Raw genomic sequence first — 56,559 nt, forward strand, 5'->3', positions numbered from 1 at the left:
CGTTCCTGAATGACTGGCTGCGGCATTACGAAGGCCAATGCGTCGGCAAACAGGGCCTCGACATGCTGACGAAGGGACTTCAAGGCGTGATCCTGAGCCACGGCTACATCACGACGCGCGTGCTGCTGCCGACGCAGGACCTGTCGAACGGGTCGATGACGTTCGCCCTCGTGCCGGGCGTGATCCGGCATCTGACGTTCGCCGACGAGGCCACGCGCGGGACCTGGAAAACCGCGTTTCCTGCGCGCGATGGCGACCTGCTCCAGTTGCGCGACCTCGAGCAGGGGCTGGAGCAGATGAAGCGCGTGCCGAACCAGGATGCGGCCATGCAGATTGTGCCCGGCACCACGCCGGGCGAAAGCGATGTGGTCATCACCACAACGCGCACGAAGCCGTGGTCGCTCGTGGTCTCGGCGGATAACTCCGGTACGCGCGAGACCGGCGGCTATCTCGGCAATGTGTCGCTGGCGCTCTACAACCTGCTCGGCCTGAACGACGTGCTCTCGGGGGGCTACAACCAGGATCTCCAGTTCGGCAACCACTCCCTCGGCACGCACGGCTGGAACGCCTCGTATTCGGTTCCCTGGGGCTACTGGACGGGTACGCTCTACGGCTACACGAACACGTACTACCAGCAGATCGCTGGCGTGAACCAGACCTTCGTGGCGAGCGGCAACGCGCAGACGGCGGGCCTGAAAATTGAACGGGTTCTCCACCGCAGCCAGAGCGATGTATCGGGCGTCGAGTTCCAGCTCATCAGGCGCTTCGGCGCGAGCTTCATCGAGGACACCGAAATACCGCAGCAGTACCGCAACAACACGTTCATCGAGGCGGGGCTGACTAACCGGCATTACTTCGGTGCGGCGCAGTTCGACGGCATGCTCGCCTACCGGCAGGGGATCGGCTGGCTGGGGGCCATGCCGGATCCGGCAAGCGGCCCCACGTACTATTTCCACATGGTGACGCTCGATGCCAACCTCTCGGTGCCGTTTGCGGTGGCCGGTCAGGCATTTCGCTATGTCGGCACCGTGCACGGGCAGTTTACGAATGACGAATTGAACTACATCGACGACCTGAGCATCGGCAGCCGCTACACGGTGCGCGGCTTCAGCGGTCAGACGATGCTCGCGGCGGAAAAGGGCTTCTACTGGCGTAACGAACTCCAGTACGCGCTTGGACAGACAGGACAGGCGCTCTATGCGGGGCTCGACTACGGGCGCCTGTGGGGGCCGTCGACCGCGTACCTTGCTGGCACGCAACTCGCTGGCGCGGTCATCGGCCTGAAGGGGGCCGTCGCGTCGCGCTTCGGCGCGTACAGCTACGACGTGTTCGCCGGGACGCCCGTCTATGCGCCGTCGGGTTTTCCTGCGCCCAGCGTGACGCTCGGCTTTCAGGTAACGGCACAGTTCTGAGGATTTTCCTGATGGTCAATCACGCTTGCGGTGGTCGCGCCCGATCGGGCACCACCGTTCATTCCTTCTGAGGAGCGAAACCTTGAAGCAATCAAAGACGTCCACCCTCGTGGCACTCACTTCCATTGCGCTGGCGCTGGGCGGGTGCGCCACCGAAGCCTCGCGTACGCTGCCGGTTCCCCCGGTCAGTAGCGCCCAGACACCCTACGCCGGCAAGCGTGTCGAGATTGCTGTGGGCAAGTTCGACAATCGCTCGAGCTACATGCGGGGCATCTTCACGGATGGCATTGACCGGCTGGGAGGACAGGCAAAAACCATCCTGGTCACCTCGCTGCAGGAAAGCGGGCGCTTCAATGTGCTCGAGCGGGACAACCTGGATGAAATCCGCCAGGAGGCCGCGCTGATGAAGAAGGCACAGGTGCTCAAGGGCGCGAACTATGTCGTGACGGGGGACGTGACCGAATTCGGTCGCAAGGAGGTGGGCGACCGGCAGCTGTTCGGCATCCTCGGGCGTGGGAAAGACCAGGTGGCCTATGCGAAGGTCAGCCTGAACGTGATCAATACCTCGACATCCGAGGTGCTGCTGTCGAGCCAGGGCGCCGCTGAATACAGCCTGTCGAACCGGGAGGTCATCGGATTCGGCGGGACGGCGGGCTACGACTCGACGCTGAACGGCAAGGTGCTGACGCTGGCCATCCAGGAGGCGGTCAATCACCTCGCGGCCCAGGTCGATACGGGTGCCCTGGCACCGGCGAAATAGGATGGGGCAGACCATGAAGCGAACCACCATCCTTGGCACCCGCACCCTGTTGCCGGTCATCGTCGCCGGCCTGCTGCTGGCCGGGTGCGCCGCACAGCGCAGTCCTTCCCTCTATCAATGGGATGCCTACCAGCCCCAGGTGTACGAATACTTCAAGGGCGAGACGGGACCCGAGGCGCAGATCGATGCCCTGGAAAAGGCCCTGCAGCAGATCCGGGCGAAGGGCAACATGCCGCCGCCCGGCTTTCATGCGCAGCTCGGCATGCTCTACGCGGGTGTCGGCAGGAGCGGGCAGGCCATGCAGGCATTCGAAGCCGAAAAGGAACTGTTTCCGGAGTCATCGGCGTATATGGATTTCCTGATGAAGAAAAAGACCAACGCACTGTGAGGACCCGGTCATGTTCAAACGCGCTTTCCTGAAACCTGCAATCGCCCTGTCCCTGGTTGCGCTGCTGGCAGCGTGCGCGGGCACGCCACAGCATGTCGACTACACGGCGTTCAAGAACAGCCGGCCACGTTCGGTTCTCGTGCTGCCGCCCGTGAACGAGACGACGGACGTGCAGGCGACCTACGGTGTGCTTTCGCAACTCACGATGCCGCTGGCCGAAGCCGGTTACTACGTCGTGCCTGTTGCGGTGATGGACGAGACGTTCCGGCAGAACGGGCTGACGACGCCGGCAGACATCCAGTCGGTGTCGCCGTCGAAGCTGCGCGCGATCTTTGGCGCCGACGCAGCGCTGTATCCGAAGGTCACGCAGTATGGCTCGGTGTATCAGGTGATCGACAGCACGACGATTGTTGCGGCGTCGGCCACGCTTGTCGACCTGAAGACGGGTGACGTGCTCTGGGCGGGTACGGGACGCGCCACGGGCAAGGAGCTCGGCATGAACGTCAATGTCGGCGGGGTGATCGGCGCGCTGGTGCAGGCCGCCGTCAAGCAGGTCGCGCATGAGCTGACCGATGAAGCCCACGATGTGGCGGGGCTCGCCGGTGACCGGCTGCTTCGCGCCGGCCCTCCGGCAGGTTTGCTGTACGGTCCGCGTTCGCCCAGGTACGGGACTGATTGAGCCAGGTGCGACGGTCTGGTGCCAGGCTCGGATGGGCACGTCCAGCACGTGCAACCCTCGCTGGATAACGGCAGCAACTGGAGCGGGGCCGCGCTGTTGCTCGTCCGCTGGCAAGCTGCGCGCGGGTCGCCAGGGGCGGCGTGACCGTGAAGATTGCACGGGCCATCGCTCTCCGCGCCAACGATGCCGCCGTGCAATTCGACCATGTTCTTCACGAGTGCGAGACCAATGCCGAGACCGCCTTTAGATCGGTCGATTGTCGTTAGGCCTTGCTCAAAGAGCCAAAACAATTTCGGCATCAGTTCCGCGCCTGCCCAGCCGCCGTCTCCTGTGCAGGTTGCGCCACGATACACGACATCTGCTCCGGGTTTCCCCGAAAATATCTGATGAATGAATCGATCGTTATGCTCTGATATGACGCTAATCCGCTGCGTCAGCGCTTTCCTGCACTGACGGGATAGGCTGCGCACCGTAGGGAGGTGGTCAGCCAATTTGAATCGCTATTCTCAGCCACGAACTTGATTCCGTTAGCTCATTTCTGAGCAACTACGTTGGTAGTGGCGTCGAAAATCGTAGCGTTACCTCACTCCCTAGTAGCGCTCGGTACAGACGGTTGGAAGGGCTTTAGCGGAGTGTTCCCCCTGAGCGATTACGTGGTGGACATGCTCCGTATTCGATACGTCCAGCGGAAGTCACGTGAGTGGGTGTTCGGGTTCAAGGTCGCAAAGGTCAACGTGCCGTATCGCTTCCGGTCGAAAGCTGAGGAAAAGGACGATCCGGGCGGCATGCATCCGGTCCTTTCGTGGCTGTACTCGGAAGGGAAGGCGAGCATGATCGAACTACAGGAGGTATACACGGTGGAAGATGCTTTCCGCATGCACCGTGAACTTCTTAAGTCGAAAGTGAAGGCCGCGATTGAAGCGGAAGCCGCGCAACTGGAGGCCAAGGCGAAAGCGAAGGGTGGCGCGTAGGGTGTCTGCGCACGACTTCTAACGGGCCGCGCTGGACTCTCGGAGGCGAGTAGGCGCGGCCTTCAGTGTAGTTGCGGCAGGAGTCTACTGGCTTCGCTTGTAAGTTCCCACCACGGCTGGCCTCCTTTCGGCGTGAGTGTAATTACGCCTATGTCCACTAGCCTTATTTTCATCGAGTGAAAATCTGCCATAACGACATGGACTACGCTTAGTCGCCCTGCGGACCCGTCTTTAATTGCTTGGTCAAGATAGTCCTTCACAGTTGACTCTGCTGCTCCCGCCATCAGTACTGGGCCAAGTAGGCGATACGCCTCCAGGTACTTTTCCTGCCACACAGCTTGTCCTGTCCTTGGCACTTCTCCGATTCGCGCCACAAAGTCGTAGCGAAGCTTGAAGTGCTCGCTCAAGCGCTCGATCACAATTTTCTTTTCGACCTTAGAGGCCAGTTCAAAAAAAACCTTGATGGTCTGTTAACTTTCGCGGCGCGATGTTAACCTCAGTCGTCCAGAGAACGGAGACCGAGGGGATGCAAGCGCCGATCATTGACGACGAATTGTGGGCACTGATCGAACCGCTACTGCCGAAACCCAGACGCCGAAACAACGAGCGCCGCGGACGACCCCGTGTGTCAGAGCGGGCGGCGCTCAATGGCGTCCTGTTTGTGTTACGCACCGGGATACGGTGGAACCACTTGCCGTCCGAACTGGGGTTTGGGTCCGGGGCGACCTGCTGGCGTCGTCTCGACGCATGGCAGAAGGCAGGCGTCTGGAACAGGCTGCATGCATTGCTGCTCGACAGGTTGCGCGAATCCGGACAACTGGACCTCTCATATGCTGCCGTCGATTCATCGTCGGTACGAGCCGTTGGGGCGGGCGAAAAACTGGGCCGAACCCCACGGATCGCGCGCGCCCTGGTTCGAAGCACCACGTCCTTGTAGATGCCAACGGGGTACCGGTCAGCGTGATTCTGACCGGCGCAAACCGTAACGACGTCACCCAGTTGCTGCCGTTGGTCGATGCCATCCCGCCGATCCGCGGCACGCGTGGCCGACCACTGCGGAAGCCAAAAGTCATCTACGGCGATCGCGGCTACGACTCCGACGCACATCGCCAGCGCTTGCGAGATCGTGGCATCAGGCCAGTAATCGCGCGGCGTCGAACTGAACATGGCAGTGGTCTGGGGAAATTCCGCTGGGTGGTAGAACGAACTCACTCGTGGCTCCACAATTTCCGTCGGCTTCGCATTCGCTTCGATCGCCGTAGCGACATTCACGAAGCATTCCTCAAATTCGCTTGCTCGCTCGTGTGCTGGAATATATTCAAACGAGCGCAGTCGGCTTTTTGAACTGGCCTCTTAGGCTCGACTCGGCTGACCGGCGCTAATGGTGCGGCGCTAGTCGGGCGGCTACTCGGAGTACTACTTGGTCGTTTGGTTGTCGCGGATCGAACGATGAACAGCGCGGCGACAGCCGACAGAACGCCCCAGACAACGACCAGCCAAAGCGGAATGCTGACGGGGTGACTCCAACTCAGCCCGGACAGTGCCGCCCAAATAGCGCTAATTGCGAGAAGGATCAGGCCGCCAATCACGCTGCCGATTGCGTTCGACAAGACCGAATCTTTCCAAATCCGTTGAATGACGTCCATATGCCGCCTGACCTTAGTTGTCTGATGCCGCAGATTGTAAAGGCGAACGGACCGCGCAAACGCTCGTGCCGAATACGCGAGTGATAGTGGAAGGTCGGCTTGAAGTGTCGGACAGGCTGCTGCGCACTGGATCGAGCGTGCCGCGCTGGACTCTCGGAGGAGAGTAGGCGCGGCGTTACTGCACGCGCGGACGGATTTTTCCGGTAGGATCGGGCCTTCCGCAGAAAGCGCGGAAAAATCGCGGAAAAGTTGGGAGTCTGCGGAAAATTCGGCTGAGGCTTAGAGCGCGTTAGCTCAGGTTTTAGCCTTTAGAATCAACCGTTTAGCATTCTGGTGCCTCGGGCCGGAATCGAACCGGCACTCCTTTCGGAACCGGATTTTGAGTCCGGCGCGTCTACCAATTTCACCACCGAGGCGTGTGTTTGGGTGCTGCTTTGGGTGCTGCTTTGGGTGCGCTAGTGTGCTTTTGCCCATTTTTCGCACCCGAGCGCAAACTTGCAGGCGCTCGAAGTAGCCGGTGATTATGACGCAAATCGCCCGCCCAGGCAACTGCGCGGCGCCGGCAAGCCGTCAAATCGTCCGCGAGAACCGTTCGGGCTGCTGCGCGCCAAGGTAGCGGTCGAACACCATCGCGATATTGCGCACCAGCATGCGGCCGGCGGGCAGCACCTCGAGGCGGTCGGCGCTGCGCGCAACGAGCCCGTCGCGTTCGAACTCGCGCAGGCGTTCGAGTTCGGCCGCAAAGGTTGCGGGAAAACGAATGCCGTAGGCGGCCTCGAACTCGTCGTAGCGCAGTTCGAGATTGCACATGAGTTCCGTGATGATGTCGCGGCGCAGACGGTCATCGGCGGTGAGGCGCACGCCCTTTGCGGTCGCAAGCTTGCCCGCGCCGATGGCTGCGCCGTAGCCGATCAGGTCCTTCGCGTTCTGCGCGTAGACGTCGCCGACCTTGCCGATCGCCGAGGCGCCGAAGCCGATCAGGTCGCAGTCGGCGCGCGTGCTGTAACCCTGGAAATTGCGGTGCAGCGTGCGCTGGGCCTGGGCGCGCGCGAGTTCGTCGGTGGGCAGTGCGAAATGATCCATGCCGATGTAGACGTAACCCGCCTCGGTGAGCTGCTCGATCACGAGCCTCAGCAGCGCCATGCGCTCCGCGGGCGTGGGCAAGGTCGCTGCGTCGATCTGACGCTGCATCTTGAACAGATGCGGCATGTGCGCGTAGCCGAACACCGAAATGCGGTCGGGTGCGAGCAGCAACATCGTCTCGAGCGTGCGGCCGAAGGTTTTGACGTTCTGGTACGGCAAGCCGTAGATCAGATCGACACTGATCGACTCGAAGCCGTTCGCGCGCGCGGCGTTCATGACGTCGACGGTCAGTTCGAGCGGCTGGATGCGGTTGACCGCCTTCTGCACGACCGGATCGAAGTCCTGAACGCCGAGGCTCAGCCGGTTGAAGCCGAGCGAACGCAGATGCGCAATGGTCTGCGCCGTGGCTTCGCGCGGGTCGATCTCGATCGAGTATTCGCCGGCGTCGTCGGGCTGCAGCGCGAAGCGTTCGCGCGTGGCGGCCATGAGCGTGCTCATCTCGTCCAGCGAGAGAAACGTGGGCGTGCCGCCGCCCCAATGCAGCTGCGAAACGGGGCGCTTCGTGTCGAACAGCGCGGCCTGCAGTTCCACTTCGCGGATCATCTGCGCGAGATACGGCTTCGCGCGGCCGCGGTTCTTCGTGATGACCTTGTTGCAGCCGCAATAGAAACAGACGGTGTCGCAGAACGGAATGTGGAAGTACAGCGAGAGGCCGGTTTCGCTCGCGCCCGGATCGGCCGCGGCGCACCGGTAGTCGGCGGGATCGAAGTCGTCGCGGAACCGCAGGGCGGTGGGGTAGGACGTGTAGCGCGGGCCATTGGCGCCGTATTTGGCAAGCAGGTCGGGGCGAAAGAGCAGGTCGGCGTCGCTCATGCAAAGCTCACTGGGAAGGGCGGCGCACGGGTGGGCAGCGTCCGGCGCCGCGGAACGCCGCGCACAGGTGGCCTGTCCCTTGTCCTACAGCGCCAGATGGACAAAGTGTACGAGCGCGTAGGAAGAAGCGATTGTGTAAAAAGGTCGCACGCGAGCGATGGCACAATGCCGTCTGGTCCGCCGCCGCGCGGACACGATTTGTCAGCGTTCCAGGAAGCCGAAGTGAGTACCGTTTTTCCCGCCGATGCCTCAGGGCACGCCTGCCGTCCCGGTTGCGGCGCGTGCTGCATCGCGCCGTCCATTACGAGCCCGATTCCGGGCATGCCGCAGGGCAAGCCGGCCGACGTGCGTTGTGTTCAACTCGGCGAGGACCTGCGCTGCATGATCTTCGGCTCGCCGCTGCGGCCGGCGTGCTGCTCGGGGCTGCAGCCGCAGCTCGAGATGTGCGGCGAGTCGCGCGAGGAGGCCATCGTCTGGCTCACGCGTCTCGAGGCGCAAACCCAGCCACAAACCCGGCCGCAAAACCAGCTATGAGCGCCAGCCGCGCGCTGAACCCGGCGCAAACTGCGTCGGCCAGCCGCCATGCGCGAGAATGACGGCGCGCCAGTCCCGGCCCAACAAGGAGATTTCGCATGGCCCACACCGCAACGCGCGTTTCCCGGCGCGCCTTCCTGTTCACAGCCTGCGCTGCGGCGGGTACGGCGATGTCGCTCGGCGCGTGTGCGACGGGGATCTTCCCGTTCATTCCCGATCACTACACGTTTTCGCAGCAGCAGGTGCAGGACGCGGTGCAGCGCAAGTTTCCCTATCACCGCTCGATGCAGCAGATCTTCGACGTCTCGCTCACGAACCCGGTCGTCACGCTGCAGCCCGATCGCAACCGCGTGGCCGTGCGGCTCGACGCGCACCTCGAAAGCCCGTTGATGCAGCAGCCCGTGAGCGGCGCGTTCACGGTGTCGAGCGAACTCGCCTACGACAGCGCGAACCGCGCCGTGGTGCTGCGCTCGCCGTCGGTCGATGGCGTCGACATGGCGGGCAACGCCGCCGCCTACGCGCCGCAGGTGAGCGCGGTCGCCGCGCTCGTCGCCACCCAGCTGCTCAACAATTACCCCGTCTATACGTTCAAGCCCGAGCAGCTCCAATTCGCCGGCGTCAACTACGAACCCGGTACAATCACCATCCTTACAAACGGCATACGCGTGCAGATCGTCGAGAAGTAAGCCGACGAAACGCCGGCGCACGCGGCCGTCGTCGGTCGTGCGGCGCGGCGTGCGCCGTGCCGACGCTCAAAGAAGAGGGATAAAAGGGATGGACTGGATTGTGACCTGCAAGGCCTTGATTCTCGGCATCGTCGAAGGGCTGACGGAGTTTCTGCCGGTGTCGAGTACGGGGCATCTGATCGTCGCCGGCAGCCTGCTCAATTTCGATGGCGAGTATGTCAAGACCTTCTACGTGGTGATCCAGTTTGGCGCGATTCTCGCCGTGTGCTGGGAGTTCCGGCGCAAGATCGGCGAGGTGGTCGTAGGGTTGCCCTCGCGGCCCGATGCGCGGCGCTTCACGCTCAACGTGATCGTCGCCACCATTCCGGCAGTCGTGCTCGGTCTGATGTTCGAGAAGACGATCAAGTCGGTGCTCTTCGCGCCGGTGCCGGTGGCGTTCGCGCTCGTCGGCGGCGGCCTCGTCATCCTGTGGGTCGAAAACCGCCTGCGCGGCCCGAAGGGGCTGGCGGTCGCCCAGCAGCGCGGCGCGCGCGTGAACTCGATCGACGAGATCACGCCGCTCGACGCCTTCAAGGTGGGCTGCGCGCAGTGCTTCGCGCTGATTCCGGGCATGTCGCGTTCGGGCTCGACCATCATCGGCGCGATGCTGTTCGGCCTCGAGCGGCGCGTCGCGACCGAATTCTCGTTCTTCCTTGCGATTCCCGTGATCTTCGGCGCGACCGCTTATGAGCTGTACAAGAGCTGGCACGAGCTTTCCGTGGACTGGCTCGGGCTCTTCGGCATCGGCTTCGTCGCCGCATTTGTCAGCGCGTTCGCGTGTGTGCGCTGGCTGCTGCGCTTCGTGGCTTCGCACGATTTCACCGCCTTCGCCTGGTACCGGATCGCTTTCGGTCTCGTGGTCCTGCTGTTCGGCTATGGCGGCGGGCTAGGCTGGGACGACTAACTACGCAACGGGCGCCGCGTGACATCACGGCGCCCGTTTTTCCATGCGCTTGCCGGTTTCAGTCCGCGCGGCGGCGGAACACGAGATCCCACACGCCGTGACCGAGCCGCAGGCCGCGTCGCTCGAACTTCGTCACCGGGCGGTAGTCGGGGCGCGGCGCGTAGTCGGCAGCGGTATTCTCGAGCGCGGGCTCCGCGCTGAGCACTTCGAGCATCTGCTCGGCGTAGTTCTGCCAGTCGGTCGCGCAGTGCAGGTACGCGCCCGGCTTCATGCGCGAGACGAGATGCCCGACGAACTTCGGCTGAATCAGGCGGCGCTTGTGATGGCGGGCCTTGTGCCACGGATCGGGGAAGAAGATGTGCACGCCGTCGAGGCTCGCCGGCGCGATCATGTGCTCGAGCACTTCCACGGCGTCGTGCTGGATGATGCGGATGTTCTCCAGATTCTGCTCGCCGATCAGCTTGAGCAGCGCGCCAACGCCAGGCTCGTGGACCTCGACGCCGAGGAAGTCGTCCTCGCGGCGCAAGGCGGCGATCTCCGCCGTGCTCGCGCCCATCCCGAAACCGATCTCCAGGATGCGCGGTGCGTGCCGTTCGAACACGGCGTCCCAGTCGGCGGCTTCGGGTGCGTAGGGCACGACGAAGCGCGGACCCAGATCGTCGAGCGCGCGGCGCTGGCCGGTCGAGACGCGGCCGGCACGGGTCACGAAGCTGCGGATGCGGCGGTGGTGCAGCGCGTCGCCGGCGGGTGCCGTGGATTGCGCGTTCGTGTCGGAGGCGGCGTCTTGTGCGTCGGACTGCGTGGCGTCGGGACGGGCGGCGTCGTTGGGATCGTGATTCATCTTCGCGGGTGGGTGTGAGAGCGGCGGATGTCGCGGCTGTCGATAATGGGGCGGGCTGCGCCTTCGCCTCGGTGCGAGGCAGGCCGGGCTATTCGCGGCGACGCGGTGCCGGGAGCGATGCGGGCCTGAGTGGCCGGACGCCTCGTGGGCCGCTTTCGCGTTTGCCGTCGTCGGCGACGGCCTTCGGCCCGGCAGGCGGGCACGGCGCGCTCGAAGCCCAGCGGCTCCGAAGCCGTCGCGCATTATATCAGCGCGCTCGCACGGCTCTGGCGGCTGAGGCGGCGAGGCGTGCCCGTAGCGCCTCGCTGCGCGCCGGTCCACGCATCCATCGACATCTCAATCGGCTGAAACGACGACCCGCATGCGCGTGGGTTCGTTCAATTCGAACGCGCTCACACGGCCGGCACGTACGTCGAACAGCAGGCGCGTGAGGTCGTCGGCCGCGGCGCGCAGGCGCTCGGCTGCGGCGGCTGGGCGTTCGTCGGGGTCGTCGAGAAGGGCTTTGCGCGAGCGCACGATCAGGGCGATCGCGCTCGGCCGGGACATGAAAAATTGATCCATCGGGGACTGGTGCGCCAGAGGGCGCGCAGCGAGTCGTTATGCGGCAGTCGTGCGAAATACGTGTCGGCGGACCTGCTCGCGGCGCGTGCGGGAGGACCCGAGGAGCGCCAGAGTGCATGTGCAACGGAGGAATTCAGGTCGTGCCCGGCGTGTGCCGGTCGGGCGGGCTTGGCGCTCCAGGGGTGTCCTGGAAGGGGCGCCGTCTGAAAGCCCAGGCCTCGAAGAGAGGTCGGCAAGCCGACGTGGAGCGGGCGATGGGAATCGAACCCACGTCATCAGCTTGGGAAGCTGAGGTAATGGCCATTATACGACGCCCGCAGAGCGCGCTATTTTACGCGTTTTTGGCCTTGTTGCGCAATGACGCGCTCAAGCGACGCGGCGCGCCAGGCGCGCCGCCAGATGCATCAGACCGTATGCCGATGCGTCCTCAAATCCCGAACAGCGTGAGGGAAACCGCCGCGCGCGTGACCACCATCAGCAGCACCTGCACGATCACGAACAGCAGAATCGGCGAGAGGTCGAGGCCGCCCAGGTTCGGCAGGATGCGGCGCAGCGGGTTGAGGAACGGCGCCGTCAGCTGGAACAGCACGGGCATCGCCGCCGAGCGCGGGTTGAGCCACGAGAGCAGCGCCATCAGGATCGTCAGCCAGATCAGCAGGTTGAGCGCCCATTTCACGAGCGTGAGCAACGCGACGATCAGCAGTGTCGGCAAAAGACCCAATGGGTCCACGCCCGCGATCCATACCATCAGCAGGACGTAAGCAATGGCCGCGATCAGCGCGCCGACCACGCTCGCCCAGTCGATGCCGCGCACGCCGGGAATCACGTGCCGCAGCGGCAGCACCAGCCAGTTGGTGACCTGCTGGATCGCGTGGGTCACGGGGTTGTACGGTGGCACACGCACGTACTGGAGCCAGGCACGCAGCAGCAGGGCGGCGCCGAACAGCGTGAAGACCGTATTGAGCAGAAAGCGGGCGATATCGCCGAACATCGGTGTTGTTTCCTTCTTGTGTGGGTGGCGGCGCGCTTGGCGTGTGGCGGCCGATAAAAGGTCATGCCGGGGTTCCGCTCGCCCCGTTCAACCACGCGGAGCACATCAGACGGACACCTTGACCTCGCTGATCAGAATGGTGCCATTTCCGCCGTCGGTGTAGTTGGGAATGTCGTCGAGGAGTGTGTCGGCATGCGGCTGAAACACCGCGTAGAACGCATCGAACGTCTCGAACAGGAAGTGCCCGGCCGCGACGTACGGCGGCGGCGTGCCCGGCGGCCCGGCATTGATGCCGATGTCGACCGACCAGCCCTTGAGTGCGTCGCCAAAGAGCTTCGCTGCGAGCGGCATGTGGTGCGTGCAGTAGTACCCGGTGTCGAAACGCCCGTTCTCGCGATAGGGATAGAGGATGCTGACCTTGATCATTGTGCGTGCTCGTCGGTGAGTCCCATGGGCGCGCGTTGCCTGCCGTTGCGATGCGCGCGCCGTCGCCACATTAACACGGCTTACGCCTAGTCAGTATCCGCGATCGATTCCGCCTCGGGGCATGGCGCGCGGCCGCGGCGGGGGCTTGCGGCGTGCGCGCCGCGCAAAATGGCTGCACTCACGGCAGCCTTTTCCGCGAACGGCTACAGTGTTTCCGACAGACCGCGCTCGTCAGGCGCCTCGCAGCGCGAGTGTTGCCCCGCAGCCGCGCGGGCGCCCGAAATGTTCGCTTTCGTACCGATCACGCGCCGCCGGTGCGTCTACAAATGACAGTGATGGGCGCGACGTCGCGCGAGTAGCCTGACGCGGCACGATTTCTGCTGGTGGCTCGCGGCGCACTTATGCGCAGTAACTCAAACCCAGCACGCGGAAGCCGCAACGAACAGTGCGCTATGCATATACGCCGCTCGTGAGGCTATCGCGCAACACAGCCATTTTTGTCTCGGAATCTGAGCACAATACTTTTCATCGTTTCGGTTTCGTTGTTGCAGCCGTGCAATTGGGTTTGTTCCTGTCGGTAGTCCGATTCGGGGAGTTCACCATGAGCATCTTCGCTTACCGAAAGCATCTGCGGTTTCTCACGCCCTTTCAGCGTCGCCGCTGGTGGGATCAGAAGAAGCGCCTGACGCCACGTGTGCGCATCAGCGGCGCCTACGTGCCACCGAACGTCACGCGCGAGTTCACTTACGTGAAGGTCGGATAGCGGAGAGTTTGCCTCGCGTGGCCGGCGGTTTGTGCGCCGCCGGCTGGTCGGATGAGATGCCCGGTCCCAGGACCGGGCATCGTCGTTTAGAGCCTCGTCGGCCGCAGTCCGAACGTAGTCCCGGTCAACCAATTTGTAATCAAACATTACCGGGAGACTTCCCGCGCGATGCCCTCGAGCAGGTAACAATGACAGCGCCCTGGTTTTTGTAACGAATGGCGGCGTGATCGGGCGCGGGCGCGGCGATTTTTCGCGGCAGCCGCGCCCACCGGGCTTGACGCGCTATTAAGCGCCCCAAAACAGGATTGCAATTCGAAACAAATGGCTACCAATGACGGTCGCCGTTTTCGATACATTGAATCCGTGGGCAGTGCCCGTTATTGCGCGTCGCCGCTGGCGGCCGCCAGGAGAAGAGAAGTGAAAAAGACCGTATCGTTCATCGTTGCCGCCGCGCTGGGTGTGGGCTTCGTCAGCGCGGCCCAGGCGCACGTCTCGGTGGGTATCGGCATTGGCATTCCGGTGGCCCCCGCTTATCCCGTCTATGCTGCGCCGGTCTACGCACCGCCGCCCCCGCCCGTGGTCTATGCGCCGCCGCCGGTGGTGTACGCGCCGCCGCCTGCCGTCGTCGTAGGCGGCTACGGTGGTTACGGCTACTACGGCCGTCCGTACTGGCATCACGGCTACTACGGCCACGGTTACTACGGCCGCGGCTACTACCGTCATTGAGCATGACGGGCGGCGCACGCCGCCTGGCTGCAGGTTTCACGAACGGCGCAACGCCGGCTCACGCCGTGTTGCGCCGTTTGTTTTTGGCGTTCGTGTGCGCCGCGTGCACGGCGCGCGGGATCGATGCGCGCCGATCGGGACTTAAGCGCACGGCGAGGCGCACCCTGCGCCCGACACGGATTACGACGCGCCCGCGCCCTGCAGGATCATTTCGCGATAGCCGTGCACGATCACGCTGTACGAGAAATACGCGAACAGCAGCGCCGAAAGCACATGGCAGGCGCGCAGCAGGCCGGTGCCGGCGCGTTTGCGGCCATGACTGGCCAGTCCGCAAATAAACAGGGTCCAGGCTAGCCCGCCCGCGAAAAAGCCCAGCAGGAAGAGCGAAGCCGCGCCAGCGCTCGTCGCGCCCGACTTGGCGATCAGCGCGCCGCCGACCGCCGCAAACCAGAGAATCGCACTCGGCGACGAGAGCGCGAGCAGCACGCCGCGCCCGAAGCTGCGCCACGGGTTGGGCAACGGCGCCGCGCTATCGGCTTCGCCCTCCACGGGCGGCGCCGATGCCGGATTGAGCGCTTCGCGCGCCATCTTCCACGTGAGCATGAGCAGCAGGGCGGAGCCGCCGATCCACACGATCCAGCGCACGGCCGAGAACTGCAGCAGCGCGGCCATGCCCGCAAGCGCGAGTGCGGCGTAGATGAGGTCGCCGAAACACGAGCCGAGCCCTAGCCAGAAGCCCGGTCGGAAGCCGTGCGTGAGCGTGAGCGAGATGATGGCGACGTTGACGAGACCGATGTCGAGGCAAAGCGAAAGCGACAGAAAAAAGCCGTCGGAAAGCAGAGAAACGTGAGACATGAAAACGATTTCTTGTTGGTATGGACCGCATGCCGCTCACGCCCGCCTTTGAGGAAGCGGGCGCAAGCGGTTCAAGCGTGCTTCAAACGCCGATGCACAGATACTTCAGTTCGACATATTCGTCGATGCCGTACTTCGAGCCTTCGCGCCCGAGGCCCGACTGCTTCACGCCGCCGAACGGCGCGACCTCGTTCGAGATGAGTCCGGTGTTGATCCCGACCATGCCGTACTCGAGCGCTTCCGCCACGCGCCAGACGCGGCCGATGTCGCGGCTGTAGAAGTACGAGGCGAGGCCGAATTCGGTGTCGTTGGCGAGGCCGACGACTTCGGCTTCGTCGCTGAAGCGGAACACCGCCGCGACCGGCCCGAAGGTTTCCTCGCGCGCGATCAGCATGTCGCGCGTGACGTCGGCGAGCACGGTGGGCTCGACGTAGCGCCCCGAACTGACCTTGCCGCCCGCCACGACCTTCGCGCCCTGGGCGGTCGCGTCGCTGATGTGCTGCTCGACCTTGGCGACGGCCGCGTCGTCGATCAACGGCCCCTGGTTCACGCCATCTTCGAAGCCGTTGCCCACCTTGATCTTGCGTGAGGCGGCGGCGAGCTTCCCGACGAAAGCGTCGTACACCTTGTCGTGCACATAGAAGCGGTTCGTGCAGACGCAGGTCTGGCCCGCGTTGCGATACTTCGAGATCATCGCGCCTTCCACGGCGGCGTCGAGGTCGGCGTCGTCGAACACGATGAAGGGAGCGTGGCCGCCGAGTTCGAGGGCGAGTTTCTTGACCGTCGGTGCGCACTGCTGCATGAGGATGCGCCCCACCGGCGTCGATCCCGTGAACGAGAGATGGCGCACGATGTCGCTCTCGCACAGCGCCTTGCCGATGGCGATGGAGTTAGCGGAGTCGGCGGTGAGTACGTTGAACACGCCCTTGGGCACGCCCGCGCGCTGCGCCAGTTCGGCGAGCGCGAGCGCGCAAAGCGGCGTCTGCTCGGCGGGCTTCACGACGATCGTGCAGCCCGCGGCGATGGCCGGCGCGACCTTGCGCGTGATCATCGCGATCGGGAAGTTCCAGGGGGTGATCGAGGCGCACACGCCGATCGGCTGCTTGAGCACGACGAGCTTGCGGTCGCTGGCGGGGCTCGCGAGCACGTCGCCGTTCACCCGCTTGGCTTCTTCGGCAAACCATTCCAGGAAAGACGCGCCATAGATCACTTCGCCGCGCGCCTCGGCGAGCGGCTTGCCTTGCTCGGCGGTCATGATTGCGGCGAGGTCGTCGGCGTGTTCGATCACGAGGTCGAACCAGCGCCGCAGGATGGCGGCGCGCTCCTTGCCCGTCTTCGCACGCCACGCGGGCAGGGCGGCGTTCGCGGCGGCGATTGCGCGATGCGCCTCGTCGGCGCCGAAGTCGGGCACGCTCGCGATCTCTGCGTTGTCGGCGGGGTCGAGCACGGCGAACGTGGCCGCACCGCCGCTCCATTCGCCGTCGATGTACGCGCGGGTCTTGAAGAGGGCGGGGTCGTTCAGTTGCGTCAGGCGCTCCGATGCGGGCATCATCCTCGAATCTCCTCAGGTTCACTGGCGCCGCGGCCCATGCCATGCACGAGGCGTGACGCGGTAAGCGCGGCGTCGCGAACAGGCGTCGCGTATGAATCGGCCGGCGTGGCGCCCGAGGGCACTGCGTCGGATCGCGTTAGCTGCGGCTGAAGCCGAGCTCGTCGTAGAGACGGTCGACGCGCGTCTTCACGTCGGCGTCCATCTCGATTGCGCGGCCCCATTCGCGGTCCGTCTCGCCGGGCCACTTGTTGGTGGCGTCGAGCCCCATTTTCGAGCCAAGGCCGGCCACCGGCGAAGCGAAGTCGAGATAGTCGATCGGCGTGTTCTCGACTAGCACGGTGTCGCGCGCCGGATCGATACGTGTGGTGATCGCCCAGATCACCTCCTTCCAGTCGCGGATGTCCACGTCATCGTCGACCACGACAATGAACTTTGTATACATGAACTGGCGCAGGAAGCTCCATACCCCGAACATCACGCGTTTTGCGTGCCCGGGATAGCTCTTCTTCATCTGCACGATCGCCATGCGATAGCTGCACCCTTCGGGCGGCAGATAGAAGTCGGTGATCTCGGCAAACTGCTTCTGCAGGAGCGGCACGAACACTTCGTTGAGCGCCACGCCGAGCACCGCGGGCTCGTCCGGCGGCTTGCCCGTGTATGTCGAATGGTAGATCGCATCGCGGCGCATGGTGATGCGCTCGACCGTGAAGACGGGGAACCACTCCTGTTCGTTGTAGTAGCCCGTGTGGTCGCCGTAGGGGCCTTCGAGCGCGTGTTCGTACGCGGCGCTCGCGCCTTTGGCGGGGCGGGGCGGCGCGCCCGCGGGCGCCGGGCCGGGCTCGCCCGCCTGCGGGTAGATGAAGCCCTCGAGCACGATCTCGGCGCGCGCGGGCACCTGCAGCGTGTCGACGCCGGGCGTCACGCACTTCGCGAGCTCGGTGCGGGCGCCGCGCAACAGGCCCGCGAACTGGTATTCGGAGAGCGTGTCGGGCACCGGCGTGACGGCGCCGAGGATCGTCGCCGGGTCGGCGCCGAGCACGACCGCCACCGGGTACGGCTTGCCGGGGTTCTTCAGCGCGAACTCGCGGAAGTCGAGCGCGCCGCCGCGATGCGCGAGCCAGCGCATGATGAGCTTGTTGCGGCCGATTAGCTGCTGGCGGTAGATGCCGAGATTCTGGCGCGTCTTGTTGGGACCGCGCGTGACGGTGAGGCCCCAGGTGACGAGCGGGCCGGCGTCGCCGGGCCAGCAGGTCTGGATCGGCAGCTTCGCGAGATCGACGTCGTTGCCTTCCCAGACGATCTCCTGGCAGGGCGGCGCGCTCACGGTCTTCGGCGCCATGTCCCAGACGGCCTTGGCGAGCGTGAGGAGCTTGCCCGCGTCTTTCAGGCCGCGCGGCGGCTCGGGCTCCTTGAGCGCCGAGAGCAGACGCCCCACGTCGCGCAGCGACTCGAGCGCCGCGCCGTCACCGCCGCTTTCCGGCGCGTCGATGCCCATGCCGAGCGCGACGCGCCGGGGCGTGCCGAACAGATTGCCGAGCACCGGGAACGCGTGCGTCGAACGGTTCTCAAAGAGCAGGGCCGGGCCGCCGGCGCGCAGGACGCGGTCGCACAGTTCGGTCATTTCCAGCACCGGAGAGACAGCTTGCGGGACGCGGCGCAATTCGCCGAGCGTCTCCAGGCGACCAACGAAGTCGCGCAGGTCTTTGTATTTCATTGGGGGCCAGTCTTGGGCAACTCGGTGGGCAACCCGCAGGCCGGCTCGCGGGGCCCGTTCGGGGCCGGATTGGGCGGCTGTGCAATGGTTGCAGGGCGGCTGCAGTCCGCGGCCGGGCTTGAAGGCGGACGAAACGCGGCGTAACGATTGTCGATTTTACCTGTGTTGGCTGGCACACGCTGGTAACCAATCCGCATAACAAGCCGCAGAGGCACTTGGCGCGCGGTTTCCGGCCGATTGAACGGTGTTCATCATTACAATTAGTTATAGATTTGACATTCTATAGTATTGACGATCTATAACAGGCTGCTAGAATCCGTCCACACTGGTTGCAGGGTTTGAAATTTTTAACCACCTTCCCGGCCCTTCAGACGCAACGCGTCGCCGTTTTGCCGAACCCCTGCACGGCTTGCATACGGTCTAGATTGGTTGTCCTCGTCAGCGCCCCTTCGCGCTGGCTTTTCGCGTGAGAACTCCCGGCGCGCGCACATTGCGTGCCTGGTTGCCCAAAAGGAGTTCCACCCACGGCGAACTTGCCGTTTTCCCGACATCGCTGCCGCACCAGCCAGGGCGCGCGATGTCTTGATCCTGCGATTGGCTGTCTGCCTCGTGCCGACCCCTGAGCCGGATCATGCAACATGGGGAGATCTGTAGATGAATACCTGGTTATCGTGGTGGCGCGCCGACGAGCGTGGAGCTCCCGGCTTGCGCGCGTTGCTGCGTCTTGGCACGCGCCTGAGCCACCACCTGTTCAGCATTGTTGGCGGCTGTGCCGTTCTGCTCGCGGTTGCCGTCTGGCTGCTGCCCACGTGGCGCATCACGCTCGCTGCACGCGTGATGCCGTTCGTCTCGGCGGCGGTGCAGGCCGGGCCTGCACGTCTGCTGCAGGGCAACCCGCTGCCCTCGTTCGCGCCCCCCGGCGTGACGACGAACAACGACGACAACGCCGACGGCGCGATGCTGCCCACGGCGCTCGCGCCCGATGCCGGTGCTGCCGGTGTGACTGCCGCCGCCGTCGCCACGGGCATCTCGCCCGCGGGCTCCAACGGCACGGTCGCGAAGGTCGCGACCTCGGTGTCGAACGGCGGCATCGCCACGCTCGACGCCGTCACACTCAACGGCCTCGATCCGCGCGCGCTGCCGACCAGCGTCGGCTCGCTCGCGCGCATGATTCCGCCCCAGCGCATCACGCCCGACGCACGCGACGACCGCGCGCTCGTTTCGGCGCGCGAGCAGGCGCTCGTCGCTACCTATCTGGCGCGCCGCTACCGGGTGGCGCAGGAGCCGGTCGGCGAACTCGTGAAAGCGGCGTTCGACACCGGCCGCGAAGTGGGGCTCGATCCGCTGCTGCTGCTCGCCGTGATGGCGATCGAATCGGGCTTCAACCCGTACGCCGAAAGTGGCGTGGGCGCGCAGGGCCTCATGCAGGTCATGTCGAAGGTGCACTCGGACAAGTTCCAGTATTTCGGCGGCCAGCGCGCGGCGCTCGATCCGCTCGCCAACATCAAGGTCGGCGCGCTGGTGCTCAAGGATTGCATCGCGCGCGGCGGTTCGCTGCCGGGCGGCCTGCGTCTCTACGTCGGTTCGACCTCGCCCGACGACGGCGGCTACGGCGCCAAGGTAATGGCCGAACGCGGGCGTCTGCGCGACGTCGCACGCGGCCGCAACGTGCCGATCAACGCGCCGCAAGCGCCCGTCACCACCACGGCCAGCACGTCCGCGTCGCAGAAGGTGGCGAGCATCAACGGCGAGAAGCGCGTGCACGTGACGCTCGACAACGCCCACGCGATCGTCGAGAAATCGTCGTCCGCGAACAGCGGCTCCGCTCAGGACGATGCCAGCACCAGCTCGACGGCCCAGAAGCACGCTTCGTCCGAACTGGGTGCCTGAGTCTCTGGCTGAACGACTGGAGCAAACAAAAAAGGCACCCGCGGGTGCCTTTTTCCATTTCTCGACCACCAGTGGATCACCGTCCGAAGAACGTATGCAGCCGCTCGACCGCTTCCTCGAGGCGCTCGTACGCCGTGGCATATGAGAGCCGCACGTACCGGTGCGGCGCGGCGACGCCGAAGTCCATGCCTGGTACCATCACCGTGCCCGCGTCGTGCAGCATCGCGCGGGTGAGCGCGTCGCTGTCGCCGGCGGCGGGATGCGCGACGTTCGAGCAGTCGGCGTAGACGTAGAACGCGCCGTCGGGCATCACGGGCACCGTGAAGCCGAGCGACTCGAGCGCCGGCGCGATGAAGTCGCGACGGCGCTTGAATTCGAGCCGGCGGCCTTCGTAGAGCTTCAGCGTGTCCGGCTCGAAGCAGGCGAGCGCGGCATGCTGCGCGAGCGCCGAGGCGCAGATGAACAGGTTCTGCGCGAGCTTTTCGAATGCGCCGACCAGCGAGGGCGGCACCACGAGCCAGCCCAGACGCCAGCCGGTCATGTTGAAGTACTTCGAGAAACTGTTGACGGTCACCACGTCGTCGCCGAACGACAGCGCGGAGACGGGCGGCGTGTCGTACGACAGGCCTTGATAGATTTCGTCGACGATCGTGAAGCCGCCGCGCGCACGCACGCTTTGCACGATGCGCTTGAGTTCGTCGGGCTCGATCGAGGTGCCGGTGGGGTTCGACGGCGAGGCGAGCAGCACGCCGCGCGTGCGCGGCGACCACAGGCGCTCGACATCGGCGGCGGTCAGCTGGAAGCGTGCTTCCGGGCCGCTCGGCACGAGCACCGGCTTGCCTTCCGCGGCGGCCACGAAGTGGCGGTTGCACGGATAGCAGGGGTCGGGCATCAGCACTTCGTCGTCGCGGTCGACGAGCGCGGTGCAGGCGAGCAGGAGCGCCGCCGAGGCACCGGCCGTCACGACGATGCGCGCGGGGTCGACCGTGAGGCCGTACGCGTGCTGGTAGTGCGCGGCGATCGCCTCGCGCAGCGCGTGGATGCCGAGCGCGCTCGTGTATTGCGTGACGCCGCGGCGCAGCGCGGCGGCGGCCGCCTCGACTACGGGCTCGGGCGCCGTGAAATCCGGCTCGCCGATACCCATGTGGATGATGTCGCGCCCAGCGCGTTCGAGCTTCGCGGCTTCCTTCGCCAGTTCCATGACGTAGAAAGGCTGGATCTCGTCGACGCGCGCGGCTAGCCGCAGCAGCGGTTCGGCAACGGTGTTCATGCGGGTCTTTCCAGTACTGACAGATCACGCGGCGCGCGGGGCCGGGCGCTCAGGCGCACCCGCTTGCCCCGGCGGATCGCGTTCTTACGACTTGCGGGCGTTTTGCGCTTCGGTGGCGCGCAGTTGCGCCGCGAGCTTGTCGAGCACGCCGTTCACGTACTTGTAGCCGTCCGAGCCGCCGAAGGTCTTGGTGAGCTCGACCGCCTCGTTGATCACGACGCGGTACGGAATGTCGACGTGATGCTTGAACTCGTAGGTCGCGACGAGCAGCACCGCGCGTTCGACGGGCGAAAGCTGCTCGATCGGACGGTCGAGACACGGCGTGATGGCGGCGGACAGTTCGTCCGACTCGCGGATGACGCCGTGCAGGATCGCGTCCAGATGCTCGTGATCGGCCTTGTCGTAGCCCTGCGAACCGCGCAGCTGCGCGTCGATCTCGCCGGCGGGCACACCCGACAGCAGCCACTGATACAACCCCTGCGTGGCCAGTTCGCGGGAGCGGCGGCGCGCGCTCTTCATTGCTGTTCCTCTTCGTCTTCCTCGTCTTCTTCGTCGTCGTCGCCGCCGTCGAGCTGCTCCAACGCCACCGTCAGGTTCGCCATTTCCACGGCGACACGCGCGGCGTCACGACCCTTCTCGGTCATGCGGGCCACGGCCTGCTCGTCGTTCTCGGTGGTGAGCACGGCGTTCGCGATCGGCACGTTGAAGTCGAGCGAGACGCGCGAGATGCCCGCGCCGCTCTCGTTCGAGACGAGCTCGAAGTGGTACGTCTCGCCGCGCACGACCGCGCCGAGCGCGATCAGGGCGTCGAACTGGCCGCTTTCGGCGAGCTTTTGCAGCGCCAGCGGGATTTCGAGTGCGCCCGGCACGGTGACGAGCAGCACGTCTTCGCCCGTCACGCCGAGGCGTTCGAGTTCTTCGATGCAGGCGTCGGCGAGGCCGTTGCAGACGGGTTCGTTAAAGCGCGACTGGACGATGCCGATGCGCAGTCCGTCGCCGTCGAGGTTCGGTTGGTATTGTCCGATTTCCATGTGGTGTCCGTAAGTTCGGTTGAGCGTAGTACGCGTGAAAAGAGCGCGATGCGACTTCAGGCGCGCGACGAGGCAGGGTCAGCGGCATCCGGCGGGCAGGGCGCTTGCGCGTTGCCGCCGGGCATCGGCACGAAGCCGGTGACCTCGAGACCGTAGCCCGACATGCTGCCGAGGCGGCGCGGCTTCGAGAGCACCTGCATGCGGCCCACGCCGAGTTCGCGCAGGATCTGCGCGCCGATGCCGTAGGTCTTGAAGTCCACGGGCCGGCGTGCGAGCGCCTCCGCGCGCTCTTTCTGGTCGAACGCCTTGAAGACGTCGATCAGGTGTTCCTTGGGTTCGCCGCAGTTGAGCATGACGATCACGCCCACGTCGCGCGAGGCGATCTCGCGCATGGCGGCGTCGAGCGTCCACGAGTGCGTGGACGAGCCCGTTTCGAGCAGATCGAGCACCGAGAGCGGCTCGTGCACGCGCACGGGCGTATCGACGCCGGGCTGCGGCGTGCCGCGCACGAGGGCGATGTGCGGCGTGCGCGTGGGCTGGTCGACGTACATGACCGCGCGGAACGGGCCGTGCGCGGTTTGCATGATGCGCTCGGCCACGCGCTCGACGATCGATTCGGTGCGGCTGCGATAGTGGATCAGGTCCGCGATGGTGCCGACCTTCAGGCCGTGCTCCTGCGCGAACTCCATGAGGTCGGGCAGGCGCGCCATCGTGCCGTCGTCCTTGATGACCTCGCAGATCACCGAGGCCGGCGTGAGGCCGGCAAGCGCCGTGAAGTCGCAGCCCGCTTCGGTGTGGCCCGCACGCACGAGCACGCCGCCTGGCTGCGCCATGATCGGGAACACGTGGCCGGGCTGCACGATGTGCTCGGCGCGCGCGTCGTGCGCGACGGCCGCCTGGATCGTGCGGGCGCGGTCGGCCGCGGAAATGCCGGTCGTGACGCCTTCGGCGGCCTCGATGCTGACCGTGAACGCCGTGCCGTACTGCGTGCCGTTGCGGTAGGTCATGAGCGGCAGGTTGAGCAGCTTGCAGCGCTCCTGGGTGAGCGTGAGGCAGATCAGCCCGCGGCCGTACTTCGCCATGAAGTTGATGGCTTCAGGCGTGACGAACTCCGCAGCGATGACGAGGTCGCCCTCGTTTTCCCGGTCTTCTTCGTCGACGAGGATGACCATCTTGCCGGCTTTGAGCTCGGCGATGATCTCAGGGGTGGAGGCGAGCGTCATGTTGGGATTCTGGCTGGAAAGGCCACATTTTACGCCACGCGGGCGGGCGCGTCGCCCAGAACGCGGGAAGGCGCGAATCGCACCTGTTTCACGCTAGTAACGCCATACGTCATTCACGTGAAACGTTACTATTCGTGCTTCATTTTCCGTGCTCGCGCGCATCACGCCGCACGCGCGCGCGGCTCCCGCCTGAGCCGGCTTGCGGCGGGAGGGCGCGAACGGGCGAGGCGTCAGCGCAGGATCACGTCGTCGGCGAGTCCCTTCGTCAGTTCCAGCGCCTGGCGCTCGAACAGGCGCCGATACAGGCCGTTTTCGCGGCGCACGAGTGCGTCGTGCGTGCCTTCCTCCGCCACGCGTCCGCGTTCGAGCACCAGCAGCCGGTCGAGCGCGCGCACGGTCGAGAGCCGGTGCGCGACGACCACGGTCGTGCGGCCTTCCATGAGCCGCTCCATGGCCTGCTGGATCAGCACCTCGCTTTCGCTGTCGAGGCTCGAGGTCGCTTCGTCGAAGATCAGGATCGGCGCATTCGCGAGGAACGCGCGCGCGATTGCCACGCGCTGGCGCTCGCCGCCCGAGAGCTTCACGCCGCGCTCGCCCACCAGCGTGTCGTAGCCGTGCGGCAGCGCCGTGATGAAGTCGTGGGCGCTCGCAAGCTTCGCCGCGCGCTCGATTTCGGCGTGCGTGGCGCCGGGCCGGGCATAAGCGATGTTCTCGGCAAGCGAGCGGTGGAACAGCACCGGCTCCTGCTGCACGATGGCGATCTGCGAGCGCAGCGACGCCTGCTGCACGCGCGCGATGTCCTGGCCGTCGATCGTGATGCGTCCGCCGGACACGTCGTAAAGGCGCTGGATCAGCTTGATCAGCGTGGTCTTGCCGGAGCCCGAATGGCCGACGAGGCCCACGCGCTCGCCCGGCGCGATACGCAGCGTGAGGTTCTCGTAGAGCGCCCGGCCTTGCGCGTGGTCGCCATAGCGGAACGTCATGTTCTCGAAGCGGATATCGCCCTGATCGATCACGATGGGCGGCGCATCACGCTGGTCCTCGATGCCGAGCGGCGCCGCGTCGAGCGCGACGAGCTCTTCCATGTCGTTGACCGAGCGCTGCAGGTTGCGCACGTGCATGCCGACATCGCGCAGGTAGCCCTTGAGCAGGAAGAACAGCGTGAGCGCGAACGTGATGTCGCCGACGCTTGCGAGACCGCGCGCCCAGAGCAGCAGCGCCGCGCCGAGGATGGCCGCCTGCATGCCCACGAGCAGCGCGCCCTGCACGCCGCCGTTGAGCGTGCCGCGCTGCCACGTGCGCCGCGTGCGGCTGCTCCACTTCGTGACGACGCGCGCGAGCCGCGCTTCTTCGCGCGTTTCCGCGCCGAACGCCTTGACGACGGCATTGCACGAAATGGCGTCGGCGAGCGCACCGCCCATCTTCGTATCCCACTGGTTCGCGAGTCGGGCCGAGGGCGCGACGTAAAAGAGCGAAAGCGAGATCGTGATCGCCAGATACACGGCCGAGCCGAGGCCGACCACGAGGCCCATCACATGCCACTGCACCGCGAGCAGGATGGTCGAGCCGACCAGCATGACGAGCGACGGGAACAGGGCGACGAGCAGCGTGTCGTTGAGCAGGTCGAGCGCCCACATGCCGCGCGTGACCTTGCGCACCGTTGAGCCGGCAAAGCTGTTCGCGTGCCAGTCTGTCGAGAAGCGCTGCACGCGATGGAAGGCCTGCGTGGCGATCTCGCTCATCATGCGCAGCGTCAGCGTGATGATGTTGCGGTACGCGGCCTGGCGCATGATCGTGCCGCCGAGCCCGAGCGCCGTGAGCGCCCAGAACGCGACGACCGCCGCATGCCAGGCGGCGGCGCTGCTGGCTGCGCCGCCATGCGTGAGGGCGTCGACGAGCTGTCCCGCGTAGTGCGGCGTGAGCACGTCGGCGAGCGCGCCGAGCAGCGAGGCGAGCGCGACGGCCGTGACGCGCACCGGTTGGCGCGCCCAGTGCCGGAAGGTGAAGCCGAGGACCTTGCGGAAGGTTTGTCCGCCCGATTCGGGTTTGTTGTTTAGCTCTGTCATGGACAGCATGCTTCGGACGTGACGCCCGAAGACTCTCCTGAAGGAAGCGTGAAGCGTTAAGACGGAAAACGGGCTTCGCACGCCCGGGCATCGTTTGCCGGACGGCCTGACCTCGAATTCGCAGAATACGGCGCGGCGTCTGAAAACATGCCGCGCGGGACGCGCTATGGCTGCGCTGGAAGCGGGACGGTTGCGTGACGCGACGCAACGTGCAGCATCACCCGGACCATCGGCATGGCGGCGCTCGTGTCAATCGTTGCCAACTGGGCCTCCTGGTTCGATTCGGGTGATGGGAACGCGGCACGCCGTGCGGCGAGCGCGTAGGGAAGGCTAGATTGTATCAGCGCCCCGGCGCGCGTGCTTGCGCGCGTCCGGGGCGTCATGGCGCCGGCCCGGCGGCTTTTAGTCCTGCGCGGCCGAATTGGCGGCCTTCTCGGCCGAGAGCATCCGCTCGACATAGCGCGCAATCAGATCGATCTCGAGATTCACCTTCGTGCCGGCCTGAAGATGCTTGAGCGTGGTGACTTCCACGGTGTGGGGGATCAGGTTGATCGAGAATTCGCAGCCGTCGGCGCGGTCGTCGACCGAGTTGACCGTGAGGCTCACGCCGTTCACGGTGATCGAGCCCTTGTAGGCGAGATAGCGGCCGATATCCGCCGGCGCGAGAATGCGCAGCTCGTGCGACTCGCCCACGGGCGCGAAGCGCGTGACGGTGCCGAGGCCGTCCACGTGACCCGAGACGATGTGGCCGCCCAGGCGGTCGTTCGCGCGCAGCGCCTTTTCGAGGTTCACTTCGCCGGTCGCTGCGAGGCCCACGGTGCGGTTCAGGCTTTCGCGCGAAACGTCGACGTCGAAGCCCGTTGCCGACTTTTCGATGACGGTCATGCACGCGCCCTGGATCGCGATGCTGTCGCCGAGCTGCACGTCGTCGAGGCCCAGGCCGCCGGCGTTGACGGCGAGGCGCACGCCTGCGTCGGCGCCCGTGCCGAGCGGCTTGATCGATTCGATGCGGCCCACTGCCGCGACGATTCCGGTAAACATCGTGCTGTTCCTTGTGTTCAGTGCATCAGTGAGGGTCAGGCGTCTTGCGTCGTGACGACGCGCGCAAGAATGCGCAGATCGTTGCCGAGACGATCGACGGAATGAAAGGCGAGGCGCGTGCGCTCGTCGAGCGTCGCGGGCGCGGCGATGTCGATCATGCCGAGCGAGTTGGTGCCGAGCAGCGACGGCGCCACGTACACGAGCAGTTCGTCGACGCAGCCTTCGCGCAGGAGCGAGCCGTTGAGCTTGTAGCCCGCTTCCACGTGCAGTTCGTTCACGCCGCGCGCCGCGAGCTCCGTGAGCATGGCCGGCAGATCGACCTTGCCCTGCTCGTTGCCGAGCGCGACGATTTCGGCGCCGCGCACGCGCAGCGCTTCGGCGCGTTCTTCGTTGCTCGCGTCGAGCGCCGCGCAGAACACGAGCGTGGGCGCGCCCACGAAAATCTGTGCGAGCGGCGAGGCGTCGAGGCGGCTGTCGATCAGCACGCGTTTGGGCTGGCGCGGAGTGTCGACGGCGCGCACGGTCATGCGCGGGTCGTCTTCCTTTACCGTGCCGATACCCGTGAGGATGGCCGAGGCGCGCGCGCGCCAGGCGTGCCCGTCGGCACGCGCGGCTTCGCCCGTGATCCACTGGCTCTCGCCCGAGGGCAGGCCGGTGCGGCCGTCGAGCGACGCGGCCACCTTCATGCGCACCCACGGACGCTTGCGCGTCATGCGCGAAACGAAGCCGATGTTCAGCTCGCGCGCCTCGTTGGCCAGCAGCCCGCAACGCACGTCGATACCGGCGTCGCGCAAGATCGAAAGCCCGCGCCCCGACACCAGCGGGTTCGGGTCTTCCATCGCCGCAATCACGCGCGCGACCTTCGCTTCGATCAGCGCGTTCGCGCAGGGCGGCGTGCGGCCGAAGTGGCTGCACGGCTCGAGCGTCACATACGCGGTCGCGCCGCGCAGGTCGTGCCCGCGCGCGCGGGCGTCCTTCATCGCCTGGATTTCGGCGTGATCCTGGCCGGTCGGCTGCGTGAAGCCCTCGCCGATCACCACGCCGTCCTTCACCAGCACGCAGCCGACGCGCGGGTTCGGGTCGGTCGTGTACAGGCCGCGCTGAGCGAGCGCGAGCGCGCGCTCCATGTGGACGAAATCGGATTGCGAAAACATCGTCGGGCTTTCTCCCGGGCGGCGGTCAGAGGGGGGCCGGCGAGGCGCGCGCCGCGCCGGCGGTCGTTGGCGTGATGGCTTATTGCGTGACGTTTTCAGCCGCGGCTTCCGCTGCGAATGCGCTGCGCGCCGCGGCGATCGTTTCGTCGAGGATCGCGTCGTCGTGGGCGCTCGAGACGAAACCGGCCTCGTAGGCCGAAGGCGCGAAGTAGACGCCCGCGTCCAGCATGCGGTGGAAGAAGCGGTTGAAGCGCGCGATATCGCTCTTCGTGACCTCGGCGAAGCTGCCCGGCACCTTGTCCGCGAAATAGAGGCCGAACATGCCGCCCACCGAATCGGCCACGAACGGCACGTTCGTTTCGCGTGCCGCGGCCGACAGCCCCTTCGCGAGACGTTCGGTCTTCGCGGTGAGCTGCTCGTAGAAGCCGGGCGCCTGGATGAGCTGCAGCGTCTTCAGGCCCGCCGCGACCGCGATCGGGTTGCCCGAGAGCGTGCCTGCCTGATAGACCGAGCCGTTGGGCGCGAGGTGATCCATGATCTCGCGACGGCCGCCGAAGGCCGCCGCCGGCATGCCGCCGCCGATCACCTTGCCGAGGCACACCATGTCCGCCTCGACGCCGTAGAGCGCCTGCGCGCCGCGCAGGCCGACGCGGAAGCCGCACATCACTTCGTCGAAGATCAGCACGCTGCCGTGCTTCGCCGTCAGGCTGCGCAATGCGCCGATGAACTCGGGCGTGGCCTTCACGAGGTTCATGTTGCCCGCGACCGGTTCGACGATCACGGCGGCGATCTCGTCGCCGAACGCCTTGAACGCTTCTTCGAGCGCCGCGACGTTGTTGTATTCGAGCACCGTGGTGTGCTTCGCGATGTCCACCGGCACGCCCGCCGAGGTCGGGTTGCCGAACGTGAGCAGGCCCGAGCCGGCCTTCACGAGCAGGCTGTCGGCGTGGCCGTGGTAGCAGCCTTCGAACTTCACGATGCGGTCGCGCTTCGTGAAGCCGCGCGCGAGACGCAGCGCGCTCATGGTCGCCTCGGTGCCGCTCGACACCATGCGCACCTGCTCCATCGACGGAACGATCTTGCAGATTTCCTCGGCGATCTCGATCTCGGCCTCGGTGGGCGCGCCAAACGAGAAGCCATTCGCGAGCACGCGCTGCACGGCGTCGAGCACTTCCGGATGCACGTGGCCGACGATCATCGGGCCCCACGAGCCGATGTAGTCGATATAGCGCTTGCCTTCGGCGTCCCAGAAGTACGGCCCTTGCGCACGCTCGATGAAGCGCGGCGTGCCGCCGACCGAGCGGAACGCGCGCACGGGCGAATTCACGCCCCCCGGAATGGTGCGCTGGGCGCGTTCGAAGAGGGCTTCGTTGCGGTTCTGCGTGCTGGACTGGGTGTTGGACATGAGTGCTGGACCTGCGAAAGTGGTGTGGCGCGCGGCGCTGACGAAACGGGCCGGCGTACGGACCCATGCGGCGCCGCAGGGGCGCGGGCGATGGGGCTGTTCTCCCGAAATTGTACCGGAGTCGCGCGGATCGGGCCGGCGCCCCGGGGCGGCCGGGCGGTCCCCGGCTCGCCCGGATTCGGCGCGCTTGCGGCCCCTTCCTGCCTGCTACTGCCGGCGTTTGCGGGCTGGCGGCGCGAGGTGCGGCGCCGTGTCGCGCAGGTCGTCGTGCCATGCCTGCATGGCCGCGACGGCCGGGGCCGGCATGGGCCGCCGCCCGGTCAGCTCCGCCCAGCGCTTTTCCAGCGCGCCTTCGGCCGCCGGCTTGATGACGGTGCCCGAACTCTGCGCGTCCCAGGTCTGGATCGAAAACGGGTGCACGCGCAACGCGTCGCGCGCGACGACCACTTCCTCGCCCGCATCGACGAGCCAGTCGTAGACGAAGTCGATGCACAGCCGGTAGCCGCGCTTGTATGCGGCGTCCGGCACCTCGTAGGGCGCCCGCGTGACGTAGCCGGATCCGAACAGCCCGCGCGGCTCGGCAGCCACGCGGTGCAGGAACACCCGGTCGCCCGGCAGGATGCCGCGCGCGAAGCCGCATCCCCACGTGTCGGCGACGGCTTCCCCGGCGCGCACACGGCGCGCGAAGTCGGGCAGTTCAGGCCAGGGCCACTTCTTGGGGCTCCAGATGAGCAGGAAGGCGGTCATGTAGGCAACGCGGCAAATTGAAGTTGGGCGAAAGCGGGCAGCTTAGCGCAAAGCCGCGCCGCCGCCGCATGTGGGGCGGCGCATGGCGGGCAAGGGGCGTCAGGTACAATTCGGCGACACCGCGTTGCTGTTTTTGTCCGCTTTCGTCCGCTCCTGCAGCGACGGATGACTCGGCCCCTGACATCGAGACCGCGCGAGCCGCGCGTGTTTCGCCGCCACATACACCATGTCCCATTCCCCGCGCCGCCGGCCCGATGGCCGGCTGATCCTGTTGCTGGGCGCACTCGCCGCCTGTGGCCCGCTCGCCACCGACATGTATCTGCCGAGCCTGCCCGCCATCGCGCAGTCGTTCGGCGTGAGCGCCGCCGCTGCGGCCTCGACGCTCACGAGCTTCATGGCCGGCTTTTCGATCGGCATGCTGCTCTACGGCCCGGTTTCCGACGCCTATGGCCGCCGCCCCGTGCTGCTCGGCGGCATCGCGCTCTTCACGATTGCCAGCATTGCCTGCTGGCTCTCGTTCTCCGTGGGCGAGCTCGTGGTCGTGCGCTTTCTGCAGGCGCTCGGCGCGGGCGCGGCCTCGGTGCTCTCGCGGGCCATCGCGCGCGACGCCCACGAGCCATCGGACGCCGCCAAAGTCCTCTCGATGGTCGCGATCGTCACGGCGATCGGGCCGCTGCTCGCACCGCTCATCGGCGGACAGTTGCTGCTGATCGGCGGCTGGCGCGTGGTGTTCGTCGCGCTCACGCTGTTCGGCCTCGCCTGCGCCGTGGCGGCCTACCTGCGCGTACCGGAAACCTGGCCACCGGAAAAGCGCGAAAGTGCCGCCGTGCTGCGCTCGTTCGCGGCGTATGGGCGTCTGCTGCGCGATCCGCTCGTGTGGGGGCACATGCTCTGCGGCGGCATGGCGTTCGCCGCGATGTTCACCTATATCTCGGCCACGCCGTTCGTCTATATCGAGTACTTCCACGTCTCGCCGCAGCACTACGGGTTCTTCTTCGGCGCGAACGTGTTCGGCATCATGCTCGGCAACTTTCTCAACACGCGCTTCATCGGGCGGTTCGGCACCCTTCGCATGGTGTCGATCGCTTCGGGTGTGAGCATCGTCGCGTCGCTCTTCGTCGCGCTCATGTGCGTGACGGGCTGGGGCGGCCTGTGGTCGATCGTGTTTGGCCTGTTCTTCGTGGTTAGCGTGGTGGGGTTGCTCGGCGCGAACTGCGCGACCGATCTCATGTACCGCTATCCGAAGAACGCGGGCGCGGCGGCGGCCGTATTCGGCGCGACGCAGCTCGCGCTCGGCGCGCTCGCGAGCGCCGTGGTCGGCTGGTTCCCGGGCATCTCGCCGTTCGGCATGGGCGTGACGATCGGCGTGTGCGGCCTGATGACGTGGGTGGGGCGCGCACTCGTCGTGAAGTGGCACGGCACGCCGGCGCCGGACGCGGTGCGAACGGCAACGCCGTGAGCGATACATCGATATGTCGATCCTTCGCATGAAATAAATATGGGACGCCGAGGCGTCCCATTTTTTTCGTCGCTCGAATCAGCCGATATCAGTCGCGCGCCGTGGGCGAAGCGCCGTGGCTCAGCCAGTCGAGCACGGCCGATGCATCGTCGTCGGCATGCTCGCGCGCCTTTTCGACGGCGTTGCCCAGGTCCGCATCGGGCGAAGCACGGCGAATCGCGACGCCCACCGCGAGGATGTCGATCATCAGCAGATGCAGGATGCGCGAGATCATCGAAAGCTGCGATTCGCGCATCTCGATGTGATCGGTTTCGAGCGCCACGGTCGCGCGCTTGGCGAGCGGCGTGTTGCTCGACGTGATCGCGATCACCTTCGCGCCCGCCTGCATGGCGACGTCGAGCACGCGCAGCAGTTCCGGCGCGCGGCCCGACTTCGACACGGCCACGATCACGTCGCCCTTGCCGAGCAGCGCGGCAGAAGCGGCCTGCATGTACAGGTCGCCATAGGCGATGGTCGGGATGCCGAAGCGGAAGAACTTGTAGTGCGCGTCCTGCGCGACGATGTGCGAGTTGCCGAGCCCATAGAACTCGATGCGGCGCGCGCCGTTGAGCAGCGTGATCGCATTCTCGACCTGCTCGAAGTTCAGGTGCTCGCGCAACTGCAGGATGGCCGAGACGGTGTTGTCGAGCACCTTCGCGCCGAAGTCGGTGGCGGTGTCGCCCAGATGCACCTGGCTGTGGCTCACCGGAATCGTGCCCGTGAGGCCCGTGGCGAGCTTGAGCTTGAAGTCCGAGAGGCCCTGGCAGCCCAGCGAGCGGCAGAAGCGGATCACCGTGGGCTGGCTCACGTCGGCCTTGCGCGCGATATCGACGATCGGATCGTTGATGATCGAGCGCGGATGGTTGAGCGCGAGGTCGGCCACGCGGCGCTCGGCGGGCGTGAGCGCGTCGCGCATCTGGCGAATGCGTTCGAACACGGCCGACGAGCCGCCGCCCGCGCGATTGGACAGCTGCTCCGCGAGAATCGCCGACACGCCGAGAAACGCCGGATACTCGGCCGTGATCACGTAGGTGGGCACGTTCGAGAGATAGGTGTCGAAACGGCCCTTCGCCTCGAAGCGCTGGCGGAACGACGAGCGCGTGAAGAGGTCGCCGAGACGCGGCACCACGCCGCCGCCGATATAGATGCCGCCGAGCGAGCCGAGCGTCATCGCGATGTTTCCCGCGAAGCTGCCGAGAATGCCGCAGAAGCATTCGACGGTTTCCATCGCGAGCGCCTCGCCGTCATGCGCGCGCTGCACGACTTCGGCCGTGCCGAGTTCGGCGGGCAGCTTCTTCTTGTCGCGCGCGGCGAGCGCGCGATAGATCAGCTCGAGGCCGGGCCCCGCGCACACGCGCTCGAACGAGACATGCGGCCACTTCTTGCGCGCGAACTGCAGCACGACGTCTTCGCGCTCGTCCTGCGGCGAGAAGCTCGCGTGGCCGCCTTCGCTGCCGAGCGCGATCCAGCGGTCGTCGGCGGGGATCAGGCCCGAGACGCCGAGACCCGTGCCCGGCCCGAGCAGGCCGATCACGCTGTTCTGGCGGCGCTGGCCGCCGCCCACCTGGACGCGCTGCGAGTCGGTCAGGCCGGGCAGCGCCATGGCGAGCGCGGTGAAGTCGTTGACGACCAGCAGCGTGTCGAAGCCGAGCGAGCGGCGCGTCGCTTCGATCGAGAAGGTCCAGTCGTGATTGGTCATGCGCACCTGGTCGCCGTCGACCGGATTCGCAATCGCGATGGCCGCGTGATTCACGCGGCCGATCTTGTTGTCCTTCAGGTATTGCTGGATCACTTCCGCGACGCCGGGATACTGCGCGCACGGGTACACGCGCACCTGGCCGATTTCGCCCGGACGCGTTTCCAGCGCGAAGCGCGCGTTGGTTCCGCCGATGTCGGCGAGCAGCCTCGGACCGTCGGCGTGCTGGCCTGCGCCAGGGGCGTTTTTATTAGGCGCACCAGTAGACATCGAGTCTCACTCCCTTGTCGTTCGCCAGCTTCGAGATGGCGTTGTTTTGTTCGGCCGCGGCGGCCTGTTGCAGCACTTCGAGCTTGCGCTGCCCCGCGATCAGCAGGAACAGCCGGTCGACCTGGCGCAGCGCCTGCATCGACCACGAGACGCGCGCGTGGGGCGCTGCCTGCGGATGCACGGCCACGAACGGGCGCGCCGTGGTGATGGCTTCGTGCCATTCGGGGGCGTCGGCGAAAATCGAGGCCGTGTGGCCGTCCTCGCCCATGCCGAGCACGGCGACGTTCGGCAGCTTGCGGGTTGGGTCGGCGTTGAGCGCGGCGACATGTGCGTCGAGATCGTGCGCCACGTCGACGAGCGGCAGGAAGCGCGCGTGCGCCGCTTCGTGCGTGAGCAGCGTCTCGCGCGCGAGGCGCGCGTTGCTCGCGGAGTCGGTGTCCGGCACCCAGCGGTCGTCGACGAGCGTGACGTCGATGTGCGCCCAGTCGAAACGGTGCGTCGAAAGGGCCTCGAGGAAGGGGCGCGGGCTCGTGCCGCCGGAGACGGCGAGCGTTGCACGGCGCGCGGCAGTACCGGGCGCCGCCTGCTGAGCGGCGAGCGACGCATGTAGCGCGTCGCCCACGGCTCGCGCCAGCGCGTCGGATTGGACGCGCGGGTCGTCGAATACGTGAAGCTCGATCACTTCTCCTCCATGCTGCTTTTTTGTAGGTCTACGGGGTAGTTCATCTGTCCGGTCCGGCATCGCGCTCGCGGTGCGCGCCGCCATGCAATCCCATCAATTCTCTTCTTCGAGCCAGCAGGTGCCGTGCTGCGCGAGCATCGCGCTGGCGGCCGCCGGTCCCCATGTGCCGGCCGCGTACGGCTTGGGCGCGCGCGGCGTCGCCGCCCACTCGTTGAGGATCGGCTCGACCCACGTCCACGCCGCTTCCTGCTCGTCGCGCCGCACGAACAGCGCAAGGCGCCCGTTGATCACGTCGAGCAGCAGGCGCTGGTAGGCCTCCATCTGGCCTTCGCGGAAGAACTGGTCGAACGCGAGATCCAGATGCACGCTCGCGAGATTCATGCCTTCGCCGGGCTGCTTCGCGAGGCAGTAGAGGCGGATGTTCTCGTTCGGCTGCAGGCGGATCACGAGGCGGTTCGCGCCGGGGCGCAGCGCCGGCGCGCCCAGCGCCGAATGCGGCACCGGGCGGAAGTTCACGACGATCTCGGCCACGCGGTCGGCAAGACGCTTGCCGGTGCGCAGGAAGAAGGGCACGCCCGCCCAGCGCCAGTTCTCGATCTCCACCTTGAGCGCGACGAAGGTTTCCGTATGGCTCTCGGGCTTCACGCCTTGCTCGGTCGCATAGCCCGGCACCGCCTGGCCGCGGATCACGCCCGCATGGTACTGACCGCGCACGGCGACCTTGCTGATGTCGAGCGGATTGATCGGCTTGAGCGCGCGCAGCACGCGAAGCTTTTCGTCACGCACCGAATCCGAATCCATCGAATGCGGCGGCTCCATGGCGACAATCGAAAGTAACTGCAACAGGTGATTTTGCACCATGTCGCGCAGTGCGCCAGTGTTGTCATAAAAGTCGCCGCGCGCTTCGACGCCCAGTTCCTCGGCAATCGTGATCTGGATGCTCTCGACCCATTCACGGCGCCACAGCGGCTCGAACAGCGCGTTACCGAAACGCAGCGCGAGCAGGTTCTGCACCGGTTCCTTGCCGAGGTAGTGGTCAATCCGGTAGATCTGGCCTTCGGCGAAGATCTCGCCGACGGCGTCGTTGATCGCGTTGGACGACTTGAGGTCGTAGCCGAGCGGCTTCTCCAGCACGATGCGCGAGTTCTCGTTCAGACCCACGGCGGCGAGCGCGCGGCAGATCGGCACGAACAGCGACGGGCCCGTCGCCAGATAGAACACGCGAATGCCGGGCAGCGACGCGATGCCGTCGCGCAAGTGAGTAAAGTCCTCGGCGCGCGAGAGGTCGAGCTTTACATAGACGATGCGCTCGAGGAAGCTGGCCCACGCGTTGTCGTCGTAGCCGCCGTTCTTCTTCACATGCGGCTTGACGTGCTCGTCGACCCACCCGATATACGCCGCGCGATCCTCTTCGTGGCGCGCGACGCCCACGATCTTGCCAGACTCCGCGAGCATGCCTGAACGGTGCGCTTCATACAGGGCGGGGAGGATCTTTCGCATCGACAGGTCGCCGGTGGCGCCGAAGAGCACGAACGTGAAACCTGAATCGATCTGGGTTTGCATGAGTCTCAGTCAGAGTCCTGGGGGGCCGCTGCAGGGTACAACGGGTGCCCGTCTGTGTGGGCGATCGAGCGGCCGTAGTCCGATAAAATTTTTTTTGACACTGAATTGTAGTTTAACTACAATCCAAATCAAGAGGTAACGTTCATTCGATGAAAAAAGCGTGGAACGCAGCCAGCAAGGCGGTTTGCGCGGTTTCGCGAGCGGACGGAATGCCCCCTCATGTTAACGGAGAACCACGCGGGACTCAGCCCGGCTTGCCAGTGCGCCGTGCGCCCGGTTCCCCGCCGTGCGGAGGCTTCAAGGCCGCGTGACGCAAGCGGCGCCTCGGCCGGCCGGGTGGCCGGCGAAAATCAAAAGAGGAGACAGTCAAGTTGCATTCCGAACCACTCATCTCTTGAGCGTCCTGCGGCCGGTAACCGGCACGCGGCCCGCGCGCATCTAATGAAAAGCACGCGCGCGCGGCACTCCGGCGCCCGTCCGTCCAGTGTTTTGCCTGTTTTGCCTGTTTGACCAACCACCGCACCCTGGCGATCAGGGGCCAATCGTTTTTTGTTCAGGTGTCTGGAGGAGATAAGCAATGAAATTCCGCGCGATCATGGGCGCCCTGTGCGCAGCAGGTCTGTTGGGTGGCGTCGCCACGGCGCAAGCGGCCGAGTCCCTCGAAGTGCTGCACTGGTGGACTTCGGGCGGCGAGTCGAAGGCCGTCGGCGTGCTCAAGGACGACATGACGAAGCAGGGCTATGTGTGGAAGGACTTCGCGGTCGCCGGTGGCGCGGGCGCGGCGGCCATGACCGCACTGAAGACCCAGGTGATCTCGGGCAACGCACCGACGGCCGCCCAGATCAAGGGTCCGCTGATCCAGGAATGGGCTGAGCAGGGCGTACTGGTGAACGTCGACTCCGTCGCCGGCGACTGGAAGGCCAATCTGCCGCCGCAGATCGACAAGATCATGCACGCCGACGGCCACTACGTGGCCGCGCCGTTCTCGGTGCACCGCGTGAACTGGGTGTGGATCAACAAGGCAGCGCTCGACAAGGTGGGCGGCAAGGCGCCGACCACGTGGCCGGAATTCTTCGCGCTGGCCGACAAGATGAAGGCTGCAGGCATCCAGCCGGTCGCCGCTGGCGGCCAGCCGTGGCAGGACCTGACGCTGTGGGAAGACGTGGTCCTCTCGCAGGGCGCGGACTTCTACAAGAAGGCACTCGTCGACCTCGACCAGAAGACCCTCACGTCGCAGCAGATGGTCGGCGTGTTCGACACGGTCCGCAAGATCGAGTCGTACATGGATAACGGCCGCACGGGCCGCGACTGGAACCTCGCCACGGCCATGGTCATCAACGGCAAGGCCGGCATGCAGTTCATGGGCGACTGGGCCAAGGGCGAGTTCGCGAACGCGAACAAGCAGCCGGATACGGACTACGTTTGCGCAGCAGTGCCGGGCACGGCAAAGGCCTACACTTTTAACGTCGACTCGTTCGTGTTCTTCCAGCAGAAGGGCCAGAAGGAAGCAACGCCTGGCCAGCTCGCGCTCGCGAAGACGATCATGAGCCCGGGCTTCCAGGAGCAGTTCAGCCTGTACAAGGGTTCGATTCCGGTCCGTCTCGGCGTGGACATGAGCAAGTTCGACGCATGCGCGAAGAAGTCGTACGCGGATGAGCAGATCGCGATCAAGGCCGGCGGCTATGTGCCGTCGCTTGCTCACGGCATGGCTCAGCCTGACGCAACGGCCGGTGCAATCACCGACGTCGTGACGAAGTTCATGAACTCGACCCAGGATTCGAAGAGCGCGGTGGAAGCGCTCGCGAAGGCTGCGAAGACGAAGTGAGCGTAGCAGGTTAGTGCTGTAAGACGGGGGGCGCCATTCGTGGCGCGCCCCGGGCATGACGGTTCACCCTCTGAACCCCATCATCGTGCGAAAGCGGTTTTCGCACCGTACCAGGAGTTGCGCAGTGACTGCTTCTCTTAGCGGCAACGGCAAGGCGGCCACGCCTGCTACCCGCCGCGCGTCGCCCATGGCGGCGCTCGCAGACCGCTGGATCCCGAAGCTGGTGCTTTCGCCCAGCATTCTGATCAGCCTCGTATTCGTCTACGGCTTCATTCTCATTACCGGGTATCTGTCGCTCTCGACCTCGCGACTGATGCCGCGCTATGAATTCGCGGGTCTCGACCGCTATCGCGAGCTGTTCTCCAACGACGTCTGGTGGACGTCGGCGCAGAACCTCGGATGGTTCGGCATCCCGTTCATCGCGATCTGCGTCGCGCTCGGGCTGTTCCTCGCGATCCTGCTCGACCAGCAGATTCGTCAGGAAGGCGCGCTGCGCGCGGTGTTCCTCTATCCGATGGCGCTCTCGTACATCGTGACGGGCACGGCATGGCAGTGGATCTTCAATCCGGACCTCGGCATTCAGCAGGTGATGCACAGCATCGGCTGGACGAGCTTTCACATCGACTGGCTCAACGACCCGGACAAGGCCATTTTCTGTATCGTGGTCGCCGCGGTGTGGCAGTCCACGGGCTTTTGCATGGCGCTGTTCCTGGCCGGCCTGCGCGGTGTCGACAGCGAGATCTTCAAGGCGGCCCAGGTGGACGGCGCGACGCTGCCCACGATCTATCGCAAGATCGTGATTCCGAGCATGCGTCCGGTGTTCTTCTCCGTGCTGCTGATCCTGTGCCACATCACGATCAAGACGTTCGACCTCGTCGTCGCCTTGACGGCCGGTGGTCCGGGCACGTCGTCGTCGCTGCCGGCCATCTTCATGTACACGTTTTCGTTCAACCGCGGGCAGCTCGGCGTCGGCGCAGCGTCGTCGATGATGATGCTCGCCACCGTCGTGGCCGTGCTCGTGCCGCTCATGTATCTGGAATCGAGGAGCACGCGCAATGCAGCCTAAGATGAACGTGAGCCGCGTGGTCATCTATGCGGCGCTGATCCTGTTCGCGGTGTACTTCCTGTTCCCGCTCTACGTGATGCTGTCGACGTCGTTCAAGTCGCTCGACCAGATTCACACGGGCACCATGCTCTCGCTGCCGACGAGCCCGACCTTCGCGCCGTGGATCAAGGCGTGGAGCGAAGCCTGTACCGGCGTGCGCTGTGACGGCATGCAGCCGTTCTTCATGAACTCGGTGAAGATGGTGATTCCGGCCGTGCTGATCTCGTCGATCATCGGCGCGTTCAACGGCTACGTGCTCACGCACTGGCGTTTTCGCGGCGCGGACGCGCTCTTCACGATGCTGCTGGTGGGCTGCTTCATCCCGTTCCAGGCCATCCTGCTGCCGATGGCGCGTCTCGAAGGCTTCCTCGGCCTGTCGAACACGATCGGCGGTCTGGTGCTGGTGCACGTCGTGTACGGCATTGCATTCACCACGATGTTCTTCCGCAACTTCTACGTGAGCGTGCCCGCAGAACTCGTGAAGGCCGCGCGCATCGACGGCGCCGGTTTCTTCATGATCTTCACGCGCATCATGCTGCCGATCTCGCTGCCCATCTTCATGGTGTGCCTGATCTGGCAATTCACGCAGATCTGGAATGACTTCCTGTTCGGTATCGTGTTCTCGGGCGTCGATTCGATGCCGATCACGGTGGCGCTGAACAATCTCGTGAACACGTCCACGGGCGTGAAGGAATACAACGTCGACATGGCCGGCGCGATCATCGCCGCGCTGCCCACGCTGCTCGTCTACGTGATCGCCGGCCGCTACTTCGTGCGCGGTCTCACGGCGGGCGCGGTGAAGGGTTAAACCCGCATTCGATTAAAAGGATTCATAGCATCATGGCAAGCCTTTCCATTCGCGACGTCTACAAGACCTACCCGAACGGGGTTCCCGTCCTCAAGGGCGTGAACATCGACATCGAAGACGGCCAGTTCCTGATTCTGGTCGGTGGTTCGGGTTGCGGTAAGTCGACGCTGCTCAACATGATCGCGGGTCTCGAAACCGTGACCAAGGGCGAGATCCAGATCGACGGCAAGACGGTGAACAACCTCTCGCCGAAGGATCGCGACATCGCAATGGTGTTCCAGTCGTACGCGCTCTATCCGTCGATGACGGTGCGCGAGAACATCTCGTTCGGCCTGAACATCCGCAAGGTGCCGAAGAACCAGCAGACGGAGATCGTCGGCCGCGTGTCGAAGCTGCTGCAGATCGAGCACCTGCTCGACCGCAAGCCGGGCCAGCTGTCGGGCGGCCAGCGCCAGCGCGTGGCCATGGGCCGTGCGCTCGCGCGCGATCCGGTCATGTTCCTGTTCGACGAGCCGCTCTCGAACCTCGACGCGAAGCTGCGTATCGAGATGCGCTCGGAAATCAAGCTGCTGCATCAGCGCGTGGGCACGACCATCGTCTACGTGACGCACGACCAGATCGAGGCCATGACGCTCGGCGACCGCATCGCGGTCATGAAGGACGGCATCGTGCAGCAGTTCGGCGCACCGCAGGAGATCTACGACTCGCCGTCGAACCTGTTCGTGGCGGGCTTCATCGGCGCGCCGCCGATGAACTTCATCAACGGCAAGCTGGTGGAGCAGGGCTCGGGCATCGGCATCGAGCTCGACACGGGCGTGGCGCGCAGCGTGCTGAACCTGCCGTTCGAAGCGAACAAGCTGCGCGGCCAGATCGGCCAGGAAGTGGTGCTGGGCCTGCGCCCGGAGCGCATCACCGACGCGCGCAGCTCGCACGACGGCCACGGCCACGAACTGCAGCGCCACTCGGTGAAGGTCGACGTGATCGAGCCGACCGGTCCGGACACGCTCGTGTTCGCGCAGGTCAACGGCAAGCGCATCGTGAGCCGCGTGCACCCGGGCGCGAATCCGCAGCCGCTCAACAACATGGATCTGCTGTTCGACGTTTCGAAGGCCGTGCTGTTCGACCCGAAGACGGAAGAGCGCCTCGCCTGATCGCCGTGTGCCGGTTTGCCCGGCGCAATAAAAAACCCCGTTCGCTGCGCAGGCAGCAACGGGGTTTTTTCATGTCGACACGCCGACGACCGGTTCGGTCAGGGCGCGTGGGAATGATGCTGCGCGTGCCCGACCGGGTGCGGCTGCAACAGCACGAGTACGGCGCCCGCGCCGCCGTCGTGCGGCCGCGCCTGGCAGAACGCGATGACTTCTTCCTTCTGCACGAGCCACGCGCGCACCTTGCCCTTGAGCACCGGCTCCTTGCCGACGGAACCGAGGCCCTTGCCGTGGATCACGCGCACGCAGCGCAGTCCGCGCTTGCCCGCTTCACGGATGAAGTTCTGCAGCGCCTCGCGCGCTTCCTCGCGGCGCATGCCGTGCAGGTCGAGTTGCGCCTGCACGATCCACGTGCCGCGCCGCAGCTTCTTGACGACTTCTTCGCTCACGCCGGGGCGGTGGTAGTACAGCGAGTCGTCGGTGTCGAGCAACGCTTCCGGGTCGAATTCGTCGGAGATCGCTTCGTGCAGCACGGCCTGCTCGTCGAGCCGCGTTTGCAGCGGCAGCGGCACGGGGGCTGCACGGCGCGGCTGCGCGCGCACAGGCTGCTTGAGCGGCGCGATCTGGCCGATCTCGCGGCGAAACAGGTCGCTGTCGGCGGCGGCTTCGACACGCGCAGCCTGCGCGGCCACGCGTTCGCGCTCGCGCTGGCGGGTTTGCACCTTGAGCGCGTCGCGCAGGCTGCCGAGGCCGGCGAAGCCGGAAGCCGTCTTGGCGGGCGTGGCTTCGTCCGCCGCGGGAGCAGGCGTGGGCGCCGGATCAGGGCGAGTCGGGGCGGGGCGCCTCGGCTCGCCCGGGTGGGGCACGTTCTTGGGCATGGCGAAAAACGCTGGGTAAAGCTGCGCTCGCCCGGCTTAGCGCTCGGCTTCGGCGCTCATCACGTGCGCCTGGCCCAATTCGTTCACGGTCTCGAGGTAGCGCTGCGCGTCGAGTGCGGCCATACAGCCCGTGCCCGCGCTCGTGATCGCCTGGCGATAGACGTGATCCTGCACGTCGCCGGCCGCGAACACGCCCGGCACGCTCGTGCCGGTGGCGTTGCCGTTCAGGCCGCCGTTCGTGATGATGTAGCCGTTCTTCATCTCGAGCTGGCCTTCGAAGATGTCCGTGTTCGGCTTGTGGCCGATCGCGACGAACAGACCCTGCAGGTCGAGCTCGGTGGTCTCGCCCGTCTTCACGTTCTTGATGCGCAGGCCGTTCACGCCGCCTTCGTTGCCCTTCACTTCGTCGAGCACGTGATCCCACTTGATCTCGACCACGCCTTCCTTTTCCTTTTCCAGCAGGCGGTCGATCAGGATCGGCTCGGCGCGGAACTTGTCGCGGCGGTGAATGACCGTGACCTTCTTCGCGATGCCCGAGAGGTAGAGCGCTTCTTCGACGGCCGTGTTGCCGCCGCCGATCACGGCGACGTGCTGGTTGCGGTAGAAGAAGCCGTCGCAGGTCGCGCAGGCCGAGACGCCGCGGCCCATGTACAGCTCTTCGCTCGGCAGGCCGAGGTATTGCGCCGACGCGCCGGTCGCGATGATGAGCGAATCGCAGGTGTACTCAGCCGAATCGCCGATCAGGCGGATGGGCTTTTCGTTGAGCTTGGCCGTATGGATGTGATCGAACACGATTTCCGTGTTGAAGCGCTCGGCGTGCTCGAGGAAACGCTGCATCAGCTCGGGGCCTTGCACGCCGTTCGGGTCTGCGGGCCAGTTTTCGACGTCGGTCGTCGTCATGAGCTGGCCGCCCTGGGCGAGACCCGTGACGAGCAGCGGCGAAAGGTTCGCGCGCGCCGCATAGACGGCGGCCGTGTAGCCGGCGGGGCCGGAACCGAGAATCAGGACTTTCGCGTGTTTGGTTGCAGACATGATCGAATTCCGTAGAAAGACGCTGCGTGGCGCGTAAATTCGGGCGCCCGCCGGGGGTGCCCGGTCGGGCTGCCCGGCGTTGCGGCGGGGCTCACGCATGTAGTTGGGCATCAGCCCGCAATTATAAAGGCGGGGGGCGCTCGCCGCTCGATGAAGCTTCCTCATCGGCGCGATAGCCTGGGCCCGGCGGGTGGCGCTTGGAGCGCGGGCTCGACCGCCACGGCGCGGCCGGATGCCGCCCTGTCGCGCACGCGCACCGTTGTCAGTTACCGTCATTTACAGCGAGGGGCCGCCGGGGCCGAAACAACGCGTTTACAATAGGCCGGATCGGACGACGGCGGCCGCGCCCGTCTGCCCGGGGTTTCGGGCATACGGTAAGACTGGCGGACCGCAAACGCATCAAGAATCAGCCCAGGATTCAATGGCCAAAGCTCCCTATTCCGCGCAGGCGCAGGCATTGCCTCACCGCATGTCGCGCCTTTTCACCGAAATTCGCTGGATCCTGCAGGTCGCGCTAGGCGTGTTCCTGCTGATGGCGCTCATCAGCTACAGCCGCCACGACCCGAGCTGGACGCACGCGGCCCAGGTCGACCACATCTCGAACTGGGCGGGGCGCGTCGGCGCGCGCGTCTCGGACATCCTGCTGCTGCTGTTCGGCCTGTCTGCCTACTGGTGGATCGTGCTGCTGGGGCGCCTCATCTCGGCGAACTACCAGCGCATCACGCACCACGAAGCGATTGCCGACGATGACGACGACAAGCCGCGCGACATCAGCTGGCTCGCCGAAGCCCTGTCGTTCGTGCTCGTCATGCTGTCGAGCTGCGGCATCGAGGCGCTGCGCATGTGGTCGCTCAAGGTGCAACTGCCCCAGACGCCCGGCGGCGTGGTGGGCGGCGCGGTGGCGCGCGGCGTTTCGCACGCGCTCGGCTTCACGGGCGGCACGCTCGCGCTGCTGATCGCGCTCGCGATCGGTCTTTCGCTCTATTTCCGCTTCTCGTGGCTCTCGGTTGCCGAAAAGGTCGGCGAATCCATCATCAATGCCGTGACCATGGCGAGGCTGCGCCGCGAGGCGGGCCGCGACCGCAAGCTCGGCGAAGCGGCGGCCGTCAAGCGCGAAGGCAAGGTCGAGCGCGGCCGCGTGAAGATCGAGGAACACGAGCCGGTCACGATCGTGCCGCCGGTGGTCACGCCACAGCGCTCCGAGCGCGTCGAGAAAGAGCGCCAGGTGCCGCTCTTCAAGGATCTGCCGGGCGACTCCACGCTGCCGGCGATCTCGCTGCTCGACCCCGCGTCGGCCACCCAGGAAACCATCTCCGACGACACGCTCGAATTCACCTCGCGCCTGATCGAGAAAAAGCTCAAGGACTTCGGCGTGGACGTGGCCGTGGTGGCCGCGTATCCGGGCCCGGTCGTCACGCGCTACGAGATCGAGCCGGCTACGGGCGTGAAGGGCAGCCAGATTGTGAACCTCGCGAAGGACCTCGCGCGTTCGCTCTCGCTCGTCTCGATCCGCGTGGTGGAAACGATTCCGGGCAAGAATTTCATGGCGCTGGAGCTGCCGAACCAGCGCCGCCAGACTGTGCGTCTTTCGGAAATCCTCGGCTCGGCGGTCTATGCCGACGCGCCTTCGGCGCTCACCATGGGCCTCGGCAAGGACATCGGCGGCAAGCCGGTGTGCGCCGATCTCGCGAAGATGCCTCACCTGCTCGTGGCCGGCACGACCGGCTCGGGCAAGTCGGTGGGGATCAACGCGATGATCCTGTCGCTGCTCTACAAGGCGAGCGCCGAGCAGGTCCGCATGATCCTGATCGACCCGAAGATGCTCGAAATGAGTGTCTACGAGGGCATTCCGCATCTGCTCTGCCCGGTCGTGACCGACATGCGCCAGGCCGGCAACGCGCTGAACTGGACCGTGGCCGAGATGGAGCGCCGCTACAAGCTCATGAGCAAGCTGGGCGTGCGCAATCTCGCGGGCTACAACAACAAGATCGAAGAGGCGAACAAGCGCGAGGAGAAGATCCCGAACCCGTTCAGCCTCACGCCGGACGATCCGGAACCGTGCCAGAAGCTGCCGCACATCGTGGTCGTGATCGACGAACTCGCCGACCTCATGATGGTGGTCGGCAAGAAGGTCGAAGAGCTGATCGCGCGTATCGCACAGAAGGCGCGCGCCGCGGGCATCCACCTGATTCTCGCGACGCAGCGGCCTTCCGTGGACGTCATCACCGGCCTCATCAAGGCCAACGTGCCCACGCGTATGGCCTTCCAGGTCTCCTCGAAAATCGACTCGCGCACGATTCTCGACCAGATGGGCGCCGAGTCGCTGCTCGGCATGGGCGACATGCTCTATCTGCCGCCGGGCTCGGGTCTGCCCGTGCGCGTGCACGGCGCGTTCGTCGCCGACGACGAGGTGCACCGCGTCGTCGAGAAACTCAAGGAGCAGGGCGAGCCGAACTATATCGAGGGCATTCTCGAAGGCGCGGTGGGCGGCGAAGGCGACGAGGGCACGGCTGCGGGAACCAGCGGCACCGGCGACGAGTCCGATCCGCTGTACGACCAGGCCGTCGAAGTGGTCATCAAGAATCGCCGCGCGTCGATTTCGCTCGTGCAGCGGCACTTGCGCATCGGCTACAACCGCGCGGCGCGGCTGCTCGAACAGATGGAGCAGTCCGGGCTCGTCTCGGCGATGTCGTCGAGCGGCAACCGCGAGATCCTCGTGCCCAACCGCGGCGACGCCGAGTAAGCCGCGCCGGGCCGCCGCGCTTTGGCAACGGCCAGGCATGGCCCCGGCAACCCGACGGCCAAAGACACACCTCTTGGAGAACGATAGATGCAGTATCCGGCTGGACTTCCGACCCGCTTTGCGCGCACCGCGCGCCGCGCGCTCTTCGTCGCGCTAGGCGCGTCGGTCCTGATGGTCTCGCAGGCGTATGCGAGCGGCACCGATCAACTGAAGCAGTTCGTCTCGCAGGTGCACGCCGCGCGCGGCAGCTTTGTTCAGCGCGAACTCAAGGCGCCCTCGGGCGCGAAGAACGCCAGCGACGCCATCGCCACGGCCACGATGAACGCCAAGACCTCGAGCGGCACGTTCGTGTTCGCGCGGCCCGGCAAGTTCATCTGGTCGTATGAGAAGCCGTATCAGCAAGTGCTGCAGTCGGACGGCGACAATCTCTACGTCTACGACAAGGACCTGAACCAGGTGACCGAGCGCAAGCTCGGCGGCGCGCTCGGCGCGAGCCCGGCGGCGATCCTGTTCGGCAGTAACGATCTCGACAAGAACTTCACGCTCTCCGACGCTGGCGTGAAGAACGGCATCGACTGGCTGGAGCTGATTCCGAAGTCGAAGGACACGCAGTTCAAGAGCGTGGGCATCGGCTTTCGCGACGGCAACCTCGAAGCCATGGAACTGCACGACGTGTTCGGCAACGTGACGCTGCTCACGTTCTCCAACATCGAGAAGAACCCGTCGCTGCCGGCTTCGACCTTCAAGTTCGTGCGGCCGCCGGGCGCCGATCTGATCACGGGCGGCTCGAACTAAGGCCGTTCACCTCGCGCTAAACATAAAAAAACGGGCGGCTCCTTGCGGGCCGCCCGTTTTTCTTTGTGCGCAGTGGTTTGTCAGGCGGTGAAGCGGATCACCCCGTCCGCGCCGGTCGTGCGCGTGACCTTGCCTTCGAGCCACAGCAGGTTCAGGTGCGCGAGCGCCTCGCCCATCGCGAAGGTCATCTGGTGGATGTCGAGCTCGCGCTTGAACATCATCGGCACGATGTCGGCGGCGCTTTGCGGCGCTCGCCCGCACGCTTCGATCACTTCGGCAAGACGCGCGTCATGGTGCGCGCGCAGTTGCGCGATGCGCGTGCGCACGCCGCGAAACGGCTTGCCGTGCGAGGGCAGCACGAGCGTGTTCGCGGGCAGCGTTTCGTAGCGGCCGAGCGATTCGAGGTAGAGGCCGAGCGGATTGCCTTCCGGCTCCATGTCGAACACGGAAACGTTGGTCGAGATGCGCGGCAGCACCATGTCGCCGGAGATCAGCACGCCGGTTGCCTCGCAGTACAGCGCGCAATGCTCGGGCGAGTGGCCGTAGCCCGTGATGACGCGCCAGTCGCGCCCGCCGATCGCCACCGTATCGGCTTCGCGCAGGCGGCGGTACTGCGTGGGCAGCGCGGGCACGAGGCTGCCGTAGTAGCCGCGGCGGTTGCGCAGCTTGTCGAGCGACGCTTCGTCCGTGAGCCCGTGACGCGCGAAATGGCGCGCGGCGCCTTCGCCGCCCGCATTCGAGCCGTCGCCGGCCGCCATCACGCGGGCCTGCATGTATTCGCCGAGCGTGGTCCACAGGCGCACGTCCCAGCGCGCCTTGTCCCCGCCCGCGCAAATCCAGTGCGCAAGGCCGATATGGTCGGGGTGGCAATGCGTGACGAGCACGCGCAGCACCGGCAGTCCTTCCAGCTGGTTCTCGAACACGGCTTCCCAGCGGGCCTTGATGGTGTCGTTGGTGATGCCGCAGTCCACCACGGTCCAGCCTGGCTGGCCGTCGATCTCGTCGCGCAGCAGCCAGAGGTTGATGTGGTCGAGCGCGAACGGCAGCGGCATGCGCAGCCATTTCACGCCGGGCGCGACATCGAAGGCGAGGCCGGGCTCCGGCAGGGTGTCGGCGTAGGGATAGTCGAGCTGGTGTTCGAGGGCATTCATTGGGGGTGTCTTCTCCTGTCGACCAGAGTTAGCGCTTTAGCTGTCGGCCGGAGTTGGCGCTTTAGCACCTGCTCCGGGCCCATGCAAAGCACTTACTCTGGTCCCACGTAAAGCGGTCGACCAGAGTTAGCGCTTGCGCGCCCACTCCGGCCCCATGCAAAGCGCGTCTTGCGCGTCGCTCCTGCCGGTTGCGTAACCGCGTACTTGACGATAACGTAAACGTCGATTCTATCGTCCCTCGCGCTGTCGTGCAGACAACAGCCGGGCCAGCCGCCTTCCGCACACTATGACGACCCAGTACACGATTACCGAACTCGCCCGGGAATTCGACGTAACGCCGCGCGCGATCCGCTTCTACGAGGACCAGGGCCTGCTGGCACCGAGCCGGGAAGGCGCGGGTGGCCTGAAGCGTGTCTTTTCGGGGCGCGATCGCACGCGGCTGAAGCTGACGCTGCGCGGCAAGCGCCTCGGCTTCACGCTCTCGGAGATTCGCACGCTGCTCGATCTCTACGAGTCGCCGACCGACACGCTCCCGCAGCTCCAGGCGTTCCTCGACACCGTCGTGCATCACCGCGAGATACTCGAGCGCCAGCGCGCGGACCTCGACGCCACGCTCGAAGACCTCGCGCAGTACGAGTCCCAGGCGCGCGCGCTTCTGGACAGGAATGCGGCGCACGAGAGCGACGCTCCCGCCGCCGCTCGCGCGAAACGCTGACGCGAGCGCAACTGGCATGGCCGCCATGAAACACTTCCCGAAACTGCTCTCTTCGCAGATCGGCTTCGATGTCGCGCAGACCATGCTCGACGGCTTCAACCGTCACTATCACAACTTCTGCGACGCGGCGGCGAGGGCGCGGACTTTCTTCGAGGCAGCCGACTGGCGCGCCCTGCAGCAGCTCGCGCGCGAGCGCATCGCCTCCTATGACGACCGCGTGAAGGAGTGCGTGGCCGCGCTCGAAGACGAATACGGCGCCGAGAGCATCGACGACGAAGTCTGGCAGCAGATCAAGCTGCACTACATCGGCCTGCTCACGACGCACCGGCAGCCCGAATGCGCGGAGACGTTCTTCAACTCCGTGTGCTGCAAGATCCTGCATCGCTCGTACTTCAACAACGACTTCATCTTCGTGCGGCCCGCCATCTCGACCGAATACATCGAGAACGACGAGCCCGCCGCGAAGCCCACCTACCGCGCGTACTATCCGGGCAAGGACGGTGTCGCGGCGACGCTTGAGCGCATCGTCACGAACTTCCAGCTGGAGACGCCGTTCGAGGATCTCGGGCGCGACGTCGACTGCATCATGCAGACGATGCTCGACACCTTCGGGGTGGTCGAGCCCAAGCCGAACTTCCAGATTCACGTGCTGTCGTCGCTGTTTTTCCGGCATAAGGGCGCATATATCGTCGGGCGCATCATCAACGGCGATCTGCTCGCGCCGTTCGTCGTGCCGATCCGTCATGTGGAGTCGGGCAAGCTGGCACTGGACACGGTGCTGCTGCGCACGGAACAGCTGCTCATCCTCTTCAGCTTCTCGCACTCGTATTTTCTGGTGGACATGGAAGTGCCGTCCGCCTACGTCGAGTTTCTGCGCACCATCATGCCGCGCAAGGCCAAGGGCGAAATCTACACCTCTCTCGGCTTGCAGAAGCAGGGCAAGAACCTGTTCTATCGCGACTTGCTGCACCACCTCTCGCATTCGAGCGATCTGTTCATCGTCGCGCCCGGCATCCGCGGCATGGTGATGATCGTATTCACGCTGCCTTCGTATCCGTATGTGTTCAAGGTCATCAAGGACAGCTTTCCCGCGCCGAAAGAGACCACGCGTGAGCAGGTCGAAGCGAAGTATCAGCTCGTGAAGCGCCACGACCGGCTTGGGCGCCTTGCCGACACGCTCGAATATTCGAGCGTCGCGCTGCCCATCGCGCGGCTCGACCACGCGCTCGTGCGTGAGCTGGAGACGCTGGCGCCCTCGATGATCGAGTACGAAGGCGATAACCTCGTGATCCGTCACGTCTACATCGAACGGCGCATGGTGCCGCTCAATCTCTATCTGCAGAACGGCAGTGACGCGGAAGTCGAGCATGGCATCCGCGAATACGGCAACGCGATCAAGGACCTGCTGCGCGCGAACATCTTTCCGGGCGACATGCTCTACAAGAATTTCGGCGTGACGCGCAACGGCCGCGTGGTGTTCTACGACTACGACGAGATCGAATATCTCACCGACTGCAACGTACGCGCCGTGCCGCCGCCGCGTCATGAGGAGGACGAACTATCGGGCGAGCCATGGTACGCAGTCGGCCCGCGCGACATCTTTCCGGAGACGTACGGCACGTTTTTGCTCGGCGATCCGCGCGTGAAGCGCGCATTTCTCGCCCATCACGCGGACTTCTTCGAGCCCGGGCTCTGGCAGGAAAGCCGCGCGAGGCTCATCGCGGGCGAAGTGCCGGACTGCTTTCCCTACGACGCATCGATTCGTTTTAGCGTGTGTTACCCAGAACGTTTCGCGCGTGAAGACGCGCCGGTCGTGCGCGTTGCCTGAACGCGCGTGCGGCCAACAGCGAATGCAAACGGATTCATCAAGGAGCACAAACATGAGTGAGACGCAAAAGCAGGACGCCATCGTGATCGTTTCGGCGGCGCGCACGCCGATGGCGGGTTTTCAGGGTGATTTCGCGACGCTCACCGCGCCGCAGCTCGGCGCGGCGGCGATCGCGGCGGCCGTCGAGCGCGCCGGGTTGAAGCCCGAACAGGTCGACGAGGTCGTGATGGGCTGCGTGCTGCCCGCAGGGCAGGGCCAGGCGCCCGCACGCCAGGCGGCGCTCGGCGCGGGGCTGCCGCTCGCAGCGGGTGCCACGACCGTCAACAAGATGTGCGGCTCCGGCATGCGCGCGGCGATGTTCGCGCACGACATGCTGCTGGCGGGCTCGGCCGATGTGATCGTCGCAGGCGGCATGGAGAGCATGTCGAACGCGCCTTATCTGCTGCCGAAGGCGCGCTCCGGCATGCGCATGGGCCACGGCCAGGTGCTCGACCACATGTTCCTGGACGGCCTCGAAGACGCCTATGACAAGGGACGTCTGATGGGCACGTTCGCGGAAGAATGCGCGGGCGAGTACGACTTCTCGCGCGAGCGCCAGGACGCGTTCGCGATCGAGTCGCTCAGGCGCGCGAAACGCGCCAACGAGGACGGCTCGTTCGCATGGGAGATCGCGCCGGTGAAGGTGGCTTCGCGCGCAGGCGAAACGACCATCGCGCGCGACGAGCAGCCGTTCAAGGCCAATCTCGACAAGATCCCGACGCTCAAGCCCGCGTTCAGCAAAACCGGCACGGTGACGGCGGCGAATTCGTCGTCGATTTCGGACGGCGCGGCGGCGCTCGTGATGATGCGCGAATCGACGGCGAAGCAGCTCGGCCTCAAGCCGCTCGCCCGCGTGACGGGCCATTCGACTTTTGCACAGCAGCCCGCGAAGTTCACGACGGCGCCGGTGGGCGCGATCCGCAAGCTGTTCGAGAAGACCGGCTGGACGGCGAGCGACGTCGATCTCTACGAGATCAACGAGGCCTTTGCCGTGGTCACGATGGCCGCGATGAAGGAGCATGATCTGCCGCACGAGAAGGTCAACGTGAACGGCGGCGCGTGTGCGCTCGGTCACCCGATCGGCGCTTCGGGCGCACGCATTCTCGTGACGCTGATCGGCGCATTGCGCGCGCGCGGCGGCAAACGCGGCGTGGCGACGCTGTGCATCGGCGGCGGAGAGGCCACGGCGATGGGCGTCGAACTGCTGTAGGCTAGTGCCCGAAGAAGCGCGCCGCTTGGCAAGGCGGGCAGGCGGCGCGCTGCAGCGGTTTCAATGCACGGACAAGCAAGGTGACGAGATGAAAACAGCGTTGATCGTGGGCGCGTCGCGGGGCCTGGGTTTCGAGTTCGCGCGGCAGTATGCGAAGGCCGGCTGGCGCGTGCTGGCCACGGCGCGCGGGCCCGAAGCGCTCGAAGCGCTGCGCGCAATCGGCGCGCAGACCTTCCAGCTCGACATCGCGCGGCCCGAGGAAATCGCTGCGCTCGGCTGGAAGCTCGACGGCGAGCGGCTCGACGTGGCGCTCGTCGTGTCCGGCGTCTACGGCCCGCGCACCGAGGGCGTGGAAACCATCACGGCCGAAGACTTCGAATACGTGATGAACACCAACGTGCGCGGCCCTATGCAGCTGATCCCCGTCCTGTTGCCGCTCGTCGACGACGCCCACGGCGTGCTCGGCGTGCTGTCGAGCCGCATGGGCAGCATTGCGGAGACCACGGGCACGACGGGCTGGCTCTATCGCGCGAGCAAGGCCGCGCTCAACGACGTGCTGAAGATCACCTCGCTGCAAACGCGCCGCGCCACTTGCGTTGCGCTGCATCCGGGCTGGGTGCGTACCGACATGGGCGGCGCGCACGCGGCGATCGATCCAGCGGTGAGCGTTTCCGGCATGCGCGAGGTGGTGGCCGAGGCGGCCGCCGCGCGCGACGTCTTCAACGGCCGCTTCTTCCAGTACGACGGCACCGAGCTCGACTGGTAAAGCGGCGCCCGTCTGCGCTACGCTTGTGGCCTCTCGCAACGGAGCCTCGACCCATGAACGCTGAAGCCGCGCGCGTCGTCTCGCCCGCGACCCGGCCCGCCGATTGTCCCTGCGGCGGCGCCGCGCCCAACCAGAAGGCGGCCAGCAAGGCGCCGCGCTACGCGCAATGCTGTGGCCGCTTCATCGACGGAGTGGCGATCCCCGCCACGGCGCTCGAACTGATGCGCTCGCGCTACACGGCTTACGTGCTGGGCGAGGAGGCGTATCTGCGCTCGACGTGGGCGAATGAGACCTGTCCCGCCGATCTCGATGTGGACCCTGCAGCCGAGGGCGCCCCGCGCTGGCTCGGACTGGCCATCAAGCGCCACGAACAACTCGACGACACGCACGCGATCGTCGAATTCATCGCACGCTACAAAACGGGCGGCCGTGCACACCGGCTGCACGAGACGAGTCGCTTCACGCGCGGCGGCGACGGACGCTGGCGTTATGTTGACGGCGACGTTTCGTCTGGCTAACGAGTCACTGACTGCCTGCAATATTTTCCGCAGCGAATTCCCTCTCCGGTTCGCTAACATGACGCCGAAAATATTGCCTTTGCAAACAAGCGCTTACTGCACAATCGCGCGGCTGTTGTCCGCGCGCGACGCTCACCACCCGGACCTTTTTTAAAAACGCGCGCGTTCGGCACGTGCCGAAAGTCCTGTGTCCGCCTTGCCTCATAGGGCCGCGCGAAGTTGGCATGCCTTATGCCGGGTTACCCCTGAATTGCACAACAAATATTTGTCGTGCGAGTATCTAATCACGGTGCCCCGCACGATACGTAAGTGCATAGTGAAGAAGTTTTTTCACGTGATGCGTGTATCGACTGCAACGGGTGCTGGCGGCGGGTCTGATCGACGATAGAACTGCGCCGCGCAGGTGTTCCGATCGATGCAATTCCACGTTACGGGTACACGCCCGCTCCTGGCTTCGCGGCCAGGCGCAACGGTGTCTCGTTGTGCCCTGAAAGGGCTGAAGCGTGGGTAATGGTCGGACGGTTGTCGGATTCACAGCAGCAGGTCTTTTGCAGGTGGTGTAGCGCATGGCGTTCAGGAAGCTCCTTACCGGATGGGTCGTAGCCGGCACCGCGTGTGTGCTTTCGGTGGCTCACGCAGCGTCGCTTTCCGATCCGGCAAGTGCGAGCGCGAACCCGCAACTCGCCGCCAACACCCCCGCCACGCATTCCGCCACCGCTTCTCACGCGAACCTCGCAGGCGGTCCCCTCGGCAGCGCCAACGTGCCGCGCATCGCGCTCGACGACGCGTATCTGCCCGTCGTGCCCGCCAGCATGAACGAGCAGGTGATCCGCGTTCCCGTCGACGCATCGGGCGACGTCACGCTCGAAACAACGATTTACCGCCCGAACGGCCCCGGCCCGTTCCCGATGGTGATCTTCAACCACGGCAAGATTCCCGGCGACCCGCACCTCCAGGCGCGCAGCGACCCGCTCTCGTTCGCGCGCGAATTCGTGCGCCGTGGCTACGTCGTCGTCGCGCCGAACCGCCAGGGCTTCGCGGAGTCGGGCGGCTCGTATCAGCAGGACGGCTGCGATGTCGCGAGCAACGGCCTCGGCCAGGCGGCCGATGTCGCATCGACCATCGCGTACATGTCGAAGCAGCCCTATGTCGACGCGAGCCAGATCATCGTCGCGGGCACCTCGCACGGCGGCCTGGCCACCATGGCCTATGGCACCGAGGCGGCCAGCGGCGTGCGCGCACTGATCAACTTCTCGGGCGGCCTGCGCCAGGACGCCTGCACGGGCTGGCAGAATAACCTGACGCAGGCGTTCGGCAACTACGGCGGCAAGGCCCGCGTGGCCTCGCTCTGGCTCTACGGCGACAACGACTCGGTCTGGTCGCCCGATCTCGTCGCGAAGATGTTCGCCGCTTACCGCGACGCGCAGACGGGTGAGGATCACCCGGCCGCGACGGCCAAGCTCGTAGACTTCGGCGCCTACAAGAACGACGCACATCGCCTCGTGGGCGATCGCGACGGCGTGAAAGTCTGGTGGCCCACGGTCGAGGCGTTCCTCGCCAACCGCGGCCTGCCGACGGCGGTGCAGTACCGCGTGGCCGCGCCGGTCGCGCCGCGCGGCACCGGTTTCGCGCAGATCGACTCGGTCGGCTCGGTGCCGTTCGTCGATCAGGCGGGCCGCGACGGTTATCGCAACTTCCTCAAGCAGTATCCGAGCCGCGCCTTCGCCGTATCCGACTCCGGCGCGTGGTCGTGGGCCGAAGGCGGCGACAACCCGATGGCCGTGGCGATCTCGAACTGTGAAAAGCACAGCGCCGATCCTTGCCGCCTCTATGCCGTCAACAACACGGTGGTCTGGAACAACGGCGGCACGCAGACCGCCCAGACCGGCGACAGCGACACCACGCGCGCCACGGCGGACAACAGCACCGACGACCGTGACCACCCGCTGGCGAGCCGGTAAGGCGCGTTGCCCCGCCACTGCCGGGCGCACACTCTCAATCGCATCGGAAGCTTGCGGCCCCAAAGCGGGCCGCTTTGCTTTTGCGCGGGCCATTTCCTCGCACGCGACCCGTTGTGCCGCCCTTGGCGTCTGATTTCCGCGCGCCTGCGCGCGCGCCACGCGTCGCCAAAAATATCCGCCGCGCCGTCCCGCGTTCTGCAATTTCGCACCGCCGCGCAGATTTTTTTGCATAAGGCGGGTTCACTTTGCCGTCGTCATCTCCGCGCATTTCGGGTCTTTCTTTTCCATCGGTCCGGAGTTGTTGCGAACCGCTCGAAACGCCGCGCCGCCGTGCGCTGGAGGGCGATTTTCGGGGTAGTGCATTGCGGCAGCTAACACGTTAATCTCGGTTCCGCTGTCGTATCGGGAGTCGTATTTGAATTCGCCATCTCACCCTGCACACCTTGCCCGCGAAGATCGCGCCGCGACCGACTGGGTCGCTCGCAGCCTGCGCGCCGTGTGGCACCCCTGCACCCAGATGAAACATCACGAGCGCCTGCCGCTCGTGGCCGTCGCGCGCGGCGAAGGCCCGTGGCTGTATGACCGCGAGGGCCGACGCTATCTGGATGCGATCAGTTCGTGGTGGGTGAACCTCTTCGGCCACGCCAATGCCTCGATCAACGCGGCGCTCAAGGCGCAGCTCGACACGCTCGAGCACGTCATGCTCGCGGGCTGCACGCACGAGCCCGCCGTGGAGCTCGCCGAGCGGCTCTCGGCGCGCACGGGCGGCGTGCTCGGCCACGCATTCTTCGCTTCCGACGGCGCATCGGCCGTCGAAATCGCGCTCAAGATGAGCTTTCATGCGTGGCGCAACCGCGGCGAGAGCGGCAAGCGCGAATTCGTCTGCGTTGCCAACAGCTATCACGGCGAGACCATTGGCGCGCTCGGCGTGACCGACGTGAAGCTCTTCAGGGATGCGTACGATCCGCTGTTGCATCACGCGCATGTGGTCGCTTCGCCCGACGCGCGCGCGGCGCAACCCGGCGAAACGGCGGCGGATGTCGCGGCGCGCGCGCTGGCCGATGTCGAGCGTCTTTTCATCGAGCGCGAAGGGCGTATCGCCGCGCTGATCGTCGAGCCGCTCGTGCAGTGCGCCGCCGGCATGGCGATGCACGATCCCGCCTATCTGAAGGGCCTGCGCGCGCTGTGCGACCGCCATCGCGTTCACCTGATCGCCGATGAAATCGCCGTGGGCTGCGGGCGCACCGGCACCTTCTTCGCGTGCGAGCAGGCAGGCATCTGGCCCGATCTGCTCACGCTTTCGAAGGGCATCAGCGGCGGCTATCTGCCGCTTTCGATCGTGCTGTCGCGCGATGCGATCTACGAGTCGTTCTACGACGACGACACGACGCGCGGCTTCCTCCATTCGCATTCATACACGGGCAATCCGCTCGCGTGCCGCGCCGCGCTCGCCACGCTCGACCTGTTCGAGCGCGATGACGTGCTGGCTGCGAACGCGCGCAAATCGGCGCGACTGCGCGAATTGTTCGATCCGCTTGCGTCGCATCCGCTCGTGCGCAACCTGCGCCAGTGCGGCACGATTCTCGCGTTCGACGTGGCGCTCGAAGACCCGCGGCGCGCGGCGACGTTTTCGCGCCGCTTCTTCGAAAACGCACTGCAGCGCGAACTGCTGCTGCGCCCGATCGGCACGACGGTCTACGTCATGCCGCCGTATATTCTGGACAACGAAATGCAGGCGTTCCTCGCTACACGCACGCGCGAGACTTTCGACGCCACCGTCGCGGAGGACCTCTGACATGGCATTGCTCGATACCCTCGAACAGGGCTTGCGCGACATCGACGCTCGCGGCCTGCGCCGCCGCCGCCGCACCGCCGACACGCCTTGCAGCGCGCATATGAAGGTGGACGGCCGCGCGACTATCGGTTTTGCCAGCAACGACTATCTCGGCCTCGCCGCGCATCCGCAACTGGTCGCGGCCATCGCCGAGGGCGCGCAGCGTTACGGCGCGGGCAGCGGCGGCTCGCATCTGCTCGGTGGCCACTCGCGCGCTCACGCCCAGCTCGAAGACGATCTCGCGGCATTCGCGGGTACCTTCG

50 protein-coding genes, 2 tRNA genes and 1 pseudogene (2 of these 53 only partly in view) are annotated in these 56,559 nt (G+C 65.8%); 27 read left to right on the forward strand and 26 right to left on the reverse strand.

Features of this window, described 5'->3' with window-relative positions; translation table 11 throughout:
* From AB4Y42_RS10435 to AB4Y42_RS10450, 4 genes are all read left to right on the forward strand, one after another.
* Positions 1–1,412: the 3' portion of a ShlB/FhaC/HecB family hemolysin secretion/activation protein gene (locus tag AB4Y42_RS10435; RefSeq protein ID WP_368687695.1), read on the forward strand. It extends 331 nt beyond the left edge of the window; the window shows 1,412 of its 1,743 coding nt (coding positions 332–1,743); its start codon lies beyond the left edge, outside the window; the stop codon is at positions 1,410–1,412.
* A gap of 82 nt (positions 1,413–1,494) precedes the next feature.
* Entirely contained in the window at positions 1,495–2,172 is a 678-nt protein-coding gene (locus AB4Y42_RS10440) for a CsgG/HfaB family protein (RefSeq protein ID WP_368687696.1), read from the forward strand.
* Between the two features lie 13 nt (positions 2,173–2,185).
* Positions 2,186–2,560 (forward strand): DUF4810 domain-containing protein, encoded by a 375-nt coding sequence (locus tag AB4Y42_RS10445; protein ID WP_368687697.1) that lies wholly within the window; start codon positions 2,186–2,188, stop codon positions 2,558–2,560.
* 10 nt (positions 2,561–2,570) lie between these two features.
* A complete protein-coding gene (locus AB4Y42_RS10450; RefSeq protein WP_368687698.1) occupies positions 2,571–3,239 on the forward strand; it encodes a DUF799 domain-containing protein in 669 nt (222 codons plus the stop codon).
* A 161-nt stretch (positions 3,240–3,400) separates the two neighbouring features.
* Here the strand turns inward: AB4Y42_RS10450 and AB4Y42_RS10455 are convergent.
* A pseudogene (locus tag AB4Y42_RS10455) lies at positions 3,401–3,547 on the reverse strand (hybrid sensor histidine kinase/response regulator); the annotation flags it as partial.
* A 345-nt stretch (positions 3,548–3,892) separates the two neighbouring features.
* On the opposite strand from AB4Y42_RS10455, the gene AB4Y42_RS10460 reads away from it, so the two are divergent.
* Complete coding sequence (locus tag AB4Y42_RS10460) at positions 3,893–4,210, forward strand: hypothetical protein (protein ID WP_368694115.1); 318 nt, start codon at positions 3,893–3,895, stop codon at positions 4,208–4,210.
* 526 nt (positions 4,211–4,736) lie between these two features.
* A protein-coding gene (locus AB4Y42_RS10465) for an IS5 family transposase (RefSeq protein ID WP_342920137.1) occupies positions 4,737–5,554 on the forward strand; the annotation gives its coding sequence in 2 pieces (ribosomal slippage) (positions 4,737–5,085 and positions 5,085–5,554; 819 coding nt in all).
* Between the two features lie 633 nt (positions 5,555–6,187).
* Here AB4Y42_RS10465 and AB4Y42_RS10470 read toward each other — a convergent pair.
* A tRNA-Leu gene (locus AB4Y42_RS10470) sits at positions 6,188–6,272 on the reverse strand.
* Between the two features lie 154 nt (positions 6,273–6,426).
* Complete coding sequence (gene hemN / locus AB4Y42_RS10475) at positions 6,427–7,812, reverse strand: oxygen-independent coproporphyrinogen III oxidase (RefSeq protein WP_368687701.1); 1,386 nt, start codon at positions 7,810–7,812, stop codon at positions 6,427–6,429.
* Positions 7,813–8,034: 222 nt separating this feature from the next.
* Between hemN and AB4Y42_RS10480 the strand changes: the two genes are divergently transcribed.
* The 3 genes from AB4Y42_RS10480 (at position 8,035) to AB4Y42_RS10490 (ending at position 9,975) form a co-directional block, all read left to right on the forward strand.
* Positions 8,035–8,346 carry a YkgJ family cysteine cluster protein gene (locus AB4Y42_RS10480; RefSeq protein ID WP_368694116.1) on the forward strand — a complete coding sequence of 104 codons (312 nt, stop codon included), beginning with the start codon at positions 8,035–8,037 and terminating at the stop codon, positions 8,344–8,346.
* A 98-nt stretch (positions 8,347–8,444) separates the two neighbouring features.
* Complete coding sequence (locus AB4Y42_RS10485) at positions 8,445–9,032, forward strand: DUF1439 domain-containing protein (protein WP_368687703.1); 588 nt, start codon at positions 8,445–8,447, stop codon at positions 9,030–9,032.
* An 88-nt stretch (positions 9,033–9,120) separates the two neighbouring features.
* Positions 9,121–9,975, forward strand: coding sequence for an undecaprenyl-diphosphate phosphatase (locus tag AB4Y42_RS10490; protein ID WP_368694117.1), 855 nt, complete (start codon positions 9,121–9,123; stop codon positions 9,973–9,975).
* Between the two features lie 58 nt (positions 9,976–10,033).
* Here the strand turns inward: AB4Y42_RS10490 and trmB are convergent, their stop codons facing one another.
* The 5 genes from trmB to AB4Y42_RS10515 all read right to left on the reverse strand — a co-directional run bounded on the left by trmB (position 10,034) and on the right by AB4Y42_RS10515 (position 12,794).
* On the reverse strand, positions 10,034–10,816 hold the full coding sequence (gene trmB / locus AB4Y42_RS10495; RefSeq protein ID WP_368694118.1) for a tRNA (guanosine(46)-N7)-methyltransferase TrmB: 783 nt from the start codon (positions 10,814–10,816) through the stop codon (positions 10,034–10,036).
* 336 nt (positions 10,817–11,152) lie between these two features.
* Positions 11,153–11,362 (reverse strand): hypothetical protein, encoded by a 210-nt coding sequence (locus tag AB4Y42_RS10500; protein WP_368694119.1) that lies wholly within the window; start codon positions 11,360–11,362, stop codon positions 11,153–11,155.
* A gap of 258 nt (positions 11,363–11,620) precedes the next feature.
* A tRNA-Gly gene (locus AB4Y42_RS10505) sits at positions 11,621–11,695 on the reverse strand.
* Positions 11,696–11,804: 109 nt separating this feature from the next.
* A complete protein-coding gene (locus AB4Y42_RS10510; protein WP_321930056.1) occupies positions 11,805–12,368 on the reverse strand; it encodes a YggT family protein in 564 nt (187 codons plus the stop codon).
* 105 nt (positions 12,369–12,473) lie between these two features.
* Positions 12,474–12,794: an EthD family reductase gene (locus AB4Y42_RS10515; RefSeq protein WP_368694120.1), complete on the reverse strand. Its 321-nt coding sequence runs from the start codon at positions 12,792–12,794 to the stop codon at positions 12,474–12,476.
* A 601-nt stretch (positions 12,795–13,395) separates the two neighbouring features.
* Here AB4Y42_RS10515 and AB4Y42_RS10520 point away from each other — a divergent pair.
* Together AB4Y42_RS10520 and AB4Y42_RS10525 are read left to right on the forward strand one after the other, a co-directional pair.
* Positions 13,396–13,557: a hypothetical protein gene (locus AB4Y42_RS10520; protein ID WP_165822777.1), complete on the forward strand. Its 162-nt coding sequence runs from the start codon at positions 13,396–13,398 to the stop codon at positions 13,555–13,557.
* Between the two features lie 417 nt (positions 13,558–13,974).
* The gene (locus AB4Y42_RS10525) at positions 13,975–14,283 is read left to right on the forward strand and encodes a hypothetical protein (protein ID WP_069262732.1); all 309 of its coding nucleotides are present in this window, start codon (positions 13,975–13,977) and stop codon (positions 14,281–14,283) included.
* A 180-nt stretch (positions 14,284–14,463) separates the two neighbouring features.
* On the opposite strand, the gene AB4Y42_RS10530 is transcribed toward AB4Y42_RS10525, so the two are convergent.
* The 3 genes from AB4Y42_RS10530 to AB4Y42_RS10540 all read right to left on the reverse strand — a co-directional run bounded on the left by AB4Y42_RS10530 (position 14,464) and on the right by AB4Y42_RS10540 (position 18,404).
* Positions 14,464–15,138 (reverse strand): LysE family translocator, encoded by a 675-nt coding sequence (locus tag AB4Y42_RS10530; RefSeq protein ID WP_368694121.1) that lies wholly within the window; start codon positions 15,136–15,138, stop codon positions 14,464–14,466.
* A gap of 82 nt (positions 15,139–15,220) precedes the next feature.
* Positions 15,221–16,690: an NAD-dependent succinate-semialdehyde dehydrogenase gene (locus tag AB4Y42_RS10535; protein WP_368687709.1), complete on the reverse strand. Its 1,470-nt coding sequence runs from the start codon at positions 16,688–16,690 to the stop codon at positions 15,221–15,223.
* Between the two features lie 136 nt (positions 16,691–16,826).
* A complete protein-coding gene (locus AB4Y42_RS10540; RefSeq protein ID WP_368694122.1) occupies positions 16,827–18,404 on the reverse strand; it encodes a UbiD family decarboxylase in 1,578 nt (525 codons plus the stop codon).
* A 654-nt stretch (positions 18,405–19,058) separates the two neighbouring features.
* On the opposite strand from AB4Y42_RS10540, the gene AB4Y42_RS10545 reads away from it, so the two are divergent.
* A complete protein-coding gene (locus AB4Y42_RS10545) occupies positions 19,059–20,294 on the forward strand; it encodes a transglycosylase SLT domain-containing protein (RefSeq protein WP_368694123.1) in 1,236 nt (411 codons plus the stop codon).
* A gap of 76 nt (positions 20,295–20,370) precedes the next feature.
* Here the strand turns inward: AB4Y42_RS10545 and AB4Y42_RS10550 are convergent, their stop codons facing one another.
* The 9 genes from AB4Y42_RS10550 to AB4Y42_RS10590 form a co-directional block, all read right to left on the reverse strand.
* A complete protein-coding gene (locus tag AB4Y42_RS10550; protein ID WP_368694124.1) occupies positions 20,371–21,564 on the reverse strand; it encodes a pyridoxal phosphate-dependent aminotransferase in 1,194 nt (397 codons plus the stop codon).
* 84 nt (positions 21,565–21,648) lie between these two features.
* The gene (nusB, locus tag AB4Y42_RS10555; RefSeq protein WP_042260852.1) at positions 21,649–22,083 is read right to left on the reverse strand and encodes a transcription antitermination factor NusB; all 435 of its coding nucleotides are present in this window, start codon (positions 22,081–22,083) and stop codon (positions 21,649–21,651) included.
* Positions 22,080–22,595: a 6,7-dimethyl-8-ribityllumazine synthase gene (gene ribH / locus AB4Y42_RS10560; RefSeq protein WP_028211567.1), complete on the reverse strand. Its 516-nt coding sequence runs from the start codon at positions 22,593–22,595 to the stop codon at positions 22,080–22,082. The genes nusB and ribH overlap by 4 nt, the downstream gene beginning before the upstream one ends.
* A 56-nt stretch (positions 22,596–22,651) precedes the next feature.
* Positions 22,652–23,818: a bifunctional 3,4-dihydroxy-2-butanone-4-phosphate synthase/GTP cyclohydrolase II gene (gene ribBA, locus AB4Y42_RS10565; RefSeq protein ID WP_368687713.1), complete on the reverse strand. Its 1,167-nt coding sequence runs from the start codon at positions 23,816–23,818 to the stop codon at positions 22,652–22,654.
* Positions 23,819–24,048: 230 nt separating this feature from the next.
* Positions 24,049–25,884, reverse strand: coding sequence for an ABC transporter ATP-binding protein (locus AB4Y42_RS10570; RefSeq protein ID WP_368694125.1), 1,836 nt, complete (start codon positions 25,882–25,884; stop codon positions 24,049–24,051).
* Positions 25,885–26,286: 402 nt separating this feature from the next.
* Complete coding sequence (locus AB4Y42_RS10575; RefSeq protein ID WP_368694126.1) at positions 26,287–26,925, reverse strand: riboflavin synthase; 639 nt, start codon at positions 26,923–26,925, stop codon at positions 26,287–26,289.
* A 35-nt stretch (positions 26,926–26,960) separates the two neighbouring features.
* Entirely contained in the window at positions 26,961–28,079 is a 1,119-nt protein-coding gene (ribD, locus tag AB4Y42_RS10580) for a bifunctional diaminohydroxyphosphoribosylaminopyrimidine deaminase/5-amino-6-(5-phosphoribosylamino)uracil reductase RibD (RefSeq protein WP_368694127.1), read from the reverse strand.
* Between the two features lie 79 nt (positions 28,080–28,158).
* Positions 28,159–29,484, reverse strand: a complete 1,326-nt coding sequence (gene hemL / locus AB4Y42_RS10585; RefSeq protein WP_368687716.1) for a glutamate-1-semialdehyde 2,1-aminomutase — start codon at positions 29,482–29,484, stop codon at positions 28,159–28,161.
* Positions 29,485–29,691: 207 nt separating this feature from the next.
* Positions 29,692–30,231 (reverse strand): hypothetical protein, encoded by a 540-nt coding sequence (locus AB4Y42_RS10590; RefSeq protein ID WP_368687717.1) that lies wholly within the window; start codon positions 30,229–30,231, stop codon positions 29,692–29,694.
* A gap of 226 nt (positions 30,232–30,457) precedes the next feature.
* Between AB4Y42_RS10590 and AB4Y42_RS10595 the strand changes: the two genes are divergently transcribed.
* On the forward strand, positions 30,458–31,690 hold the full coding sequence (locus tag AB4Y42_RS10595) for a Bcr/CflA family multidrug efflux MFS transporter (protein WP_368687718.1): 1,233 nt from the start codon (positions 30,458–30,460) through the stop codon (positions 31,688–31,690).
* Positions 31,691–31,778: 88 nt separating this feature from the next.
* Here AB4Y42_RS10595 and AB4Y42_RS10600 read toward each other — a convergent pair whose 3' ends face one another.
* From AB4Y42_RS10600 to zwf, 3 genes are all read right to left on the reverse strand, one after another.
* A complete protein-coding gene (locus tag AB4Y42_RS10600; protein WP_368687719.1) occupies positions 31,779–33,695 on the reverse strand; it encodes a bifunctional transcriptional regulator/glucokinase in 1,917 nt (638 codons plus the stop codon).
* Entirely contained in the window at positions 33,676–34,377 is a 702-nt protein-coding gene (pgl, locus tag AB4Y42_RS10605) for a 6-phosphogluconolactonase (protein WP_368694128.1), read from the reverse strand. Before pgl ends, AB4Y42_RS10600 begins: the two co-directional genes overlap by 20 nt.
* 93 nt (positions 34,378–34,470) lie before the next feature.
* Positions 34,471–35,940, reverse strand: a complete 1,470-nt coding sequence (gene zwf, locus AB4Y42_RS10610; RefSeq protein ID WP_368687721.1) for a glucose-6-phosphate dehydrogenase — start codon at positions 35,938–35,940, stop codon at positions 34,471–34,473.
* Between the two features lie 577 nt (positions 35,941–36,517).
* Between zwf and AB4Y42_RS10615 the strand changes: the two genes are divergently transcribed.
* The 4 genes from AB4Y42_RS10615 (at position 36,518) to AB4Y42_RS10630 (ending at position 40,829) form a co-directional block, all read left to right on the forward strand.
* Positions 36,518–37,765 (forward strand): ABC transporter substrate-binding protein, encoded by a 1,248-nt coding sequence (locus AB4Y42_RS10615; RefSeq protein ID WP_368687722.1) that lies wholly within the window; start codon positions 36,518–36,520, stop codon positions 37,763–37,765.
* Positions 37,766–37,889: 124 nt separating this feature from the next.
* Complete coding sequence (locus tag AB4Y42_RS10620; protein WP_368687723.1) at positions 37,890–38,831, forward strand: carbohydrate ABC transporter permease; 942 nt, start codon at positions 37,890–37,892, stop codon at positions 38,829–38,831.
* Entirely contained in the window at positions 38,821–39,678 is an 858-nt protein-coding gene (locus AB4Y42_RS10625) for a carbohydrate ABC transporter permease (RefSeq protein ID WP_368687724.1), read from the forward strand. Before AB4Y42_RS10620 ends, AB4Y42_RS10625 begins: the two co-directional genes overlap by 11 nt.
* Positions 39,679–39,710: 32 nt before the next feature.
* Positions 39,711–40,829, forward strand: a complete 1,119-nt coding sequence (locus tag AB4Y42_RS10630; protein ID WP_368687725.1) for an ABC transporter ATP-binding protein — start codon at positions 39,711–39,713, stop codon at positions 40,827–40,829.
* Between the two features lie 98 nt (positions 40,830–40,927).
* Here the strand turns inward: AB4Y42_RS10630 and AB4Y42_RS10635 are convergent, their stop codons facing one another.
* Together AB4Y42_RS10635 and trxB are read right to left on the reverse strand one after the other, a co-directional pair.
* On the reverse strand, positions 40,928–41,704 hold the full coding sequence (locus AB4Y42_RS10635; RefSeq protein ID WP_368687726.1) for a Smr/MutS family protein: 777 nt from the start codon (positions 41,702–41,704) through the stop codon (positions 40,928–40,930).
* A 36-nt stretch (positions 41,705–41,740) separates the two neighbouring features.
* Positions 41,741–42,736 carry a thioredoxin-disulfide reductase gene (gene trxB / locus AB4Y42_RS10640; protein ID WP_368687727.1) on the reverse strand — a complete coding sequence of 332 codons (996 nt, stop codon included), beginning with the start codon at positions 42,734–42,736 and terminating at the stop codon, positions 41,741–41,743.
* A gap of 421 nt (positions 42,737–43,157) precedes the next feature.
* Here trxB and AB4Y42_RS10645 point away from each other — a divergent pair, with 421 nt between their 5' ends.
* Positions 43,158–45,479, forward strand: a complete 2,322-nt coding sequence (locus AB4Y42_RS10645) for a DNA translocase FtsK (RefSeq protein ID WP_368694129.1) — start codon at positions 43,158–43,160, stop codon at positions 45,477–45,479.
* Positions 45,480–45,566: 87 nt separating this feature from the next.
* Entirely contained in the window at positions 45,567–46,274 is a 708-nt protein-coding gene (lolA, locus tag AB4Y42_RS10650) for an outer membrane lipoprotein chaperone LolA (protein WP_368687729.1), read from the forward strand.
* A gap of 80 nt (positions 46,275–46,354) precedes the next feature.
* Here the strand turns inward: lolA and AB4Y42_RS10655 are convergent, their stop codons facing one another.
* The gene (locus AB4Y42_RS10655) at positions 46,355–47,425 is read right to left on the reverse strand and encodes an MBL fold metallo-hydrolase (protein ID WP_368687730.1); all 1,071 of its coding nucleotides are present in this window, start codon (positions 47,423–47,425) and stop codon (positions 46,355–46,357) included.
* A gap of 286 nt (positions 47,426–47,711) precedes the next feature.
* Here AB4Y42_RS10655 and AB4Y42_RS10660 point away from each other — a divergent pair, with 286 nt between their 5' ends.
* From AB4Y42_RS10660 to bioF, 8 genes are all read left to right on the forward strand, one after another.
* Positions 47,712–48,140, forward strand: a complete 429-nt coding sequence (locus AB4Y42_RS10660; protein ID WP_368687731.1) for a MerR family DNA-binding transcriptional regulator — start codon at positions 47,712–47,714, stop codon at positions 48,138–48,140.
* Between the two features lie 25 nt (positions 48,141–48,165).
* A complete protein-coding gene (gene aceK / locus AB4Y42_RS10665; RefSeq protein WP_368694219.1) occupies positions 48,166–49,968 on the forward strand; it encodes a bifunctional isocitrate dehydrogenase kinase/phosphatase in 1,803 nt (600 codons plus the stop codon).
* Positions 49,969–50,020: 52 nt separating this feature from the next.
* Positions 50,021–51,217: an acetyl-CoA C-acetyltransferase gene (locus AB4Y42_RS10670; RefSeq protein WP_368687732.1), complete on the forward strand. Its 1,197-nt coding sequence runs from the start codon at positions 50,021–50,023 to the stop codon at positions 51,215–51,217.
* 88 nt (positions 51,218–51,305) lie between these two features.
* Entirely contained in the window at positions 51,306–51,983 is a 678-nt protein-coding gene (locus AB4Y42_RS10675) for an SDR family oxidoreductase (RefSeq protein WP_368694130.1), read from the forward strand.
* Between the two features lie 53 nt (positions 51,984–52,036).
* Positions 52,037–52,501, forward strand: coding sequence for a YchJ family protein (locus tag AB4Y42_RS10680; protein WP_368687734.1), 465 nt, complete (start codon positions 52,037–52,039; stop codon positions 52,499–52,501).
* A gap of 566 nt (positions 52,502–53,067) precedes the next feature.
* Positions 53,068–54,462 carry a dienelactone hydrolase family protein gene (locus AB4Y42_RS10685; protein ID WP_368687735.1) on the forward strand — a complete coding sequence of 465 codons (1,395 nt, stop codon included), beginning with the start codon at positions 53,068–53,070 and terminating at the stop codon, positions 54,460–54,462.
* A 415-nt stretch (positions 54,463–54,877) separates the two neighbouring features.
* The gene (bioA, locus tag AB4Y42_RS10690; protein ID WP_368694131.1) at positions 54,878–56,257 is read left to right on the forward strand and encodes an adenosylmethionine--8-amino-7-oxononanoate transaminase; all 1,380 of its coding nucleotides are present in this window, start codon (positions 54,878–54,880) and stop codon (positions 56,255–56,257) included.
* A 1-nt stretch (position 56,258) separates the two neighbouring features.
* Positions 56,259–56,559 carry the start of an 8-amino-7-oxononanoate synthase gene (bioF, locus tag AB4Y42_RS10695; RefSeq protein WP_368694132.1) on the forward strand. Its footprint extends 908 nt past the window's final position, so the window shows 301 of its 1,209 coding nt (coding positions 1–301); the start codon lies at positions 56,259–56,261; its stop codon lies beyond the right edge, outside the window.

The organism is Paraburkholderia sp. EG286B, assembly GCF_040965655.1.
Classification (GTDB): domain Bacteria; phylum Pseudomonadota; class Gammaproteobacteria; order Burkholderiales; family Burkholderiaceae; genus Paraburkholderia.

Bases quoted from the DNA above. Each gene is read 5' to 3' on its own strand.
- AB4Y42_RS10445 (WP_368687697.1), top strand. From the start codon at position 2,186: ATGAAGCGAACCACCATCCTTGGCACCCGCACCCTGTTGCCGGTCATC.
- AB4Y42_RS10450 (WP_368687698.1), top strand. From the start codon at position 2,571: ATGTTCAAACGCGCTTTCCTGAAACCTGCAATCGCCCTGTCCCTGGTT.
- hemN (WP_368687701.1), bottom strand. From the start codon at position 7,812: ATGAGCGACGCCGACCTGCTCTTTCGCCCCGACCTGCTTGCCAAATAC.
- AB4Y42_RS10485 (WP_368687703.1), top strand. From the start codon at position 8,445: ATGGCCCACACCGCAACGCGCGTTTCCCGGCGCGCCTTCCTGTTCACA.
- AB4Y42_RS10490 (WP_368694117.1), top strand. From the start codon at position 9,121: ATGGACTGGATTGTGACCTGCAAGGCCTTGATTCTCGGCATCGTCGAA.
- trmB (WP_368694118.1), bottom strand. From the start codon at position 10,816: ATGAATCACGATCCCAACGACGCCGCCCGTCCCGACGCCACGCAGTCC.
- AB4Y42_RS10500 (WP_368694119.1), bottom strand. From the start codon at position 11,362: ATGTCCCGGCCGAGCGCGATCGCCCTGATCGTGCGCTCGCGCAAAGCC.
- AB4Y42_RS10510 (WP_321930056.1), bottom strand. From the start codon at position 12,368: ATGTTCGGCGATATCGCCCGCTTTCTGCTCAATACGGTCTTCACGCTG.
- AB4Y42_RS10515 (WP_368694120.1), bottom strand. From the start codon at position 12,794: ATGATCAAGGTCAGCATCCTCTATCCCTATCGCGAGAACGGGCGTTTC.
- AB4Y42_RS10520 (WP_165822777.1), top strand. From the start codon at position 13,396: ATGAGCATCTTCGCTTACCGAAAGCATCTGCGGTTTCTCACGCCCTTT.
- AB4Y42_RS10530 (WP_368694121.1), bottom strand. From the start codon at position 15,138: ATGTCTCACGTTTCTCTGCTTTCCGACGGCTTTTTTCTGTCGCTTTCG.
- AB4Y42_RS10535 (WP_368687709.1), bottom strand. From the start codon at position 16,690: ATGATGCCCGCATCGGAGCGCCTGACGCAACTGAACGACCCCGCCCTC.
- AB4Y42_RS10540 (WP_368694122.1), bottom strand. From the start codon at position 18,404: ATGAAATACAAAGACCTGCGCGACTTCGTTGGTCGCCTGGAGACGCTC.
- AB4Y42_RS10545 (WP_368694123.1), top strand. From the start codon at position 19,059: ATGAATACCTGGTTATCGTGGTGGCGCGCCGACGAGCGTGGAGCTCCC.
- AB4Y42_RS10550 (WP_368694124.1), bottom strand. From the start codon at position 21,564: ATGAACACCGTTGCCGAACCGCTGCTGCGGCTAGCCGCGCGCGTCGAC.
- nusB (WP_042260852.1), bottom strand. From the start codon at position 22,083: ATGAAGAGCGCGCGCCGCCGCTCCCGCGAACTGGCCACGCAGGGGTTG.
- ribH (WP_028211567.1), bottom strand. From the start codon at position 22,595: ATGGAAATCGGACAATACCAACCGAACCTCGACGGCGACGGACTGCGC.
- ribBA (WP_368687713.1), bottom strand. From the start codon at position 23,818: ATGACGCTCGCCTCCACCCCTGAGATCATCGCCGAGCTCAAAGCCGGC.
- AB4Y42_RS10570 (WP_368694125.1), bottom strand. From the start codon at position 25,884: ATGACAGAGCTAAACAACAAACCCGAATCGGGCGGACAAACCTTCCGC.
- AB4Y42_RS10575 (WP_368694126.1), bottom strand. From the start codon at position 26,925: ATGTTTACCGGAATCGTCGCGGCAGTGGGCCGCATCGAATCGATCAAG.
- ribD (WP_368694127.1), bottom strand. From the start codon at position 28,079: ATGTTTTCGCAATCCGATTTCGTCCACATGGAGCGCGCGCTCGCGCTC.
- hemL (WP_368687716.1), bottom strand. From the start codon at position 29,484: ATGTCCAACACCCAGTCCAGCACGCAGAACCGCAACGAAGCCCTCTTC.
- AB4Y42_RS10590 (WP_368687717.1), bottom strand. From the start codon at position 30,231: ATGACCGCCTTCCTGCTCATCTGGAGCCCCAAGAAGTGGCCCTGGCCT.
- AB4Y42_RS10595 (WP_368687718.1), top strand. From the start codon at position 30,458: ATGTCCCATTCCCCGCGCCGCCGGCCCGATGGCCGGCTGATCCTGTTG.
- AB4Y42_RS10600 (WP_368687719.1), bottom strand. From the start codon at position 33,695: ATGTCTACTGGTGCGCCTAATAAAAACGCCCCTGGCGCAGGCCAGCAC.
- zwf (WP_368687721.1), bottom strand. From the start codon at position 35,940: ATGCAAACCCAGATCGATTCAGGTTTCACGTTCGTGCTCTTCGGCGCC.
- AB4Y42_RS10615 (WP_368687722.1), top strand. From the start codon at position 36,518: ATGAAATTCCGCGCGATCATGGGCGCCCTGTGCGCAGCAGGTCTGTTG.
- AB4Y42_RS10625 (WP_368687724.1), top strand. From the start codon at position 38,821: ATGCAGCCTAAGATGAACGTGAGCCGCGTGGTCATCTATGCGGCGCTG.
- AB4Y42_RS10630 (WP_368687725.1), top strand. From the start codon at position 39,711: ATGGCAAGCCTTTCCATTCGCGACGTCTACAAGACCTACCCGAACGGG.
- AB4Y42_RS10635 (WP_368687726.1), bottom strand. From the start codon at position 41,704: ATGCCCAAGAACGTGCCCCACCCGGGCGAGCCGAGGCGCCCCGCCCCG.
- trxB (WP_368687727.1), bottom strand. From the start codon at position 42,736: ATGTCTGCAACCAAACACGCGAAAGTCCTGATTCTCGGTTCCGGCCCC.
- AB4Y42_RS10645 (WP_368694129.1), top strand. From the start codon at position 43,158: ATGGCCAAAGCTCCCTATTCCGCGCAGGCGCAGGCATTGCCTCACCGC.
- lolA (WP_368687729.1), top strand. From the start codon at position 45,567: ATGCAGTATCCGGCTGGACTTCCGACCCGCTTTGCGCGCACCGCGCGC.
- AB4Y42_RS10655 (WP_368687730.1), bottom strand. From the start codon at position 47,425: ATGAATGCCCTCGAACACCAGCTCGACTATCCCTACGCCGACACCCTG.
- AB4Y42_RS10660 (WP_368687731.1), top strand. From the start codon at position 47,712: ATGACGACCCAGTACACGATTACCGAACTCGCCCGGGAATTCGACGTA.
- aceK (WP_368694219.1), top strand. From the start codon at position 48,166: ATGAAACACTTCCCGAAACTGCTCTCTTCGCAGATCGGCTTCGATGTC.
- AB4Y42_RS10670 (WP_368687732.1), top strand. From the start codon at position 50,021: ATGAGTGAGACGCAAAAGCAGGACGCCATCGTGATCGTTTCGGCGGCG.
- AB4Y42_RS10675 (WP_368694130.1), top strand. From the start codon at position 51,306: ATGAAAACAGCGTTGATCGTGGGCGCGTCGCGGGGCCTGGGTTTCGAG.
- AB4Y42_RS10680 (WP_368687734.1), top strand. From the start codon at position 52,037: ATGAACGCTGAAGCCGCGCGCGTCGTCTCGCCCGCGACCCGGCCCGCC.
- AB4Y42_RS10685 (WP_368687735.1), top strand. From the start codon at position 53,068: ATGGCGTTCAGGAAGCTCCTTACCGGATGGGTCGTAGCCGGCACCGCG.